Here is a 50,758-nt window from a genome sequence, read left to right on the forward strand (position 1 = left end):
CCAGCGACTTGGAATACATTTTTTGCCAAATCAATTGATAATGTGCTAATTTTCATGACGGACGTTCCCTTTTAACTGAGTGTGAGTTAACCAGTTTGGCGCATTGACGCCGTTTAGGGGAGCGTCCATCTCATCACCCACTTTAACCTACATAACTTGTGTAACTAATAACATGAAAGCACTGATAACCAGTGTTAAAAAGGTAAGTATCATACCAAAAGCACGTAATTTCATTACGTTATCAGCAAGCCCGTAGCTGTGACAGAATCGACCTAGTAGCAACATGCTTCCTAAAATATAACAATAATGACTTGATAGACCTTGGTACTCAACCAAGAACAATAAGATCAAAGTAAATGGCACATACTCTATAAAGTTTCCATGCGCACGAATTGCTGCTTGCAAAGATGCATCACCGCCATCGCCTAGTGAAATTTGCTTGGCTTTACGAATTTTAATAACACGAAAACTTAACTGAATGTATAAAATCGCCAATATGGCGGCAAAGGTTGAAACGATCACTGTATTTCCAATTCTTATTTAAAGTTAGACGCTTAGCACTATTTGTTGCTAGGCTATAAAATAGGTATTTAAGTTAGCACACTATTATGACTCGATAATGATTAATGTCTAACTGTTCTTAAAGGATATGCATGTTTACGCCAAGAAAAATTGCAGACAATTACCGCGAGATGATCAGCAGTATTGGGTTTTACCCATCGATGCTATCCGTTTTATTTCTTTTGTTTGCTTTAATCACAACTGCAATTGAATACGCAGCTATCACAATGGAAGTTAAGCAATTTTTTGCTGTGCTATTAGTTGACAGTGAAGAAAACGCACGAACCATATTGAGTACCCTTGCCGGCAGTATAATTTCGCTAACCGTGTTTAGCTTTTCAATGGTAATGGTGGTACTTAATAGTGCCAGTGCGAGCCTGTCACCGCGAGTTTTACCCGGTTTGATCACTCGTAAATCGCATCAGCTTGTTTTGGGTTTTTACTTAGGCAGTATCATTTACACCATCATTATGTTGATAAACATACGCGCGATGGAAAACGGTGAAATGGGGATCCCCTCTTTGGGTATTTTCTTTTCTTTGCTGTTTGGCTTAGTGTCGTTGGGGTTTTTTGTTTACTTTATTCATTCAATCTCAAAGGCTATCCAAGTTGATAATGTACTTAACGATTTATTTAAAAATACCAAAAATGAACTCACCTGCATTGTCGCAATGCAAAAAGATACCGATGTTAATGAGTTTCCTAACTTTGATGAATGGCACAACATTAAGAGTGAAACAGAAGGTTATTTTAAAGGGGCTCACAGTGATAAATTATGTGCGCTGTGTAAAGAGCACGATATAAAGATTTATATTGCGGTTAAACAAGGTTTTTTCACTGTTAAAGGCTACCCATTCTTAAAGTGTGATAAAGATTTATCAGACATGCCTGAACTTGTTGATGCCCTGCTCAACTGTTTTATTTTTTATATTGAAGAATACATAAGTGACCATTATCGCTATGGTATGACGCAAATTTCTGAAATTGCCGTAAAAGCAATGAGCCCAGGTATTAATGATCCGGGCACTGCGGTTAAGGCCATTGATATGTTAAGCATTTTACTGATAGAACGCCTTAAAATAAGCGATGTGAATTATTCGCTAAAGCATTCAACGAATAATCAACCTTATTTATACTTGCACGAGACATCGTTTGATGAATTACTGCATGATAACTTCACACCCATTAGGAATTATGCAAAAAGTGACGCTTATGTGATGGTCAATGTACTTGAAGCATTTAAAAATATTTTGTTTAGATCAGCTGATAGCAGTAAAGCGACAGAAAGCTTATTTGTTTATTTAGAGGCCATTGTTGAAGACATTAATAAGCATATAACGAATGAATACGACCGTCAGCAAGTAACCAATATGCTCAAGGCTATTGCGCGTATTTCAGAACACAAAGGAAAGGCGTTGGTGGCAAAGTTTACCACCAACTAACTGTTTAATTTTCGATATAATAGACCGCATAGCTACTTGCGGTGATGGTTATTTCACCCCCATTGTATGCATCGGGTACATAGTTACTCGGTGCTGCATCAGCCATAATCATTTTTTCAGCTCTCATGTAGGGTTGCACTCCCGTGTCGAGTGGGCTGTTTGAAGCCGTATAAAGGCCTTTTAACTCAACACCATAATCATTGGCAAACTCTTTTGCTGCGGCACGGGCATCCTTAATTGCCAGTTTTTGTGCCTGCTTTTGTAGCTCTTCATATCGGCTCGATACAAACTGTGTTTGATTTATTTCATTAATACCTGAGTTTACAAGTTGTTGAAGTAAAACAGGGTACTGTTTTGTATCAGTGAGCGTAAGTGATAAATTACGAGTTACACGGTATCCAACGAAGTTTTGTTTACCTGTTTCACGGTTATATTCCGTTTCGCGTTGAATAGAAATATTAGACGCATAAATGCCCTTTTCTTCTACCCCTTTTGACTTTGCAAGCTTTATAGCTTTTGCCATTGTATTGTCGGCTTTATTTTTAGCGGCGATTAAGTCTTTATCAATTTCTACAATTGCGACCGTTAGTTTTACGTTGTCGGGGATTGTGGTGATAGACGCATTACCTTGAATATAAATATGCGGAGCGTCTGGCGTTGCCAAGGCAAAAACATTAAAACTCATAAATGCGGCAATAGATGAAAAAACAAATTTATTCATAACCTTGTTCCTTTTGTATAAACGTGAACTATTAAATACCTTATAAGGTTAATTAGCAATGAACAAGCTTAAACTAGAAGCTTAACGCTCGAAACAACACGGCTTTGAACAACATTATTTTATGCGCTTTTTATTTTCACATAAGGATTAAAACATTGTATTAATGTTTTTAGATTCCTTTGGAACAGACTGCCCAACCCCCCAATGCTCAACAATTTTACCTTCTTCCATCCGAAATATTTGGATTGCTGCACCGCCAAGCGATTCAGGTGTATGTTTTACATGAAGGTGAAGCCAAACAAGATCACCGTCAGAAGCAGTGCGCTTAATGGACATTGACAGTTTCGGGTACTTTTTATAACGGCTCTCAAATAAACTCAACAGCGCATCACGGCCATCAGGTATGTTTGGTGAATGCTCAATAAAATGTTCGCTGTAACATTCATTACGCAAAATATCTATTCGATGCTTAGGCTCAAGATCTGGTCTATTTTCGAGGATTTCCATGCAATACAGCGCCTTCTTTAAGTTAGATTCCTCTAAAGCAGTTTCTGCGCTACCTTTTGCATTTAATTCACACCCTACAAGGAGTATGGAAATTGCAAACAACACAACTCTAATCGCTATTTTCCCTGTACTCATATATTTCTCCTATACACGCTGTTGTCAGAATGTTCATGTATTTCTTGCCCTTAATATGGGCAAAAAATGTGGCTAAAATGGAGCTGAAAGAAACAGAGCACCTTGTTAGGCGCAGCGCTTTAAATTCATGCAAGCTTTAGAGTTTATATTCACGTCGCACTTTGTTGGAAAAAATGCCAGACAAGGTCCCCACTTAAGATCTTTCTCTTTCGGCGAAGCCGAAATTGGTTTATCTACTGCACCTGCACTGAATGCTAATATCGCTATCAGTCTAATGACTGCAGTTTGGATCATTTCCTTCTTCATTTTACTCTCCTGAGTTAAAAAATCTGTTAGTTGCTTAATGCATGGCTCTGCGGCAAAAAAAGCGCCCAGTGTTTTGGGCTGGCAGCAGCCACTTAATAGGATTCTTGCTAGGTATCATTTAAAAATAAATTACAGTCTGGCTAATTTATAATTCAGTAAATTGACCATAAAATTAAAGACTTAAAAATACTCTATGTATTACTGTTATCCGTAAAATAACTATGTATGTCCCTAATCGTGATGTAGCAAACTAGAAACCATGCACACGTTGTTATTTGGCTAGGGATGCATGTTGTAGATAAGTAAGATGAAAGTTCGAATTAAACATGGGGTTACCCAAACGACGTTACTTTAATAAGAACGAGTAATAATTAACCACCTTACATCGATACCTGACGAAAAGACATTAATTCCAATCAATCTTTTTGTAATAAACAAAACAGGTCAGATCTTTACTCGATAAATTTAAAAAACTAATAATATAGTAAATAGAATATGGGTCATTCTAATAAAAATATTAGGTTTTGTGAGGCTGGTTGTTCAGTTGGTATGGCTTACTAACTTATACATTTCACAATGGAGGAATTGTTCTACAGGCACGCATTTTATCCCTTTGAATCCTTGATTACTCTCTTAACGAAGCTGTTTAGCAGAAAATAAAAGCCGATGAAATTGCGTTACTTAATAGCAATTCATCTAGTATCGACTCATCTTAGCTCGACAATTGTGTTACTGGTATTGGTGTTACTGGTGTTAGTGCTGAGTGCTTGTATTTTTAGGCAAAAAAAGGGGACCTACTATTTTAGGTCCCCTTTGTCATTTAGCCAAAGCGCGAAGGCTTTGGTTTCTATTAATATTTTAAGTTTAAATGCTTAAGTTTAAATACTACGTCGCTTGTAGTTGCGGTATTCAGGTAACCAATAATTCTTTTCGATAGCAGCCCACAACGCGTCGTCTGTTAGTTCCAGTGCCACACCTTCTTCCATCGCTTTTTTAGCAACGGCAAACGCAATACGTTTACTCAATGCTTGTATTTCAGTTAGTGCTGGCAATAAGCTACCTTGACCTGTGTTTGCACGTGGTGAAGACTCTGCTAACGTTTCACTTGATACAATAAGCATTGCATCTGTGATACGGGTTGCTTTTGCAGCTATTACACCTAAACCAATACCAGGGAAAATGTAACTGTTATTACATTGTGGGATTTGGAATAACTGGCCGTTGTATTCAACCGGTTCAAATGGGCTTCCTGAGGCGACAATGGCTTGTCCGTCGGTCCACTCTATAACATCTGCTGGCAGTGCTTCTACCTGCTTAGACGGGTTGCTAAGTGGGAAAATAATTGGCTGCGCACACGAGGCATGCATTGCACGAATAACTTGCTCAGTGAATAAGCCAGGTTGACCCGATACACCAATAAGGATATCTGGTTGAGCGCAGTGCATTACATCAAGAAGCGAGGCGAATTCGCCACTGTAAGTCCAGTCTTTTAAGTTTTCTTTTGATTGCGATAAAGCATCTTGGAAATCACGAAGACCTTCCATTCCTTCTGTTAGTAGACCAAAGCGATCGACCATGTATATTTGTGAACGCGCTTGCTCGTCAGAAATGCCTTCAGCAACCATCGTACTGATGATTTGCTCTGCAATGCCGCACCCTGCTGAACCTGCACCAACAAACACAACTTTTTGCTCTGATAACTTAGCACCTTTAACACGACACGCCGCAAGTAATGAACCAACTGTAACAGCTGCAGTACCTTGAATGTCGTCGTTAAAACTACAAATTTCGTCACGGTAACGTTTAAGCAGTGGCATTGCATTCGGTTGTGCGAAATCTTCAAATTGAAGTAGCACACTTGGCCAGCGACGTTTTACTGCTTTAATGAATAGCTCAAGGAACTCGTCGTATTCTTCTTGCGAAATACGTTTATGGCGAGCACCCATGTACATAGGATCGTTAAGTAGTTTTTCGTTGTTGGTACCCACATCAAGCATAACAGGTAATGTGTATGCTGGGCTTATACCACCACATGCGGTGTAAAGCGACAGCTTACCAATTGGAATACCCATGCCCCCAATACCTTGGTCACCAAGGCCTAGAATACGCTCACCATCAGTTACAACGATAACCTTTACTTTGCCTTTCGTCGCATTGCGCAAGATATCGTCGATTTGGAAACGATCTTCGTACGAAATGAATAAGCCACGTGCACTGCGATAAATATCAGAGAACTTTTCGCAAGCGTCTCCCACTGTCGGGGTATAAATAATCGGCATCATTTCTTCAAGATGGTCACGCACTAAACGGTAGTAAAGAGTTTCGTTGTTATCTTGAATAGCACGTAAGTAAATATGTTTGTTTAAGTTGTCGCTAAAACTTGAATATTGTTGGTAACAACGCTCAACTTGCTCTTCAATTGTTTCATAACGCGGTGGCAGTAAACCGGCTAGGTTGAAACTTTCCCTCTCTTTTTGTGAAAATGCACTGCCTTTATTTAATAGTGGCGTTTCGATCAGACCTGGGCCTGAATAAGGAATATAAAGATAATTCGGATCGGTATTTGTAGTCATATTTCCAAGCTTTGATGGCGTCATAATTATGATCTGACATTATTACTGTTGAAGGTTAAATTGCAATGACAATCCACCTTGTCAGACCATTGAAGAAAATGAATTTTATGCTCTAAAAAGCATAAGGCTAAGTATACATGAAAACTCAGCAGCTTTAAGGCTGCTGAGCCTATTTTTAGTGGCTTTTATCACTTAAAGCGATGCCTTCACGGCGTGGATCTGCAGCACCATAAAGTTTACCGTCTTTTAGTTCAACAGCATGTAAACCAGAGTTTAAATCTAAGATGCGAACTTGGTGGCCTCGGTTAACAAAATCGGCTTCGTGGTTGGCAAGTTCGGTGTCTTTTTCAAGACTGGTGTAATTATTACGATTTGTGATACGTGGCAAATTAATTGCTTCTTGTGCATCTAAATCCCAATCAAGAACAGCCACAACAACCTGCGCTACATAATCAATAATTCGGCTTCCACCCGGTGAACCCACGACTAATCGTAAGCTACCGTCTTTGTTAAATACCATTACTGGCGACATAGAACTACGCGGACGTTTACCTGCCTCAACACGGTTAGCGAGTGGTTTACCATCTTTCGTTGGCGATAAAGCAAAGTCAGTAAGCTGGTTGTTTAAAATATACCCGTTCACCATAACTGTTGAACCAAAAGCCATTTCAATTGAACTGGTCATTGACACGGCATTGCCTTCGCTGTCTACAATTGATACATGCGACGTTGACGGTAATTCATAAGCGTCATCCTGCGCGTAGGCCAATGAGTTAGGAGGCGTTCCAGCTTCTGCGTGGGCATCTTTTTCGGTAATCAATTTAGCACGGCTTGCTAGGTAATTTTTATCTAATAAACCGTCCGTTGGAATAGCCATAAAATCAGGATCGCCCATGTATACATTACGGTCTGCAAACGCTAAACGTGATGCCTGGGTAAAGTAATGCAATGCTTGTACTGAGTTAGGTGCAAGCTTGGCCATATTTTTGTGTTCTAGCAACGCTAAAATTTGTAATACCGCAACACCACCACTACTCGGAGGGGCCATTGAGCATACTTCGTATTGACGGTAATCAACACACACAGGGGCGCGCTCTTTACTCTGGTAGTTAGCAAGGTCTGCTTCTGTTAACGTGCCTGGTGCAACCAATGAGTTTTGTACTGCATGCACTAATTGTTTGGCATTCTCACCTTTATAAAAGGCATCAATGCCCTGTGATGCTATGTCTTTATAAAGAGCCGCTAATTCAGGGTTCTTTTTTACAGTCCCGACAGCCAGTGGCTTACCATCAGGGAAAAAGTAATCACGAATGACGGGTAACGTTGTAACGCCAGGGTTTAGCTCTTTTGCCAGCAACTTATGCAAACGAGGGGATACAACAAACCCCTGCTCTGCCAGCTCAATTGCCGGTTGAAACAGCGTATGCCATGGCAATTTACCATAACGTTTATGCGCGCTTGCAAAGGCATGTAAAATCCCAGGTACACCTACTGAGCGACCACCCACAACTGCTTCAATCCATTTTACTGCTTTACCATGTTTGTCTAAAAAAAGAGTTTCATCAGCATGGCTTGGCGCCGTTTCACGACCATCGAAAGTGGTTAGGCTTTTGTTTTTGTTGTCGAAATACATCAAAAACGACCCACCACCTATGCCCGATGATTGCGGCTCAACCAGTGTAAGTATCAGTTGAGTTGCAATGGCTGCGTCTACCGCTGAGCCGCCCATTTCTAACATTTTTTGACCGGCTTTTACTGCATACGGATTTGCAGCAGCAACCATGTATTTAGTGCCTTCAACGACCTGCTTATGTGCAAAGCCTGTCGCGGCTTCAGGCTCACGCGTTTCAACCTTAGTTGGGGCTGCAAAAATTGACGTTGTATAAATTAATGACGAAGAGAGCACAATAAGTGCTTTTGTTTTGAATAACATAAATAAACTTAATCCCGGTGTTTAATTGGCATCTTAAAATTAAACGTGCACAATATGCAAAATTTAAGATACAACAAAAATAACATGATCAACCTTCCTCTGAAACCACAATATGTACTGCCGCCACTGTGTTTAATGCTGATTAGTACCCTTTTTGCTGCGTTTAACTTAAATGATTATTTAGAATTTAACCGTAATTTAGTTGCAGATGGTGAATTTTGGCGTATTTTCACGAGTCAATTTGTACATGCAAACTGGCCGCATTTAGCCTTAAATTGCGCCGGAATTTTATTAATATGGGCATTGCATGCAGAACATACCTCCCCTGCTCGGTATGCTTTTAATACCGCTGTTTTGGCTTTATGGTGTGGTTTAGGCGTATGGTTATTTTGCCCTGATATAAAAATATACACTGGACTGAGTGCACTCTTGCACGGTGTTATTATTTGGGGCGCTGTCAAAGATGTGCAAGCAGGTATGCTAAGTGGCTGGTTGTTATTTATAGGCACCTGGGCAAAAGTAGTGTGGGAGCAAGTTGCAGGCCCTAGTGAATCAGTAAGCCAATTGATTGCGTCAAATGTTGCCATTGATGCTCACTTTATCGGTGCAGTTGGCGGCACTGTGCTGGCTTTGCCTGTACTGATTAAACATCGCGAGTAACTTCATAACTTTGCTCGCTTTTTTTAGCTGTGTTCTTTTTTAACACGAAAAATTGTTAATACGAAAAAGGAATTTTAAATGATAAAGAATAATGGCTATTTTTATCTTGGTCTCATCGCACTTTGCCTTTACGGCCCTTTACTGCTTAGCTTTCTAAGCTCATTTATTAATTTACAGTTTATATCGCCAAGGTATATGAGGGATGTCTCTCAGGTAAAAAATATTATTGTATTTGCCTCAGCTATTTTGGGCTTCACCTTATTACTCATGAAATACCAGGAAGTAAGTGCGCTTTTTAAAAATAGAATAATCGCAAACATCACACTTATATTGAGTTTTTTGTATGCTTGCTTGATGATTACTGGGGCAGGCTTAGTTATGTTTCTGGATGCGACCTTCGGCTCACATAAAGACTACATTTATCAAGAACACACACTTAATGACCGTACTTTCTATGTCTATACAGCGGACCCCGGTGCTTTTGGCAAAGCGCATCATTATGTGTATTTAAAGTGCCCTGCATCCTTTAATCGCTATGAATTAGAGTTTATAGCCAAGCTATCGTGGATAAAGAACTTTAAGATGAGCTTAGTGAGCGATGATTTAATTTTTAAAGGCGAATCAGAGCAGTATACAAAAGTGCTCAATGTAAGCACATTTCACTGCAAATAGACCCATTGAAATAATCATAATGTAAATAAAAACAGCCACTTAAAGTGGCTGTTTTTAAATTACTTAATAGTATTAAAGCGTTTCTTTAAATAGCTTATAAATACGACGGTATTCATCTAACCAGCTTGATGGCTGTACAAAACCATGGGGTTCAACTGGGAAGATGGCTGTTTCAAAGTTTTCTTTTTCAAGCTCAATTAAACGTTGTACTAAACGCACTGAATCTTGGAAGAATACGTTATCATCAACCATAGGCGCATTAATTAATAAATGACTTTTCAGGCCTTCAGCAAAGTAAATTGGTGAACTCTTTTCGTAGGCGATCGGGTCAACATCTGGATGATTTAAGATGTTAGACGTATAAGGTCCGTTGTAATGAGCCCAATCGGTCACTGGACGAAGTGCAGCACCCGCTTTAAATAAATCAGGTTGGGTAAATAGTGCCATAAACGTCATGAAGCCACCGTAAGAACCGCCATACGTGCCAACAGCTTGTGTATCAACATTCGCGTTTTCAGCCATCCAGCTTACGCCATCGGCTAAATCTTGAATCTCTGGTGTGCCCATTTGACGATAAATTGCAGTACGCCAATCACGGCCATACCCTTTCGACGCACGATAATCCATATCCATGACTACATAGCCTTCAGATGCTAATAGTGAATGGAACATAAACTCGCGGAAGTAACCAGACCATCCCATGTGCGAGTTTTGTAAGTAACCTGCACCGTGGTTGAAGATAACTGCTTTACGATTTTTACCTGTTTCACCTTCTTTATAGTCAGCGGGGTAATACACTTTTGCGTAAATAGGTTGATCAGTGTGGCTTGAAGGCACAGCAACAATTTTAGGCGCAATTAACTTCTTAGCTAAAAACTCGTCAGACACCGTATGCGTTAACTGAGTTACCTGTGTATTTGCTTTTGCATCTGCAACATATAGCTCTGGTGGCGACATAATTTTTGAGTGCGTTAGCAGTAATTTGCTTTCATCTGGACTTAACTGGTAATCAGTCATACCGTCTAGGTTAGTCACTTGCTCAGACTCACCGTTAGCAGGATTTACACGGTAAATTTCGTATAGACCTGGGTGCTCAACATTTGCTTTGTAGTAAATTGCTGAGTTATCCGCTGTTAATGTTAGGTTTGAAACAACAAACTGACCTTTAGTAAGTTGTGTTGCTTTACCATTTAGCGGCTTTTTATAGATATGGCTGTAACCAGACTCTTCTGATAAGTAGTAAAGCGTATCTGAGTTATTTAACCAACCAAAGTCATTGTATGCATAGTTAACCCACGCATCATCGTGTAAGCGGTGTTGAGAAACAAGTGTGTTGTTCTTTGTATCAACAGTTGCTAACCAACGGTCTTTGTTGTCCCATGCTTCAAGCATAAGCGCAACCTTTGAGCCATCGGTGTTCCATTGGATTGCACTTTGATCCCAACCCCAGTCCATCATTAGATTAATTGCACGTGGTGCTTTTTCAGACTTGTAAGTTTTGCCATCACGGGCGTAGTTTTCTTTTTTAACCGCGGCAAGCACATCTTCATCAAAGCCTGGTAATGTGTCGTACGCTAGTGTTGTTTGCTCACCTGATTTAAGGTCAATGTAAATAATATCTGAGCTGATTGGTTTTTCATCTGCAACACGGCGACGTACTTTTTCTGCTTTAACTCGCGCATCATCAGCGATGTAATTAGGCATAATATCGCCTTCATCGCGCCATGGACGGCTTTCGGTGGTTACTGCAACTAATGCTTGGCCGTTTGGTGAAAGCTGCACATCGGCTAAACGCTTACCTTTACCTAAATAAAACTGTGAATTTGCAATGCTGTCGTTTTGCTCTTTGATTTGTTCTTCACGCGCTTCACGATCTTTTTTATTTTTGTGCGTAAGTGCAATGTAATCAATTAATTTATGCTGTTCTTTTGCAATATACGTATCAGGCTCTTGAACACCTTTAGGTGCATCGTCTAAATGCAGATTTACAAGCTCTACTTGACGACCTGTCGCTAAATCAACTTTATAAAATGCATTACCTTGGCGGTAAGCAAGGTTGCCGTCGGTTAAAAACTGCGGTTTTGATTGCTGTGCACTGTCGTGTGTGATCTGCGTTATTTGACCTGAGCTCAAGTTTTTAACAAAAATATTGCCTTCAAATGCATAGGCCTGTTGCTTTTTATCTGTTGAATAAACAGCATTTTTTGCACCAACAGTGTGTAGTTTATTTAACGCAACTTGAGATGCAGACTGGCTATTAACCGCTTGAACATATAAGTCACGTAATTCGTTACCTTGTTGCTTTTGCGCATAAACGATGCTTTTAGAGTCACCATTCCAAAAAGCGCGCTCAGGCTGACGACCAAGCCAATCAGGGTGAGCCATAGCTTGCTCTAATGTAATTTCAGATGAACCAGTGTCTACGGGTGTAGCAACCATTGGAGCAACTTGAGTAGGACTTACTTCTGTTGCAGTTGAGGCGGTTGTTTGACAACCAGCTAGCATGAAGCTAGATGCGACTGCGAGAGCCACTAACGTTTTGTTAGCAGTGGTTTTGAATTTCATAGTGCTTCTTACAGGTAATTATAATTCGCCTTATTTAAGCAGAAGCACTGATGAAATAGCAATTTTAATAGGATAAACAGCCAAACTTTTCCGTTTAATAACAGCTTATTTTAACGAAATATCGAGCCACACCATGCGATGATCAGAAGACGCATTACGATCTTTAATTAAACGGTACAATTCGCTGTCTTTGGTTGGCCAAAATACCCCCCCATTTTTAATTTCAATACCGTAATTTGATGGCAGTACATAATCAGCACGTGCTTGCCAATACGCGGTGTAATTTTTAGCGTAACTGTCTTTATAAGACTCTTTTGCACCTTTACTCGATGGTGTAAACGACGCATTAACATGTGGATTTTTTAATATTTGATCCGTTGTCGTTGGGCGTGCTTTATCCCCTTCTGGTGCAGCATTTAAATCGCCAACAATTACAAACCGACTATTCGGTTTTAAGCCACCTTGTTGACCTTTATCATCATAGAGGTAGTTTTCGTTGTTAATGTAATCAGCAATCAGTCTAACTTCATCATGGTTGCGCTTGCCGTTACGGTCTTCATCACCATCAAATACAGGTGGCGTAGGATGCGAAGCTAATAAATGGAATGTCTTCCCTTTTACATTTATGGGTAAATCCCAAAACGATTTTGAGCTTAAATGAATAGCTTGCCACGCTTCTTTTGAATACCAGTCTTTACCTGTTTTAGGGTCTGTAGGCATTTGCGCGTTTGGCATATCTTTGTATTTGAATGTTTGCAGTGTACGGGCTTTTTCTAAATCAATAGGATAACGCGAGAGTACAGCCATCGCATAATGCCCCTCAAAGAAGCCAAAACCGTGCGCATCACCTTTGTAATGCCCCTTTACACCATCTTTATCTAGGTCAAAATTAGTGGGTAAACCTGTATTAACCGGCGCAATGAAAGCATACGGGTAATCTATAGCAACCTGCTTATTTTGTGATACTTGTAGATAATTTTTACGAAAAACATTAATGCCTTTATCTGCATCGATGTAATCAAATTCATTGAGTAAAATAACATCAGGTCTGACGCGTTGAATAATTTCTGCGATATTACGAATTTGCTGGTGGTTACTTGCAAGCGCTTTACTGAGCGCGTCTTTATCGATTGCTTCGCCTTTGCTTGCATAGTTTGTTGCGTCCATACTGACGTTAAAAGTCGCAACGCGTAAGTCGGCAGCAACAAGGTTAGTTGCAAATAAACCAGTTGCAAGTGCAATTGAAGACGTTAATAAGGCGTTTTTCATGAAATAAATCCATCTACTATTAAAAGTAAAATAATACTACTGACGATGATCCATAAGATCATTGCCATGATAAAAGGTTTAATACCAGCTTGCTTAAGCACTGTAACAGATAAGCCACTGCCAATTAAAAATAGCGTCATAACTAATATTTGTTTCGCGCCAATATTCAATGCATGCCAAAGAGGTTGATACTCTGGTAAGCTTGAATTTATCAGTGCAGCTGCCAAAAATCCAATTATAAACAAAGGGATACTTGCTTTTTCATCTGATTTCCAAAAAACTCCCGCAATACTTGTATAAGGAATAATCCACATTGCTCGGGTTAACTTTATGGTGGTTGCAATCGCTAATGCTGATGCGCCATAAGCAGCTGATGCACCAACAACGCTACTGGTATCGTGTATTGCAAGTGCGGCCCATACACCAAATTGCTGTTCTGTTAGGCCAAGATAGTGACCAATCATTGGAAATAGCACCAGACCTAGCGCGTTTAATAAAAAAACAACCGCGAGTGAAATGGCGACTTCATGATCTTTTGCTTTTATTACGGGGGCCATAGCTGCTATCGCACTCCCACCACAAATTGCCGTACCAAACGATATCAATACCCCAGTATTTTTATTCAGTTTAAATAACTGAGATAAAATTTCACCAAGGCCAATTATGGCTGTAATGCTAACAATGGTGAGTACGATAGAGCTGCGCCCTACTTCAATAACTTGATTAAAATCAACAGCAAATCCTAAACCTATGACAGCAATTTTGAGCATTATCTTACTCAATTTTTGAGAGAGAGCTGCAAAGGGGTTACCCAAAATAATAGCAAATAAAGCCCCTACAATGAGCGATGTAGCAGAACCTACAAAAGGAATAGCCGAGATTAAGAATAACGCAATAAAAAGAAGTTGTTTGGGACGTTCAGCAATCACAACGGGGCTCTTATCAGTCTGTTTGTTAATTTATGCACCAAAGGCGCGATTAAAATCACAGTAGGAAATGCAACACAAAAAGCAAAAGCCCATGCTTTTAACCAAAGAATCACAATATTATCGACAAAACCAACGTTAAAAATGCTGATCACCAATGACATAAAACCAGACATAAATAACGCCATAAAAAACGCAAATACGACTGTTTGTAATCGTGGATGGAACATAGCACGCTAATATTAGTATAAAAATAGGAGTCTATCGGAAGAATTTATAGACGCAAGCTCTTTGAGACAAGAGACGTAAATACATGTAATGGCATTAAAAAGCCGAGAAGACCTCGGCTTTTAGCAATTTAAACTGATTAGTTTAAAATCAACTGTGTACTGGTGTTTGCGACACCTGGGTAATCTTCTTCTGGTAGAATTTCGGCAAGGGCCGCTAAACGCTCACCCAGTTGATGAAGATTATCGGCAGAGACATTAATGTGCCCCATTTTGCGCCCCGGCTTTGCTGTTTTGCCATACCAATGACTCGTAACGTCTTGTGTAGCCAGCACTGATTGAGGAATAGACGGTTGGCCTAATACGTTAATCATCGCTGTTGGGCGAAGTAACTCCGTGCTACCAAGAGGTAAACCCGCCACTGCGCGCATATGGTTTTCAAACTGCGAACAGTGAGTGCCCTGCTGCGTCCAGTGACCCGAGTTATGCACACGTGGCGCAATTTCATTAACGAGCAATGTACCTTGCACATCAAAGAATTCAATCGCTAACACACCTACATAATCAAGCTCTTGCGCTAATTTATTAAACGCGCGCTCAGCTTGCTCTTGAATGGCCGCTTTTTCTTTGCCAGCAACAGATAGCGTTAATACACCGTTGGTATGCTGATTTTCGGTTAATGGGTAAATAACCGTGTTCCCTGCTTTGTCGCGTGCACCAATGATTGATACTTCACGGTCAAATGGGATCATCTTTTCGGCAATGATTGAATGTGGCGCAGAGTCAGTACCTGAAGCAATGAAGTCTGCCATTTCAGACCAGATTTGTTCAATTTCGTCATCTGATTTTAATCGCCACTGGCCTTTTCCGTCGTAACCAGCCTGGCAAGTTTTAATTACCAGCGGTTTACCTAAACGTTCAACTGCGGCAATTAAATGTGCTTTTTCGGTAATTAATTGATAAGGCGCACACTCTACGTGTGTTTTATCGAGTAACGTTTTTTCTAATGCACGGTCGCCGCCAGTTTTTATGGCAGCTTTGCCCGGGTAAAACTTATTGCTTTGACAACACAGTGTTAATACATCATCGGGAATGTGCTCAAACTCTGCGGTAATAGCATCTGCATTATCGATTGCTTGTTGTAATGTGCTGCTGTGAACTTCACCCGTTAAAGGGTGAATAATTTTTTCACTGCCTACATCGTAAGCAACCACGTTTAAATCAAGCGGTGCGCCCGCTAAACTCATCATACGAGCTAGCTGACCTGCACCTAAAATCAAAATATTCATATTACTCTGCAGGATTTGGGTTAGCTAAAATAGTCTCTGTTTGTTCTTTGCGGAATGCTTCTACTTTTGCGAAGATTTCAGGCTGTTGGCAACCTAAAATTTGTGCAGCGAGTAGACCCGCGTTTGCCGCACCGGCTTCACCAATAGCAAGCGTACCTACAGCAACACCTTTAGGCATTTGGCAGATAGATAATAATGAATCAACACCGTTTAGCGTTTTAGATTTAACAGGTACACCTAATACAGGTAGCGAGGTAAACGCTGCAGCCATACCAGGTAAGTGCGCAGCACCACCGGCACCCGCTATAATAATTTTTATACCACGCTCAGCAGCTGAGCTTGCATAATCGGCAAGTAATTGAGGAGTACGGTGTGCAGAAACAACTTTGGTTTCGTATTCAATGCCGAATTTTTCAAGCATTAACGCCGCATGTTCCATCGTTGGCCAATCTGATTTGGAACCCATAATAATGCCAACAGTCATATTTACACCTCAATCAATTTATTTTATAAAAAAGCGATTAATACCAACTGATAATTTAATCATGCAAATTGGTATAAAAGCGGACTTTTGTCCTTATTTTGTGGCGTGTATTATATACCTAAGTCACATAAAGATGCGACTCTAGAAGCACAAAAAAGCCATGACTTGCATGGCTTTTAAGCAGTAACTTAACGATTATGCTTCTTTACTTGCTAGGTACTCAGTATATGTTCCCTTAAAGTCGATAATTTTACCGTCTTTAATCTCCCAAATACGATTTGCAAGTGATGATACAAACTGTCTATCGTGTGAAACGAACAATAATGTACCTTCGTACGCTTCAAGGGCTAAGTTTAGCGCTTCGATAGATTCCATATCCATGTGGTTGGTTGGCTCATCCATTAACAAAATGTTTGGCTTATGCATCATAATTTTACCAAACAACATACGGCCTTGCTCACCACCTGAAATGACTTTTACCGATTTTTTGATGTCGTTTTGTGAAAACAGCATACGACCAAGGAAACTACGAACAACTTGCTCATCATCTCCTGCTTGTTGCCATTGTTCCATCCATTCAAACAAGTTCATGTCTTTTTCGAACTCATCTGCATGGTCTTGTGCATAATAACCAATGTTCGCGTTATCAGACCATTTATACTCACCTTGCTTTGGTGCTAAACGCCCAGCAAGAGTATTTAAAAGTGTTGTTTTACCAACACCGTTTTCACCGATAATCGCAATGCGCTCGCCCACTTCCACTAAGCCCTCAAGGCCGCTGAAAAGTATCTCGTCAAAGCCTTGTGCAAGGTTAGTTAACTCAAGTGCATTACGGAATAATTGCTTTTCTTGTTCAAAGCGAATAAACGGGCTCTGACGTGATGACGCTTTTACTTCTTCAAGCTGAATTTTATCAATTTGTTTAGCGCGTGATGTAGCTTGCTTTGCTTTAGAAGCATTTGCAGAGAAACGCGATACAAATTGTTGAAGTTCAGCAATTTGGCTTTTCTTCTTGGCGTTTTCGCTTAGTAAACGTTCGCGAGCCTGTGTTGCAGCAAACATATATTCATCGTAATTACCTGGATAAATACGTAATTCACCGTAATCGATATCAGCCATGTGTGTACACACTGAGTTTAAGAAATGACGGTCATGCGAAATGATAATCATGGTGCAGTCGCGCTGGTTTAACACGTCTTCTAACCATTTAATGGTGTAAATATCCAAGTTATTGGTAGGCTCATCCAGTAACATGATATCTGGGTCAGAGAACAGTACTTGAGCAAGTAACACACGCAGTTTAAAGCCAGGGGCAATTTCAGACATTGGACCGTAATGCTGTTCAGTGCCAATACCTACGCCAATAAGTAACTCACCTGCTTTAGCTTCAGCAGAGTAACCGTCCATTTCAGCAAATTCGGTCTCAAGATCGGCTACTTTCATACCGTCTTCTTCGCTCATTTCAGGTAAGCTATAAATACGATCACGCTCTTTTTTTACTTCCCACAGCTCTTTATGACCCATGATAACCGTGTCGATAACAGAAAACTCTTCGTAAGCAAACTGGTCTTGGTTTAGTTTTGCGATACGTTCGTTTGGATCTGTGCTGACATTTCCTGCTGATGGCTCAAGCTCACCACTGAGGATTTTCATGAACGTTGATTTACCACAGCCATTTGCACCGATTAGACCATAGCGGTTGCCATCGCCAAATTTAGCTGAGATATTTTCGAATAAAGGTTTAGCACCAAATTGCATGGTGATATTAGCTGTACTAATGATAGCGGTACCCTCCAGCGGGTAAAAGTAAAAATAAAACTGCGTGCAATTTTAAACTAAAGCCGCTTTGCACGCCATGAAAGTTTCTTTAAATACGCGCAGTGATTTTACAATTTCAAATGGGCAGTCTACCTTTAATGAGCATGCTCACTTTTACTTATGAGCGCGCTCATTTAAAAATTTAGCAATATAAATCAATGGGCTAAACATGACAAAGCACGATTAAACGCACTCACGGATACTGAACGAAGCGTGGAGTCTCTTTACTGAAAGTGGCTTTAACGACACGTCAACCAGGCAAATATCTACAGCAAGCGGTATTGCTGTAGGCACTTTGTTTAATCATTTTTCTGATAAGGTGGCAATTTTAGAGGCGTGTTTAGACATGCGTTTTAAAGATGTGTTAGAGCGTGCAAAAGAGACCGATATACATCGCCCTCCCCGACTTAAGCTTAATCACTATGCACAATATTTTTATCAATTTTATTGTTTGCACCATTGTTTTTATAAAGTGCTTTTTAGCCAACGATTGTTTTCGCAAACATTTCAACAGCAGCATATGGATCTAATGCATTCATTAGTTTTTGCTGACCAACCACAATTTAACAAAGTAAAAGCCGCAATCTTGCTTGATTGTTATTTTATGACTTTATTGTATGGATTAGGTGCAGACACACCCAATACTAAATTAATGCTAAGAACACTTAGTCAAAAAGTGTCTATTTTTTAGTCTGACTAACACGTTGATTATTCAATGAAGTGAACTGAAAATGAATAAATATTCCACAAAGGCTGTACCTTTCATGATATTTTTTCACTTTTTACCTTATTTTAGCTTTGATAGTCTTCATCTTTTAGTTAATTTATACCTCTTAGGGACAATAATAAAACAAGGTACTCTATGAAAAGAACACTCGCTGCCACACTGATTGCTGGTTTATTTACAAGTTACACTGTGGATGCAATCGAAATATACAAAGATGAAACGAACAGTGTCACAGTAGGCGGCTTTATCGATGCGCGTATTATAAACACGCAAGGTCAGACAGAAGTTGTTAATGGTGCGTCACGCATTAATTTTGATTTTAAGCGCCAATTACAAAATGGATGGCATGCATTTGCATTACTAGAATGGGGCGTAAACCCGGTAGGCAGTAGTGACATTATTTATAATAATCGCTTTGAATCAATTCAGGATGAGTTTTTATATAACCGATTAGGTTATGTCGGTATTAAGCACGATGACTATGGTCAAATTACGCTGGGTAAACAATGGGGTGCTTGGTATGACGTTGTTTATAACACTAATTTTAGTTTAGTGTGGGATGGTAACGCAGCCGGCGTGTATACGTATAATAAAGACGATGGTGCAGTAAACGGCACCGGTCGAGGTGATAAAGTACTGCAATACCGTAATACATGGGGTAAGTTTCATGTTGCACTGCAAGCCCAGTTAAAATCTGATGATTTTTATACATGTGATATTGCCGATATATCACGAAGTTCATGTGAAGTGCTTTGGAACCAAGGCAATAACGCTGCGCAAAAAGTAGAGTTTAATTCAACCTATGGTGCTGCCCTCACCTATTTTGCTACTGATAATTTAAAATTAACAGCGGGTGTAAACCGTGGACAATTTGATGTTTTATACGCGGGTGGGCGCAATCAATCGGTCACTGATCTAATTTATGGTGCGGGCATTACCTATGGTGACTTTTATAAACCGGGCTGGTATGCATCGGCCAACATAAACAAAAACGAAAACCACGACACCGATAACATTGGCCGCTTAATAAAAGACGCTGTCGGGTTAGAATCAATTTTAAGTTATCGATTCGACAATAATTTACGTACTTTTGTTGCCTATAACGTGTTTGATGCCGGTGACGATTACGTGATCCAGCCAAACTTTAATGCAGATCCTGAGGATGTGTTCAAGCGTCAGTTTGCAGTTTTAGGCGCACACTATTTCATGGGCAAAGACACGATTTTGTATATCGAAGCGCGTAAAGACTTTAGTGACTTTTCAAGCAATGATGCAGAGCAAGAAGCTCAAATGTCGCAAACCGAAGATGATGGTATTGCCATCGGCTTCAATTACACATTGTAATTAAGTTTTAATTTAGAGCCCACAATCGTGGGCTTTATTTTTTAGATAAATAACTCTATGCCAACGTACCCTGTACGACACTGCAATAACGATAATTACATTCAAATCATTAAAAGCTAATTGAATATAAATACATACACATAAAAGATGTTATCGATAACACCATTGTGAAAACTCTTATTTTTCCCTACTCCTCTATTTTGCGAGCTTTTACATACCTAGCGTATTTTCGATGTCATGGGGAGAAATTAAGTCACTATTCTGATATTACGTATGCGGCTTGCTGGTAACTGAGTGCAAAATGCAACTGGGGTTTATGCACGAAATTAAGACATGTTATTGGTAATAAAGAAGCGACAAAAATGCAAAAGATAAACAAAATGAACTCAGCGCTGCAAAGTTAATTCGACTAAATTAGATGTTACTTAGGGCTTGAACCATCGTTCTTGCGATTAACTATTATACTTCCCCACTCAATTGCTGAGAGTGTAATTAATAAACATAGAGTATGATGTGTTCTTATTGTTACTGCTATTCTACAGCGAGTATTCACGTTCTACTTTTGCGATACGTGTTGTAAATGCGTTATACCATTTATCGCGACCAAGTTGTTGAGCGTTGAGGTGCTCAACATGTTGTTTCCACGACTTAATAGCATCTAGGCTTTGCCAGTAAGAAACGGTAATCCCTACACCATCACGCACTGATTCCATGCCTAAAAAACCAGGTTGTTGCTCGGCAAGTTCAACCATACGGTTAGCCATTTCTTCATAGCCTGCGGTGTTCTCAGATAAGGTATTCGTAAATATAACTGCGTAATACGGGGGTTTGGGCGTCGTGGCTATCATAATGGTTACTTACGTCTGCTTGGTTCAAAACCATCATAGCATGGAATATCACTGTCGAAGGTATCCCAATTGGCTTTCGAACTGACAAAGTTATGACTAATCGGACGCTCTGTAATATCGCTGTCCAATAGACCTAAGCGTATACGCAAACGACTCATATCCTCTTTATTTTCACTGTAAATAGGCGAGCCACAACAGCGACAAAAATAACGTATTCTACCGGCTTTAAATTCAAACGCACTCAGATACTGCTTACCATGTGTAATTGCAAACCCATCACGGCGAATAAACCCATTCGTCGCATAAGCAGTACCCGAATTTTTACGGCATAGTGAGCAATGGCAATGAATAATTGAATCTATGCCACCAGCAATTGTTACCGTTACTTTGCTACACAAACAGCTTCCTTGGTACATATTCCCTCTTGTGGTTTTTAATAGCCGCGATGCTTCCAAAAATCGTTGGCTGAGCCTTCGCTTGGTTTCAGTAAGTTAAACGATTTATCAGCAATTATATGGCCATTTAGCTCAATAGTCATGCGCCAAATACCCACTTTATTATCAACAGGCACCCAGATAGTATCGCCTAAGTAAAACTGCCAGTCGTTTGTTTTTACATACTCTTCACCTTCAAATGGCGGCATTATTTCACCGTCATCATCGGGAATATTTGGATGATACACACAGAACTTAATTTTTTGGCCTTTTGCTTTTTTAATATTAACAATAAAGCCAAATTCGATATCTAATTCGGCTGGTACATCCGTGGTAAATTCAGTGATTTGTGGTAGGTCTTTTTCTTTTGCATCCCAATGACTGTAGATGCCATAACTTTCAATAGTCGAAACAGGTTTAGTTTTGGCCATACCGACTTAAGGTCCTCTCATTAAACAGGCGCTCATTTTATAGTAGCCATTTTGCCATAACAAGCTTGTACTATAATAACACCTTTAAGTGATGTGTTTTGTCCATAACTCATTGCTAAGTTCAAAACCACATTTTGCAAGCAGCTTTATGCAAGCTGTATTCTCGGGTTGAACAATTGCATGCACTTTATCGACAGGGGTTGTTATAAACACATTTAGTTTTTGAAAAAACTCTAACAGCACTTTTTGCATTATCCCCTTACCAAAGTAGTGAGATGCGAGTTCAAAGCCTAACACACCCTGTCCATCTATTATGTTAAATAGCCCAATACTGCCTATTACTAAGCCATTGCTTCGTAAAACAATCACTAAACGTATACCTTGCTGGTTATAAAAACCTTCGATATCACCTTGAATAAAATCGTATACGTCACCTTTTGTTAAATCACTTTTATAGTCATTAAATGACTGCACTTGAGGATCTTTTAAAATCTCCCATATTGCTTGGCAATCTTTATGGCGTATGGGCCTTAAATCGTAGGCATAGTTGTCATCACAAGACACGTCTATTTCTTCTTTTTACTTTATGAGCAGGCATTATTGTCTTACTATAAGCGCAATTACAAGCAATTAGGTTTAGTACGATGAGTGAAGAATTTAAAGTAATTCAACCAACCACCACTGTTTATTGCAAAGAACGAGGCGAAGGCTGGACCTTAACAGGCATCACGAGTATTGATGAGCACACATCGGTCATGTTTGACGGTGTGAGATACACACTGCCAGCCAGAGAAATCGTTGAAGTATTACTACCACAGCAACTCGAAAGAGAAAAAAGTCAAAGTGAATAAAAACAAAAAGCCAGCAATAAGCTGGCTTTTTAATGTGTTAATTAGCAACTCACGTTATCAGTTTATTTAACGTAAGGCGTTAATACGCTCATCAAGTGGCGGGTGAGATGAGAATAACTCAGCGACACCTTTACCGCTTGCAATACCAAATGCCATCATTGAACCTTCTAGTTGCGATGGGTGGTTTTGCTTTAAACGCTCAAGTGCGCTGCGCATTTTATCTGCGCCAACAAGTTTTGCAGCGCCTGCATCCGCCGAAAACTCACGTTTACGGCTATAGTAGGCCACAATCACACTCGCTAATACACCAAATAACATTTGGAAAATCATATCAAACAAGAAGTAAGTCCAGCTACTGCCACCTTCTTCTTCATCGCTATTGATAAAGTTATCAACAATACCAGCCAATACTTTTGCCATAAAGATAACAAAGGTATTCACCACGCCTTGAATAAGCGTAAGCGTGACCATGTCACCATTAGCAATATGCGATACTTCATGCGCCAAAACAGCTTCCGCTTGGTCTTGATTCATGTTGTGTAATAAACCTGTACTCACAGCAACTAACGAGTTGTTTTTACTAGGCCCGGTTGCAAATGCGTTCATTTCAGGGCTGTCGTAAATGGCCACTTCAGGCATTGCAATGCCTGCTTTTTTAGCCTGTGCAGCCACAGTTGAAACAAGCCATTGTTCAGTTTCTGAACGAGGCTGTTCAATAACATGAGCGCCCGTTGACTTTTTAGCCATCCATTTCGACATAAATAACGAAATAAATGAGCCACCAAAACCAAATACGGTCGAAATGACTAGAATGCCGCCTAAACTGCGATGACTAATACCCAGTACACTCATCACAATAGACAACACAATGCCTAACACTAGCATGACCGCTAAGTTAGTCAGTAGAAACAAGAATACACGCTTCATAAAAACCTCAGAATAAACATACCAATTGTATTAACTAACGGCATGATTAAAAACCGTTAGTTAATAAAATTAACTGAGCTTGTTACTACCTTTAGTTTAGTTTTAAAGCAATTGGTTACAAGGAACTAATTGCAACCAATTGTGACAGAGTATGTCAAAAGTAACAACTCAATTATTATGGGTGAATGGATAAAATTTCAAGTAAGGTTTTATAAATATTTAATTTAGGGGTTTTTTCTGTGTAGGGGGTAATACCTAATAGCGGAAACGGTAAAGTATTTTTAAGGGTCTGTAAATTAGCCTCTTGTTCTTGCATGGTGGGGTCAACATGATTTGCTATCCACCCTACACAGTTTACGCCCGATGCTTTAAAATGAGCGGCAGTCAATAAAGCATGATTTAAACAACCCAGTTTCATGCCTACAACCAAAATAACATTAAGGTTTTGCTGTTTAACCCAATCAGATAACAAGTCAGTTTCGTTAATGGGTAAGCACCAACCACCGGCCCCTTCTGTCAGAATATAATCAGTATTGAGTGCTTTCACATTCTCATACGCGCTATCTAGTTTCTCAAAGGTGAGTCTATCGCCAACTTTCGCTGCGGCAATGTGCGGAGCAATTGGTGGCTCATAAGTAAACGGATTCACAATTGTGTACTTAGCACCAACAGACGAGCTTTCCATTAAGGTTAGCGCATCTTCATTGACCAATTCACCAAAAGCCATCTCAGCCCCTGCTGCAATGGGTTTGTAACCAACCGCTCGTTGTTTATGTTGTGCTAGCAGCTTTAATAATAAACTGGTGACATGGGTTTTACCGGCATCGGTGTCCGTGCCAGTGATAAAAAATTCTTTCATTGTTTTTCTAATTCTAAAAGTACGACGTGATAACTCACTCTAGCATGCCCATCAACCAGAGGATATGCCTTGCACACGTTATTCAATGCTTGCTTTGTTAAAAGACCCTGACGCTTTTTATTACTGTGTAATGACGTAGCGCCAATGGCCTTAATTGAACGTATTGCCTCAAGTGGGCTTTTATAAGCATCGGTATAACAGGTATCTACTGCAAAATTCACCTTAAATCCAGCAGCCTTCGCATACTGTGTGACATTGTCGGATGAGTGAAATTGATTAATACGAGACTGGTCATCTAAACAGGAAAAAGCCTGTTTAATTTCGTGTAATGAGCCTGCAATAACACAACTTAAATACACCCGACCATTATCTTTAAGCACTGCAAACAGCTGTTTAAAAAGCAAGGGTAAATCTGCCGACCATTGCACGGCAAAATTACTGAATACGCAATCAACACTGTTTTTTTGCAGTGGCAAATTATCCATATCGGCACACAGCTTTAAATATTCACGACTTTTATCGGTGTTTAACATGGCGTGGCTTAAGTCCATCGCCACTACCGTTGCAAAATATTGTTGCAATAGGGCTGTATTAACCAGCGGTCCTGCACCTAAATCGAGGCAAACGCCCTGTTGATTTTTATTCGCAAGCAGTTTGATTAAATGCGCTGCTGCTTGCTTTTGAACGTTAGCATGGCTGTTGTAATGCGCTGCCGCTTTCGAAAACTGACTCGCTGTGGACAGCTTGTGATCTTTTGCGACGTGAGCAGTATTGTGTGCTAATTGGCTCATAAGCACTCCACTAACGTATCTACCAACGTGTTTATATCATCGAGCTGATGGGCACTGCTAAGTGTGACTCTTAATCGCGATGTATTAAAAGGTACGGTTGGTGGACGAATGGCTGTTAACCAAATTCCACACTGTTTTAGCTTATTCGCCACATCAACCGTTTGTGCGGCATCACCGAGTACCAATGGTTGTATTGCTGTATCTGAATCCATAAGCGCTAAGTTTTTCGCTTTTGCTAATGTTTTAAAATACGCAATATTTTTAAAAAGCTGCATACGTTTATTATCAGCGGCCAGTATTTTTTCTAGTTGTACACGCGTACTACTTGCCATCACAGGCGACATGGCTGTTGAATAGATATAATCACGGTTAAATTGCAGCATGTAATCAATAACCGATTTACTCGCCAGCAAGCATGCACCACTGCTAGCGAGGGCTTTACCAAATGTAATGATCAATAAATCGGGTTTGTGCACTTCACAGCTACCAAGCCCGTGCTTACCTAACACACCAAACCCGTGGGCGTCATCAATCATTAGCCAGGCATTATAGTTATGCGCAAGTTCGCACAACTGTGCAACAGGAGCTTTATCACCATCCATCGAAAACACGCCTTCACTCACAATGAGTTTATGTTTAGCTTTCGATTTTTGTAAGCGCGACTCTAAGTGCTTTAAATCATTATGATTAAACCGCACCATCGCCGCTTGAGAATGGAGACCGCCATCAATCAAACTAGCATGATTGAGTTTATCTTGAAAAATTGCGGCAGATTGCGCCACAGCTTTATCGTGAAACAAGGCTTTTAACACACTGCTATTTGCACTAAAGCCACTGTTGAAAAGCATGGCTCTTTCATAACCGAGTAACTCACATAGGCGCTGCTCAAGAGCCTGTTGCGGTTTATTATAGCCATTTACTAATGCTGAACTGTGACTGCCTAGTGGCAGCTCACTCACTGTAACGAGTTCATCAGCGAAGCCTAAATAATCATTGCTGGCAAAATTTAAGTACTGTTTTCCTGCAATACGAATAAAGCGTCCGTTTGACTCTTCGACCAGTTGGCGCTGCCTAAGTAAAGCATCTTCTTTACGCGCTTGAAGATGCTGTGCAATAAATTCAAAAGGCATAACGTGTTTAAGCTTCGTAAAATAGTTCTGATGTTGCTTTGTCGGCCACTTTTGAAGAAAGTGACGCCGCGACGGCTTCATCTGAATAATCTTCACGTTTTTCAGGGTTCATACCCAGCTTTTTAATCAGCATCATATCGGCATCCGCTTCTGGGTTTTCTGTTGTGAGTAGCTTATCACCATAAAAAATAGAATTAGCGCCCGCAAAGAAACACATCGATTGCATTTGCTCGTTCATCGCAGTACGCCCTGCCGATAAACGTACATAACTTTTTGGCATCATAATACGTGCCACAGCGATGGTGCGAATAAATTCAAAATGATCAAGGTCATCGACATCTTCCAGTGGCGTGCCTTTTACTTTTACCAGCATATTGATAGGCACACTCTCTGGTTGCTGATCTAAGTTTGCAAGTTGCATCAATAAACCATAACGGTCTGCGGCTTGTTCACCCATGCCAACAATACCGCCAGAACATACTTTCATCCCTGCATCGCGCACGTTGTCTATTGTATTTAAGCGGTCTTGATAAGTACGGGTGGTAATAATCTGTTGGTAATATTCTGGTGAGGTGTCTAGGTTATGATTGTAATAATCAAGTCCTGCTTCTTTTAAGGCGTGCGCTTTTTGATTATCGAGCATGCCTAAAGTCATACATGTTTCAAGGCCTAATTCTTTTACTTCTTGCACCATTTTTTCGATGTAAGGCATGTCACGATCTTTAGGATCTGACCACGCAGCTCCCATACAAAAACGCGTAGCCCCTTTTTCTTTTGCAGCACGCGCTTGCTCAACAACTTTTTCTACTTCCATAAGGCGCTCACGCTCAAGATCTGTTTTATAATGTCCTGATTGTGGGCAGTATTTACAGTCTTCTGGGCATGCACCCGTTTTAATAGAAAGTAGCGTTGAAATTTGAACTTCATTAGGATTGAAATTTTCGCGGTGAACACTGGCCGCTTTAAACAGTAAATCGTTAAATGGCATATCAAATAATGCTTTTACTTGTTGGTGGGTCCAATCGTGACGGACAATTGCGTGCTCCATAATCTTCTCTTTTTAAATTTATTAAGACGGTCTGATTGGCTTAGTCTACGTCTTGACGTAACATTGTCAACGAATCCAAGTAGAGCAAAGTTTACATATGCACAATAAACAAACAATTGATTTAGATTTTGATCGTGAACATATTTGGCACCCTTATACGTCCATGACCACCCCGCTTCCCGTTTACCCTGTAAGCCATGCAAAAGCGAACCGCATTTTTTTAGAAACAGGCGAAGCACTCATTGACGGTATGGCATCGTGGTGGAGTGCGATTCACGGTTATTGCCATCCTGTACTAAACGAAGCCATTACCAAACAGTTAGGTAAAATGAGCCATGTTATGTTTGGTGGTTTAACCCATAAACCTGCTGTTGAACTTGCCAAAAAGCTCGTTGAGATCACACCATCAACATTAGCTAAAGTGTTTTTAGCAGACAGCGGCTCTGTAAGTGTCGAAGTGGCTATCAAAATGGCATTGCAGTATTGGTTAAGCCAAGGTATTAAAACCAAACAAAAATTAATGACCCCGCTTAAGGGGTATCATGGTGATACCTTCGCGGCAATGAGCGTATGCGATCCGGTTAACTCTATGCACAGTATGTACTCTGGGTTTCTCCCTGAGCATGTGTTTGTACCTGCCCCCGTCTCCCGCTTTAATGAAACCTTTGATGTACATGAAGCAGAAACACTCGAGGTTTACTTTAAAGAGCATCATCAAGACGTCGCCGCTTTTATAATTGAACCTATAGTACAAAACGCAGGGGGGATGAACTTTTACCACCCTGAGTATCTTCGCCATATAAGAGCACTTTGCGATAAGTACAATGTACTGCTTATATGTGATGAAATTGCCACTGGGTTTGGCCGTACTGGCAAACTTTTTGCCGTTGAACATGCCGACATTGAGCCCGATATCATGTGTATTGGTAAAGCACTCACCGGAGGGATGATGACGTTATCAGCCACATTAACGACATCAAAGGTGGCCGTTGGCATAAGTGAAGGCGAAGCCGGTGTACTTATGCATGGCCCCACATTCATGGGGAATCCGCTGGCCTGTGAGACAGCCTGTGCAAGTATTGATTTATTACTAGAGCAGCCTTGGCAAGAGCAAATTGTGCATATTAATGAGGTGCTTACTGAGCAGCTAAGCAAGTGTAAGCAACATGCCAATGTGGTGGATGTACGGACACTTGGTGCAATTGGTGTGGTAGAGCTAAACCGCCGTGTTGATGTGGCTAAAATACAACAGTTTTTTGTAGAAAAAGGGGTTTGGATCCGCCCATTTGGAAAACTTATTTACTTAATGCCACCGTACATTAGCAGCGAAACTTGCTTAGAAAAATTGTGTGGCGCGATTGATGACGCCATTAGCGAAAACATGTTCTAGACACAAAAAAGGAAGCGTATGCTTCCTTTTACCATTCAAACATATAAGCCATTTTGCTTATCATTCTTAGCGGCACTTTGTGCTCACAGCGTTTAGCATATAAATGCTGAAGTGACTTGTCTTTGATTTCACCTACAATCACTTCTTTAACCTGATAACCTAACGCCGTAGCAGCTTGTGCATAGGCAATAAACTCCCATTTTTTTATATTGGTGTTATCTACAATCACCAAGGGGATTTCTTCAGCTAAGGCATTAATAAATCGCGCTAAGTTTAAATTATGATATTCAGGGAGCTTAAATTTATCGAATTGATAGACACCTTCGCTGTTATAAAAATAATCATCGGTTGCGCACACAACATAATCACTTTCATTACCAGCCACCAATTCATCGGCAAGGCTTTGCGCATAATATGATTTACCTGAGCCGGGTAAGCCGCGAAGAATAAAAACTTGTTTCATAGCACCTGTAATACAAATAAGTTAAAAACAATAAGAAACGATTTCTTGTTTAGGATTGATAATAATGCCACAAAATAACCAATTAGCGCAGCGAGAATTTAAATAATCGTCATTTTAACGCAAAATATTGATGCTATTTTATCCAATTGAAGAAAAACTGCTAAAGAGTGTGCCGGAATAGTTTTTTTATTTGATTTACGAAGGTAAGATAGTCGATTCAAGTGCAATGCACAGCATTATAATATTAGGCAACTTATATCATTGGAGTGAAGATGAGCCATTTAGCGATTTCAGAGCTATTAAAAGGCAAGGTTGCGGTAGACAGCCAAGTAACAGTAAAAGGCTGGATCCGTACACGCCGCGATTCAAAAGCAGGAATTTCATTTTTAGCCGTTCATGACGGTTCGTGTTTTGATCCTATTCAAGCGGTAGTACCTAATTCACTTAATAATTATGATGAAGTTACACGTTTAACGGCGGGTTGTTCTGTTTCTGTAACAGGGGTGCTTGTGCAATCTGCTGGCCAAGGTCAGTCGTTTGAAATTCAAGCAAACACGGTTGAAGTATTAGGCTGGGTAGAAAACCCAGACACCTACCCTATGTCAGCTAAACGTCATAGTATTGAATACCTTCGCGAGCATGCGCACCTACGCCCACGCACTAACATTATGGGTGCAGTAACACGTGTTCGTAACTGTTTAGCACAAGCTATTCACCGTTTTTATCATGAGCAAGGTTTTTACTGGATCAGTACGCCTATCATTACAGCAAGTGACTGTGAAGGTGCCGGTGAAATGTTCCGTGTATCAACACTTGATATGCAAAATCTACCACGCACAGATAAAGGCGATATCGATTACAGTGAAGACTTCTTTGGTAAAGAAGCATTCTTAACTGTATCTGGTCAGTTGAACGGTGAGACGTATGCGTCTGCTATGTCTAAAATCTATACCTTTGGCCCGACTTTCCGTGCTGAGAACTCAAACACATCGCGTCACTTAGCCGAATTTTGGATGGTAGAACCTGAAGTTGCATTTGCTGATTTAGAAGACATCGCAAAACTTGCTGAAAATATGCTTAAGTATGTCTTTAATGCCGTATTAACTGAGCGCCGTGACGACATGGAGTTTTTCGCACAACGTGTTGAGAAAACGGCCATTTCACGTTTAGAAGAGTTTGTAACCAAAGACTTTGCACAAGTTGATTACACTGACGCTATCGAAATTTTAAAAGCCTGTGGTAAACAGTTTGAATTCCCTGTTGAGTGGGGTGTAGATTTACAATCTGAGCACGAGCGTTACTTAGCAGAAGAACATTTTAATGCGCCTGTTGTTATTAAAAACTACCCACGCGATATTAAAGCCTTCTACATGCGTCAAAACGAAGATGGCAAAACAGTAGCAGCAATGGATGTTGTTGCGCCTGGTATCGGCGAAATCATTGGTGGTTCACAGCGTGAAGAACGTTTAGACGTACTTGACCAACGCTTAGAAGAAATGGGCTTAGATAAAGAAGACTACAGCTGGTATCGTGACCTACGTAAATACGGCACAGTACCACATTCTGGTTTTGGCCTAGGCTTTGAGCGTTTAGTCGCTTATGTAACGGGTATGGGTAACGTACGTGACGTTATTGCATTCCCACGTACTAAAGGCAGCGCGACTTACTAAGCAAGCTTAAATGTTAGTGTTAAAAACCAGCCAATTGGCTGGTTTTTTTATACCTGTAAATACGCAGCCTTCTCAATTAAATCACCAGCATAATAATTACAAAAGCCAATCTATACTCTATAGTCAACGTTAGTGATTTATAAAGGAGCTATTATCAGACATGCTCATACACTCTCTTAAGATATTAACCCTCACCGCTATTTTTACCTTATCGCCCCGCTTGGTTGCCCTTGAAGAACCCATTAATGCGAAACCGATTTTAATCGCAGGATCAACGACCGTTACAGAGCTGCTTGTAGAAATTAAGGACGAGTTACACAATGGCTTTGGCAACTCAATACAAATTAGACCCATGGGCAGTGATAAAGGCATAAAAGCCATTGCCGACAATGTGATTGATATTGGCAGCAGTTCACGATACCTGACAAAGATTGAACAAGAGAAGTGGCCTTATTTAAAGCAAATTGTGATTGCACAAGATGCGCTTGCTTTTTTCATCAATAGTTCATTGAATATCGACAACCTGACCAGTAATGAGCTTAGAAGCATCTACCAAGGTAAAATAAACACGTGGTCTAGCCTGTCATCAAAAACACCAAAATTAAGTAACAAAAATGATGAGATCCTACTTTTTAGTAAAGGGACTCATCACGGCAGTTTTGATGTGTTTTTAGAGTTTCTCGAACTTGATTACATTAAAGACCCCGATACAAACTACATAAGACTAAAAAATGCAGGCAACAGAGGCTTGTTTTCTAACCAGCGAGTGAGCCTATATGACCATTTCAACCAAGCGCTGGGCATTGTTCAACGGATTCCAAACGCGATTGCCTACGACTCTTACGGTGCGATAAGTAAACTCGAAGACGATAGACGCATTAATAAAGTAACACTGTTATCAATTAATAACGTTAAACCTTCCAAAGAAACGATAGAAAATGGTGATTATGAATTTGTAAGACCGTTAATTCTGATAGTTAATACCCAATCGCCCCGCTCTAAGCTGATTGGCGAAAAGCTAGTAATGCTCTTAAAGTCTCCACAAGTCCAAGCCAAAATGAGCAACCAAGGGTATTTAGCAGTGAATTAATAGAGGTGTAACCAATAGAAGACCTCTTATGTCTAAAAAACAACTTGAAGGCGCATAAACTTGTAGGCGAATAAAACAGTCTATTGAGCTCAGTAAAAGTTCGTCTAAACCGTACTAAGGAACAGTTAAAGCCGGTAAAGCTAATCAGAGCAAATAAAGTCCCAAAGCAAGTTTATGTAACATGCCGATTTTCGATAAAGAAAAGTCGCGCGTTAGTTACATTTATAACGCCCTTACTCGTATTCAGACAGAAACGAGTATAAAAAAAGCTGCGCACCTAGAAGGTGAACAGCTTTTAACAACCAGAATCGTTATGTATTACAGTGCGTTTTCAAGCTCGGGTAATACATCAAATAAGTCAGCAACTAAACCATAATCAGCCACTTGGAAAATAGGTGCGTCAGGGTCTTTATTTATTGCAACAATGACTTTTGAGTCTTTCATACCCGCCAAATGCTGAATGGCCCCACTGATACCTACTGCAATGTATAAATCAGGGGCAACAATTTTACCCGTTTGACCTACTTGCATATCATTTGGCACAAAGCCCGCGTCAACTGCAGCACGAGACGCGCCAATTGCCGCACCTAGTTTGTCAGCGATACCGTTTAATAACGCGAAATTTTCACCATTTTGCATACCTCGGCCACCCGAAATAACCACCGGTGCTGCCGTGAGCTCAGGACGCTCTGATTCAGTTTGTTCTTGTGATACAAACTCGCTTAAGCCTACAGACCCTTTACTATCAATCGCTGAGACAGAAACAGGGGCTTGTTCAGCGGCCACATCAAAGCTGCTTGCACGTACAGTGATTACTTTTTTAGTATCGAGTGATTTAACGGTTGCAATTGCATTACCCGCATAAATTGGACGCTTGAACGTGTCAGCATCAATCACATCAATAATTTCTGAGATTTGCGCAACATCTAGTAAGGCCGCAACACGTGGCATAAAGTTTTTGCCCGTTGTCGTAGCACTTGCAACAATGTGTGAATAATTGTCACTAAGAGATAAAACAAGATCAGCCACATTCTCAGCTAATTGGTGAGCGTATGCTGTATCGTCAGCGACTAGTACATTGCTAACACCGGCGATCGACGCTGCCTTTTCGCTCATAGCCGCTAGATTTTCACCAGCTAATAATAAATCAACGTCAAAACCTAATTTAACAGCAGCGGTCATTGTTTTATGTGTTTCAGGCTTTAGAACACCGTTGTCGTGTTCAGCTATCACTAATGTTTTCATTTAGATCACCTTCGCTTCTGTTTTTAACTTTTCAACCAACGTCGCCACATCTTCAACGATAATACCGGCTGAACGTTTTTCAGGTTCATTAACTTCAACAAGCTGAATGCGCGGAGCAAGGTCAACACCTAAGCTATCTGCAGCAATGACCTCTAACGGCTTACGCTTTGCTTTCATAATATTTGGCAACGATGCATAACGCGGCTCGTTTAGGCGTAAATCTGTCGTTACAATGGCAGGTAATTTAAGCGCGACAGTTTGTAAACCACCATCTACTTCACGCGTAACATTCACAGTACCTGATTGCACATCAACTTTAGAGGCAAAAGTACCTTGGCCACGTCCTGTTAAAGCAGCGAGCATTTGACCTGTTTGATTATTGTCTGAATCAATCGATTGTTTGCCTAAAATAACCAGCTCGGGTGACTCTTGCTCAACAATCTTACTTAATAGCTTCGCTACGTGTAGCGACTCTAGTTTTTCTTCAGTTTCGATATGAATCGCTTTATCTGCACCCAGTGCTAATGCTGTACGTAATTGCTCTTGAGATGATTTATTACCAATAGTTACAGCCACAACTTCTGTTGCCGTGCCTGCTTCTTTCAAACGAATAGCTTCTTCAATTGCAATTTCACAAAACGGGTTCATCGCCATTTTTACATTAGCTAAATCAACATCCGATTTATCTGCTTTAACGCGTGCTTTGACGTTATAGTCAATTACTCTTTTAATTGGAACGAGGATTTTCATCGTGACTCCATCAATTGTGTGTTCTTAAAGCTGACGTCTACGTCAACTTATTTATTTTATGATTTCAGACTACTTCCTGTTGACGTAAACGTCAACCTAAAATAACCTTAAAGTATTCACAGCCTGTAACGTTTCATTTGCAAGTATGAAATACGGTTCTTTTAATGCAGGTCCGTCACTGATAAGAGGTTTATATGGTCGAACGCGAAACCATGGAATTTGATGTTGTTATCGTAGGCGCAGGCCCAGCGGGTTTATCAACAGCTATTCGATTGGCACAACAAGCACAAGAAAAACAACAAGAATTAATGATCTGTGTGGTAGAGAAAGGCTCTGAGGTGGGCGCGCATATTTTATCGGGTGCGGTATTCGAGACACGCGCACTTGATGAGCTACTCCCAGATTGGCAATCATTAGGAGCGCCTGTTTCAACAAAAGTGACTCAGGATGACATTTACTGGTTTAATAACAGTGAAAAAGCCACCAGCATCCCCCACTTTGCGAGCCCGAAAACGTTCCACAATGATGGCAACTATATTGTTTCGATGGGCAATGTATGTCGATTTTTAGCTGAACAAGCAGAAAATCTAGGGGTAGAAATTTTCCCCGGATTTAGTGCGCACTCGTTAATTATCGAAGATGACACCGTGAAAGGGATTATTACCGGCGATATGGGTCTTGATAAAGACGGTAATGAAAAAGACGGCTATATGCCGGGCATGGAATTAAGAGCAAAATACACAGTATTTGCTGAAGGTTGCCGTGGTCATTTAGGCAAAGAGCTTATTAATCATTTTGCCCTTGATAAAGATGCATCACCCCAGCACTACGGCTTAGGCTTTAAAGAAATTTGGCACGTTGACGAAAGCAAACATAAACAAGGTACTGTGGTTCATGGTACTGGTTGGCCACTAACGGGTGATACAAGCGGTGGTGCGTTTATGTATCACAGCGAGAACAACCAAGTTGTGGTTGGTTTAATTGTCGACCTTAATTACTCAAACCCGCACCTGAGTCCGTTTGATGAATTTCAACGCATGAAACATCACCCAATCTTTAAAGACGTATTAGAGGGCGGTGAACGTATTGCGTATGGCGCTCGTGCGATAGCAAAAGGCGGCCTGCACTCTTTACCAAAAATGCATTTTCCTGGTGGCTTAATTGTCGGGTGTGATGCCGGCACACTGAATTTTGCTAAAATTAAAGGTAATCACACGGCTATGAAATCAGGCATGGTCGCTGCCGATGTGATTGTTGAGGCGCTTGCTCAAGGCAAAGAAAATAGCGATTTGGCTGAATATGCAACCGCATTTGAGCAAAGTTGGGCCTATAAAGAGCTGTATCAATCACGCAACTTTGGCCCTGTTATGCACAAGTTAGGTAAATTTTTGGGTGGCGCATACAACACACTTGACCAAAATATCTTTGCAGGGAAACTTCCCTTCAAGTTTGAAGACAATACACCTGACTATGCAACACTTGTTGATGCAAGCAGAGCCGAAAAGATTAGTTATCCCAAACCCGATGGCAAACTGAGCTTCGATAAATTATCGTCGGTGTTTTTATCAAATACGAACCATGAAGAATCTCAGCCTTGTCACTTAAAGCTCAAAGACAACAGCATTCCAATTAACGTAAATTTAGTGAAGTTTGACGAACCAGCACAACGTTATTGTCCTGCAGGGGTTTATGAAGTTCAAGAAATCGAAGGCCAAAAAGAGTTTGTGATCAATTCACAAAACTGCGTGCATTGTAAAACCTGCGATATTAAAGATCCAAGTCAAAACATTTGCTGGGTCACGCCTGAAGGTGCGGGTGGACCAAACTACCCTAATATGTAACGCACGTTACTCATTTAATTACTATTTATCCTAAATTGCAGGGGCTTCGGCCCCTTTTTTAGTCTATGCTTAAGATCTGTTTACCTTTGCAGATTAAGATTTGTTCAAACTTGGGACGCTTAAATCACGGCGCGTGGTTTGTAACCTAGTGAGCTAAGTAAAAACCGAGCAACAAAGAGTAAAGCGCCCCTAAGCATAACTCAAAGGGGAGCGCCTGTTTGGTTTTGATGCTGCGTTATCGGCTATTCATGGGGATAACCACACGCTATAGCCGCTGCCTTGACTGAATCGCACACAGACTGCTGCAAATTTAACCTTGAAAGGTAAGCAAACCCTTAGTCGTGTTTAAATTTATAGTGAGTGATATATGCCGTCATCAAGTGTAACTTTTCGTTTTTTAGCTGAGCCTACTGATGTGAACTTTGGAGGTAAAGTACACGGAGGTGTTGTAATGAAATGGATAGACCAAGCAGGCTATGCCTGTGCAGCGGGTTGGAGCGGTCACTACTGTGTCACCGTGTCTGTTGCTGGTGTTAAATTCCAGCGCCCTATTCTTGTCGGACAAATTGTTGAAGTTAAAGCGAGTATTGCGCATACCGGTAAAACAAGTATGCAAATTTTTATTCAAGTGCGTTGCGGCGACCCTAAAACACAAAACTTAGTCGAAACAAATCACTGTGTTATTAGTTTCATAGCAATGGATGAAGCGGGTTACCCTATCGCGGTACCGACCTACACAGCTGAAACTGATGAAGAAAAGAAAATCGAAAACTACGCAATTAAAATGAAAGAGATTGCCATTGAAACAGAAACATTACTGCAAAAAGCGTAGTTAAGTAACTTCTACATAGCTGATTGAAATTGTTGCGCATATGAAACTGAACAGCTGATCACTGATTAATCATAATGCGCAAAAAAAGCCTAAAACAGTGTTAAAACCAATACTTTAAGCGTATAAAATATATTGGCATATTCAGTGCAATAGTTCCTACGAGCGATATGAATACATCGTTTATTTATTTTTTAAAGGAGCTATTAAATGATTAAAGTAATTTCAATTTCTGCACTTTCTTTAGCACTACTTGGTTTTAATAATGCTGCCCATGCAGATACTTCCGAAATGGATTCTCCTCGTATTTATACTGGTATTGGTTATGGTCAATACTCTTTCCAATTTGAAGACAGTGAAAACGACACCGATTTCGATGATGATTCACAAATGCTTAAAGGCTACATAGGGACACAGTTCAATAAGTACTTAAGCTTAGAGCTTGCCTATCAAAACTTTGATGAAGCAAGTGACATTGATTCAAAAGTAGAGCTTGATGGTATTTCCCTCGCAGCGAGGCTTGCTGCCCCCATTACTGAGAGCTTTTCAGTGTATGCGAAAGGCGGGTGGCTTGAATGGGATGCCGAAGTGGAACAAGATTTAGGTGATCTTGGCAGCATTAGTGCAGATACAGATGGCGGCGATGTATTTTATGGCGCAGGTATTGAGTATGCTTTTACTACCAATATGCAAGTACGTTTTGAGTATGAGCGTTATGAGCTTGAAGATGATATTGACCCTGATATGGATGTCGCATCGGTCTCTTTTCAGTACATGTTTTAATTTAGACCGCTTAGTTTAAATGTTTAAAGGCAGCCCAGACTGCCTTTTTTTGTGTTTGCATGTAAAATGATGGCAGTTTTTCCTAATTACAACGCATTATGAGCGAATATCAATTAACGGCTGTCGGGCATATCCATTCTCCTTATAAACAAAAGTTTGCCATACCACGGCAACCACGTTTAGTACCCGAAGCAAAAGCAAAACTCGTTTTTACAGCTGATTTCAATCGTGAAGAATTTGTGCGTGGCCTCGATGAGTTTAGTCATATTTGGCTGCTATTTAGATTTCATGAAACAGCAGACAAAGGCTATTCAGCTATGGTACGCCCTCCTCGCTTAGGGGGTAACGAGCGTAAAGGTGTATTTGCAACGCGTGCCACGTTTAGACCCAACGCAATCGGTATGAGTGCCGTAAAACTTGAAGGCATTGAATACAAAAATGGCCAGTTGAGCTTATTGTTATCGGGTATTGATTTACTTGATGGCACGCCTATTTTAGACATTAAACCCTATTTACCTTATTCAGATGCAATGCATGAGGCCAGTGCTGGCTTTGCCGACACCCGCCCAGAAACAGATATGAGTGTAGAATTTAGCGAAGAATCGCTTGCTTTTATCGCTAAACAAACCGATTATCCCGAATTAAAAGCCTTTATCAGCAATGTGTTAAAGCAAGACCCACGCCCTGCTTACAAAAAGCAACGTGAATCAACACAAAGCTACGGCATGACATTATATGATTTTAATATTCGTTGGTTTGTTACTGGCGACCATAATACTGTAACCAGTATCGAAAAATGCTAGTTTTTAACACTTAGCGCTTTAGTGTCACCGCTTCCGCTGGTAAACTGAGCGCCTTGTTACTACTCAAATGATTTGAGTAAACGATAATAATTTTAACACTACTTGGAATAGAGATGCGTACCAGTCAATATATACTCGCAACACTTAAAGAAACTCCGTCTGATGCTGAGATTGTTTCTCATCAATTAATGCTACGAGCTGGCATGATCCGCCGCGTTGCGTCGGGTTTATACACGTGGTTGCCCTCTGGTTTACGCGTACTGAAAAAAGTAGAAAACATTGTACGTGAAGAAATGGATAAAGCCGGCGCAATCGAAATGCTAATGCCGATTATCCAGCCAGCTGACTTATGGGAAGAATCGGGCCGTTGGGAGCAATTTGGTCCTGAATTACTGCGTATAAATGACCGCCACAATCGTCCATTCGCACTTGGTCCGACGCACGAAGAAGTTATCACTGATTTCGTTCGTAAAGAAGTAAGCTCATATAAACAACTTCCACTGACACTTTATCAAGTACAAACAAAAGTACGTGATGAAGTGCGTCCTCGTTTTGGTGTGATGCGTGCACGCGAATTCACCATGAAAGATGCGTATTCTTTCCATTTAAGTGACGAGTGTTTAGAAAAAACATACCAAGTAATGCACACAGCATACTGCAATATCTTTGAGCGTCTGGGTCTTGATTACCGTCCAGTTATTGCTGATACCGGCTCTATTGGTGGCAGCGTATCGCATGAGTTTCATGTACTGGCTGAATCTGGTGAAGATGCCATTGCATTCAGTGATGCAAGTGATTACGCAGCAAATATCGAAAAAGCTGAAGCGCTTGCACCAACAGATGCACGTCCAGCAGCGACAAAAGAGCTTAAGGCATTCCCTACGCCAGATGCAAAAACAATTGCTGAGCTAAAAGAGCATTACGGGGTTAAACCTCATCGTGGCGTTAAAACAATGATTGTGTATGGCGCACCTGATGAAAACGAACAACGTGGTTTAGTGGCTCTTATTGTGCGTGGTGATCATGAATTAAATGAACTAAAAGCAGAGAAACACCCGCTTGTTGATTCACCTCTTGAAATGGCTAAAGAAGAAGACATCGTTGCGGCGATTGGCGCGAAACCAGGCTCACTAGGCCCTGTTGGTCTAAACATGCCTATTATTGTAGACCGCACTGCCAATGTAATGGCTGACTTTGTTGCCGGTGCAAACAAAGATGGCGAGCACTTTAGCGGCATTAATTGGGACCGCGATGTTGAAAACTATGAAGTTGCCGATATTCGTAATATTGTTGAAGGCGATCCTAGCCCATGTGGCCAAGGTACGTTACAAATTAAACGCGGTATTGAGGTTGGTCATATCTTCCAACTGGGTACTAAATACTCTGAAGCAATGAAAGCAGGTGTATTAAGCGAGTCAGGTAAAAACCAGATCATGACAATGGGTTGTTATGGTATTGGTGTATCGCGTATCGTTGCCGCAGCCATTGAACAAAATAATGATGAATACGGTATTAAATGGCCACAACCTATTGCACCGTTTGATTTAGCCATCGTTCCTATGAACATGCATAAATCTCATCGTATTCCTGATATTGCAAACAACTTATATGACGGTCTAAAAGCGCAAGGTATCGATGTGTTATTTGATGACCGTAAAGAGCGTCCAGGTGTTATGTTCAACGACATGGAATTACTCGGTGTGCCTTACACACTGGTCATTGGTGAACGAAACCTAGATGAGAATAAAGTTGAGCTTAAAAACCGTCGTACGGGTGAAAAGCTCATGCTTGATTTAGACACTGCAATCGCTGAAATTGCGGCATTAGTAAAAGGCTAAACCTTTTACGCTATCTCAGTTAAAAAAACCGCTTCGGCGGTTTTTTTGATCATGAGCACTTTGTCATAGATGTTTCGCTAAACCGTCTTTTTAATGTCACCTTCTATCCCTAGCATTTAGCTTATTACACCATGAGTAAATGCCATGAATAACACAACTAGCAGTAATAAAACTCACTATCCTGCCGTTTGGATTTCCGACGTTCACTTAGGTTACAAAGACTGCCAAGCTCAGTATCTATTAAACTTTTTAAATTCTATCGAATGTGATGTACTTTACCTTGTTGGCGATATAGTTGATTTATGGTCAATGAAACGGCAGTTTTTCTGGCACCCAAGTCACTATGATGTACTTGCGCTTATTCAAAAAAAAGCCAAAGACGGCACGCGTGTTATTTACATACCAGGAAACCATGATGAAACTTTTCGTCATTACGCCAACGAGTCATTATTTGGTATAGAAGTTCATAAAAAATATATACACACCACGAAGGCGAGTAAACGTTTTTTACTTTTGCACGGTGATGACTTTGATTCAGCAACCCGTTACAACAAGCTAATTAGCATAGCGGGTGATGCTGGATACGATTTTTTACTCTTTTTAAACCGCTGGACAAACCGAATTAGACGTTTGTTTGGAGGGAATTACTGGTCGCTTGCTTCGTGGATCAAAGCACGCGTACACAAAGCGCGTGCAGCAATTGAAGCCTTTGAAAATGCAGCAATTCATGAAGCAAAAAAACAAGGCGTTGATGGCATAATATGTGGCCATATTCATCACCCTGCGGTGAAAATTGTCGATGATATTGTGTATTGCAATGATGGAGATTGGATAGAAAACTGCACAGCGCTTGTTGAAAACAGTTGCGGAAAAATTGAGTTGCTACATTGGAGCGAAACACAAAAAGTCATTCACTCTGCAGATATCAGCAAATTAAAGCCAACCCCCGCCTTCGACAAAAGCCAAGATGCGGCATGAGCTGTTTAACCTTTGAGCCACATCGACAGTTTATTGCGTAATGTGGCTTGCTTAATAGGTTTTGTAATGTAATCGTTCATGCCAACACTTAAACACTTTTCTCTGTCGCCAGCCATGGCACTGGCTGTCATCGCAATGATGATTACATCTTGATAAGCATCGCCTGCTTTACCTTGTCTGATTTCCTTTGTGCAGTCATAACCATTCAAGTTGGGCATTTGACAGTCCATTAAAATTAAATCGAATATTGTCTTACTATTTTTCAAAAGTTCTAATGCTTCAAAGCCATCATTGGCTGATTCAATAGTCACATTGCTGTCGCGAAGGATGGCTTTACTCACTTCAATATTAATTAAATTATCATCAACAATAAGAATATGTTTATCGCTCAAATCAATTCTAACTTGCTCTTTATCTGTGCTTTTAACATGCTCAACAAACTGCTGACTATTATTCAATAATAGCGCTAATCGATAGCTTAATTCATCAGGCGTAATGGGCTTTGCAATCACCATTACATTAGCAGGTAAGTCATATTTTTTGGCAAGTGACGACATAACCCCTAAGATGAGTGCATGTTTTTGCAGATGATTTCTCGCCCAATTCAACACTAGCTCGAATAAGGGATGTTTGTGCTCAACAATCACTAAATCAAGTAACTTAAGTTCAGCCTCTGTCACGTTATTTAACCTAAGTAGCTGTTTGGGTGCAGGCTCTGAAAGCACAGTAAGTTGTTTTTCAAGGTTGGTTGCCAATTTATCGTACTGCACCGCGATACCCATCCGTTTTTCAGGTAATGCTGCAATAACACTGTGTTGTATGGATATGTCTGAAGGTGCGACACAAACACTTGCGATAAAACAGCTGCCCTTACCTTTTTCGCTTTCTACTATGATATCACCGCCCATAAGTTGCGATAACTTGCGACTGATTGACAAACCAAGGCCGCTTCCACCGTAATGACGCGTTGTACTCGAGTCTTCTTGGGTAAACACCTCAAAAAGCTTATCTTGATTCTCTTTTGAAATTCCAATCCCAGTATCACACACCGAAAAATTCAACATTAGCTTATTTTTCTCAACAGACAGCTGTGTAACTGTCAGGCTAACATGTCCTTGGTGAGTAAATTTAAAAGCGTTACTTAACAGGTTATTTAAGATTTGTTTTAGTCGATGACTGTCACCCATAACTGTTCTTCGTGTAATGCCACTGCAATCAAAAAGTACTTCAATGCCTTTTTTCTGTCCTTGCACTGCCATCGATGTCACTAAATCACTGCACACAGATACCACATCAAATTCGTGACAGTCTAAATCGAGTTTGCCTGCCTCGATTTTCGAAAAATCAAGAATATCGTTTATCAGCGTCATTAAAGAATTAGCGCTACTATTCGCGTAATGTAAATATTTTTTTTGCTGTGGGGTAAGCAGTTCTTCTTCAAGCATTTCTAGCATACCGAGTACACCATTCATCGGGGTCCGAATTTCATGGGAAATATTGGCAACAAACTGACTTTTAGCTTTACTTGCCGCTAATGCTTTTTCGGTCGCTTCTTCAAGCTCGGCTGTGCGCATCTTTACTTTTTCTTCCAGTGAACCATTGAGCTTTTCAAGCTGATGTTGAGCACATTTCAGCGAATCAATATTGCGTAATATTGCCGCTATTTGAAATTCTTGATTAGCCGCATCAAAAATAGGAGCCATGGTAATCGAAAAGTAGTGGGTATTTTCATCGGCAATATGTACCGCTTCGAATGAGCACCGTTTTCCTTCTTTAAGTGCCTGAGCAATGCCCTGAAAATCTTCGTCATTGTAGTTAAATAATTCATCAAATTGGGTGTGTTGCTCTTCAATTCCAAAAAACTCTTTCGCTGTTTTATTCGCATTATCGATAACACCGTTTGCTTTTATCATAATAATGGCATCGGATGAGCTTTCGATTATTTTGCTATTCTTCTCCTTAAGAAAGCTTAGCTCGAGTTTACGATTAATATCTCGCTGGTAAATAATGAACAAGATAACGACTACTACAATGATCAAACAGAGCATGGCTATAAATCTATAGCGCTTTTGCTTTATTTCATACAGTAAGTTTTCAGTATCAATTGCCACTGCTATCGTTAACGGCTCCATTTGAATACCATTTTGAAACGCTATCTCCTCTTTCAAAAAAAGCCTGTCAGGTAAGTTCACCACGTCAAAGAGATCAACGTGAGCCATATCATGATTACTATTAAATTCTTCGTACCAAAAATGCGCATCGCCTTTTTCAAAACTAAAACGGTATGCTTCATTTGGATGATAGATAAATTGTTGTTTTGCATTTAAAAGAAAAACATTAAATTTTCGCGGGGTTCCTTCTATTAAGCCTTGAATTAAATCGTCTGCATAATAGTTAATGATTAACACCGCGAAAGGGTCACCATTGGCATCGTTAATCAGCTTAGAGACTCGGTACGTGCTTACATAAGGCACTTGAAGTGCGCCGTTTTCACGATTGTAATTAATAGGTGACACATAAATATGGCCATTAGTTAATTGACGGGTGATTTGCATGTAATCACGCTGACCTTTGTGCTGTAAATTTTGCTCAGCAATACGGCTGACTTTGCCGTTTATGTTGTCTACACGTACAACCTCTTTGCCGTTATCAGCGACATATATGTAGCGTGCTTGCGCTAAATCTTTGTCGGTTGCCATAAACCCGCTAAATATTTTAGCTAAGCGGTCTTTCCAGGCTGAAATGGGCGTGCCTAACACAGGGTCGATATTATTTTCATTTGTGGCCCGCATAATCGCCATGATCGGCGGGGTTGCATCAAGGAAGTTTAAAGCTGAAATATTCTCTCTTAACGTCGTAGTAAAGGTCGACTTTTTTGCTGAAAGCTCTCGCTGCATTTGCTCATAAGTTCGTTTGTAGACATCTTCACGCGTATCAATTTCATATTTTACGGTTGCTAAGCACGCCATTATGACAAGGACAATAAATGCAAATATAGGTAACTTGTGTAGCACTATTAAACGCGATAATTTTTCAGAATCCATTGAACAAAAAGCCTTATTTACCACCTTGTAAATAGTATAGGAGAATTTCATGATAAAGATGGGGGAAAGATAAAAAATTATAATTAATTATGACTACCTACAGCAGCGTTCGCTAGAAACGAAAAAAGCACCAAAACGGTGCTTTTAATCGTATAAATAACTGACTTATTGACTATCTAAATAGCACGTCTTCTTTATTAAACCACTTAACGCAGAAAGCCAATAACGCCCCCGCTACAATAACGGTGGCTAAGAAAATGAGCCCAACGAGGGTGTAATCAACAGTGCCTTTAATAATCTCTTTAATCGCTAAAGCAACATTCGTTACCGGAATAAACGCCGTTTTGCTGGTGAGCTCTACGTTAGGCATTAGCGCAATCATAATCGGGAAAATAACCCCAATACTCAGCGGTGCCATGTAGTTTTGTGCTTCTTTAAAGGTACGTGCGTAAATAGAAATCGCGAGCGCAAGCGATGAAAAAATGGCCGCAATTGGAACGAGTAATATAAAAATCAATCCCAAATCAAACACAGTTAATGAGCTAAATGCTGTTTTAACAACGGCTAAATCAACAAATGCGATAGCAACAGACACCCAAATTCCCATACTGAGTACCGTAATCGTCGTTGTTGCGATAGATGAAGCGAGTAATGTAATAAATTTACCAAGAACCAGCTGCGTACGCGTGATTGGCGTAAGTAAAAGAGTTTCCAGCGTACCGCGCTCTTTTTCTCCCGCACCTAAATCAATCGCTGGGTAGGTTGCGCCCATTAAAACCAGTGGGATCAATAAATAAGGAATAAACCCGCCAATTTTTTCACCCAGATTTTCACGTTTATCAGCCGTATCCACTTTCACGACTTTTATAGGCTCGATAATCGCAGCCTGTTGCTGCTCTGATACACCAAAACTTAACAGCTTGGTAGTACGCAGTTTATCGCCATACTCTTTGGCAAGTTCTTTTACACGGTCAAACAAAAAGTTAATCGCTTTTGCATCGTTATACACGACTTGCCATTCACTCTGTTTGGCATTATCTAACGTTTGTTTGGCATCTGAGGGTAAGTATATCCCCATGTCAATCGTGCCAGCTTTAACTGCATTTGTTAAATCTTCAACTGAATTGAACGTTTCTTCGCCTTTATACTGTGAAAAGCTTTTATGATAAAAAACTTTGTCTGTAAACTCTTGTGCGTATTGACCATTAATAATGGCGTAGGTATGCACTTCTTGCTCAGCCTCTAACGCAGCCTGCGAGCTAATAAAGGCCATAATTGCAAATAACAATGGAAAAATAGCAACAGGTAGCGCAACCACAAATATGAGTGTTTTACGGTCGCGTAATAGCTCTTTTAATTCCTTTTTAAATACTTCAAACATCACGACTCTCCGTTAAAATATTCATAAACGCTTGGTTCAGCACGTCACTTTGTCCTGTTTGTTTAAATTCATCTAACGTGCCATCAAAGCAGCTAAGCCCTTGATTAATTACTGCGACACGGTCACATAACAAGGCGACTTCATCTAAATGATGCGTTGAAAAAATAACCGGCGTGCCCTGCTCTTTCAGGCCTTTAATAAAGTTAATAACGGTTTGTGTGGTCATAATATCAAGGCCAGTGGTTGGCTCGTCAAGTATGACGACGTCTGGCTGGTGGATCACTGCACGCGCTATATTGGCTTTTTGTTTCATACCTGTAGAAAGGTTTTCGGCGCGTTTATCAATAAAACTGTGCATATCGAGTAAAGTAAACAATTCGTCACAACGTGATGCAATCAGTTTTTTATTCATACCATGCAGGCGTGCAAAGTATTCTACATTTTCTTTGACGGTTAATCGCCCATACAACCCAGTGCTGCCTGATAAAAAGCCAATTGATTTTCGTCCAATCAATGGCTTTTTAACAATATCGTGACCAGAGATAGTAATGCTGCCCTCATCTGGTTTCAATGCGGTAGAAATCATTCTAAGTGTCGTTGTTTTACCCGCACCATTTGGACCAAGCAAACCCAATACTTCACCTTTATCGCAGTGAAAACTGACATCTCTTACAGAGTGAAAAAATTGCTTATCTTCACGGGGATCGATTTTATCCGTGTTGTTTTTTTTATGATCTTTCGTCAGCTTAAATTTCTTTTTAAGCCCTGCTACTTCAATCATGTTCGTTTCCTTCGTTTCGGTCTAAAGTAATCTGTATTACTGTAAAATTCTGGATTTTCATTGTCGGTCCACCACCCTGGCACACCTAACAAAGGGAGTGGCGATAAGTTTTTATTATCGCGCAAACAATCATCAAACTTAATCATCTCATAAAGGCGTTGATCTAGATATGCATATTGACTGCTTAAATCTTTACAAAATATGTCATCAGGAACAACGATAAACAGCGCCTTGCCTGTCAAACCTATATAAGGTTGAGTAAGCATTTCATAATTTGCATGACCAAACATATAAGGACGAATAGTGCGCCCCCATTCTTCGCGCTTATCAACAAATGCATGTTCCCATTGATGATCACGCAATTGTTGCTGCCATTGCGTGTGTGTAATTGCAAGCACAACACCACATTCATCAAACAATGTTAAGGCGTTTCGGTGTTTACTTCGCTCTTTTAGACCATGTAGTTTAATTTCTTCAATATGTTGATGGTTTATCAGTGACTTTGTTTTTGGAAACAAACACCAAATAAACCCACCAAAGAGATCGTGCCAATTCTGTTGCCGCGTCGGCACGTGGCCCGTTTCGAATATAATTTGTTCATAGTAACGGCTTTCATCAGCAAACTGCTCGTCTTCAACAAAGCGAATAGCTTGGCCTTGTGACGTTGTAGCATTTAAAAATTGTGAAAACCATTGGCAACTCGGCCAATCAGTCAATTCATGAATTTTGAATAAATCGGCTAAGTCGGCAAATGCGCCGGTGGTTAAATACTGTGTTGACCACTGCTCTGGCGGTGTAAATCGTTTCATGGGCTATTACATTTAACTTCTTGAAGCTTTACGCTAGTTTACCGTAAAAACTGGTTCTCATTAATAGAACCTCATATACTATTGCCATCTTAAAACAAAAAAAGAGCTATTATGAAACGCTATTTTCCAATGACAGTACTCGCAAGCGCTATTCTTGCAGGCTGTGCTTCAACAAGTATTACTTCTGATGATGTAGAAAAAGCCTATCAAAGCATTAATTCAGCACAATTAGCTGAGCATATTAAAGTGCTTGCTTCAGATGAGTTTGGTGGTCGTGCACCTTCATCAAAAGGTGAAGAATTAACCCTTGCTTACCTAACAGAACAATTCAAAGCGCTTGGTTACCAACCAGGTAATGGTGATAGCTTCTTACAAGAAGTGCCTCTGGTATCCCTTGAAGCCGACCCTAACATGGTCCTTACTATCGGTGGTATAGATTATGAGTATAAAAAAGACATGGTCATGGGCAGTAGCCGTATCAGCGCACAACAAAGCATCAAAGATTCTGAACTCGTGTTTGTTGGTTACGGTGTTAACGCCCCTGAATATAACTGGAACGACTACGAAGGCTTAGACGTTGAAGGTAAAACAGTGGTTATGCTGGTCAACGACCCTGGTTTTGCTACAAAAGATCCGGCGCTATTTACCGGCGATGCGATGACCTATTATGGTCGTTGGACGTATAAATATGAAGAAGCGAGCCGCCAAGGTGCCGCAGGTGCAATTATTATTCACGAAACCGCACCGGCCTCTTATCCTTGGTCTGTGGTTGAAAACTCATGGAGTGGCGAACAGTTTGGTTTTCAAAAAGAAAACAACAATATGGACCGTGTTGCGGTTGAAGGTTGGGTAACGACAGATGTCGCTAAAGAGCTTTTCACAAAAGCAGGCTTAGACTTCGATACCATGAAAGCCAACGCAGCAAAAGGTGCATACCATGTTGATATGGGCGATTTAACCGCGAGCGTAACTGTAAATAATACGATTAAAAAGTCAATTTCATATAACTTCATTGCGACTTTGCCTGGTAGCGAAAAACCAGACGAGCATGTTATATACTCAGCTCACTGGGATCACTTAGGCACTGATAAAACCCGTAAAGGTGATCAGATTTATAACGGTGCACACGATAATGCGACAGGCACTGCGGGTTTAATTGAGGTTGCTGAAGCATTTACAAGTTTACCGAAGCACCCTAGCCGCTCAATGACCTTTTTAGCTGTTACCGCTGAAGAGCAAGGCTTACTTGGCTCTAAGTATTACGCTGCTAACCCCGTTATTCCTGCTAAAAATACTGTTGCCAACATTAATATGGATAGCTTGAACTTGCTCGGTAAAGTAAAAGATATCAGTGTTGTTGGTATTGGTAAGTCAGAAATGGACACGTTATTAGAAACGGCAGCTAAGGCACAAGATAGAACTGTTTCGGGCGATCCTAAACCTTCATCAGGTGGCTACTACCGCTCAGATCATTTTGCATTTGCAAACATGGGCGTGCCTGCAATGTATGCAGGCGGTGGAAGTGTTGCTTTTGATGAAGAAACGGCCTCTTACCGCAAGCGCATGAGTTTAGTGCTTCGTGGTTGTTATCATCAACCTTGCGATCGTTACCGTGATGAATGGGATCTTTCGGGCGCAGTTCAAGACCTTCAGTTATTCTATCAAGTTGGTTTTGATATCTCTGAGCGTGAAGAATGGCCTAAATGGAATGAGAGCTCAGAATTCCAACGCAAATAGATGCAAATGATATTGATTTTCATTTAAAGTAATAATACAGTGTAATCTGATTAATTTTTAGGTTGCACTGTATGATTTTATTAACACAATCGAGATTCTTTTCTCAAAAAGCGAGGTGTTATATTACGGACAATAAGCGCTTATTCTTGCCCCTTTTAATTCTTATTGCCCTTGTTGTACCAGCAACTCGCGGGTTTACCTTACAAGCATTAAGCGATGCTTTTTTTCAGGTTTCTGTTTTCGTAGCCGCAACCCTATTAATCTATTACTATTTAATTGATCGCCTTCCCCAACTGCAATTAAGCTATTTACGCGCAAGATCTGGTTTTTTAGAGGTGAGCTTTGCCTCTATATTGGGCGCATTACCCGGTTGTGGCGGAGCAATCATTGTTGTCACTCAATTTACTAAACGACAAGCAAGCTTTGGTTCTGTGGTTGCGGTATTAACAGCAACAATGGGTGATGCTGCATTTTTACTACTCGCAACCCGCCCACTTGATGGCCTTATTATGATGCTATTAGGCGTGTGTGTGGGCATCATCAGCGGACAAATCGTTAACCTTTTTCATAGTAGGCACCGCTTTCAGCCTTCACAGCCAAGCGACTATATTGAAGAGCCACAATGTCAGCCAAAAGCAATCCAATTTAGCCGACCTATTTGGAAGTTTTCACTGCTCCCAAGTGTGATCATCGCTTTTTTAATTGCTATGAATGTTGAGCAAACACTTTTTAGCCAACCTATTATCGATATCATCAGTGTGTTTGGATCGATAATGGCCTTGTTTGTGGTTTTTATCTGGGCGTTGTCGTCAAAAGGTCAAAATTACAAACAAATTACCAGCGAAGAAGCGCCCTGCACCCCACCTTCAAAGTTAACGAAAGTCTTGATGGATACACACTTCGTGACTGCCTGGGTTGTCGCTTCGTTTATGGTATTTGAGATTTTTGTTAATGTGGTGGGTGTTGACCTGACTGGTTGGTTTTCTGACTATGCCTATTTAGCCCCCTTGATAGCTGTTGCCATAGGACTGCTTCCGGGTTGCGGACCACAAATTGTCGTTATGACTCTTTATATTCAAGGCATTATTCCGTTTAGCGCGATGGCTGCAAATGCAATCTCTAATGATGGTGATGCCCTGTTCCCTGCAATAGCGCTGGCTCCACGAGCCGCAGTGGTCGCCACTGTTTATTCGTCTATCCCAGCCTTGATTGTTGGTTACGGTTTATATTTTTACGGTCTTTAGTGTAGAGATTAAACGCACAATGCCCTATGAAAACAGGGCATTGTGTGACGAGTGCTATTTAGGACATGGGCCGTACTGATTGTGTTCTTTTTCTGAGTCTAAAACACAGAACACAATAACGATAAGCACACCAACAACAGGTAATAAATACAAAAGCTGCCACCAACCTGACCGGCCAGTATCATGAAGACGTCTGGTGGTTGCACTTAATGATGGTATAAAAAGCGCTAATGCATAAATACTGCTAATAATCTCTTCGCCTAGTAAGCTATCAATTAAGCCGCAAAGCATCGCAAATAGCAGGTAAAAGAGGATAAACATCCAATATGACTGACGACGTATGCGCCCGGTAAAGTCGGCATATCTATTCAACGCTTCTTTAAAGTGCTCCATTTAATTCCTTGTAAAATATCGTTATTTATACACATTCACTTAAACATCATACATAAAAAAACCAGCCGTAGCTTAATGCAGATCAGTTAAGGAAAAACCAATAAAATAAAGGGTTACAGCGATGATTTATAAAAATCTTACTGAAGCCCTTTTGCTATATGGTCTTTAGCTAATTTTGTCCCCACCTGCTTTAAGCAGCTTTAACTGAATA

46 protein-coding genes and 1 pseudogene are annotated in these 50,758 nt (G+C 40.5%); 18 read left to right on the plus strand and 29 right to left on the minus strand.

What is annotated here, in order from left to right:
- Window positions 1-147: 147 nt before the first annotated feature.
- Window positions 148-522: an MAPEG family protein gene (locus JIG41_RS01140; protein WP_036968374.1), complete on the minus strand. Its 375-nt coding sequence runs from the start codon at window positions 520-522 to the stop codon at window positions 148-150.
- 131 nt (window positions 523-653) lie between these two features.
- Here JIG41_RS01140 and JIG41_RS01145 point away from each other — a divergent pair, with 131 nt between their 5' ends.
- Complete coding sequence (locus JIG41_RS01145) at window positions 654-2,003, plus strand: DUF2254 domain-containing protein (protein WP_199524138.1); 1,350 nt, start codon at window positions 654-656, stop codon at window positions 2,001-2,003.
- Window positions 2,004-2,007: 4 nt separating this feature from the next.
- Here the strand turns inward: JIG41_RS01145 and JIG41_RS01150 are convergent, their stop codons facing one another.
- The 4 genes from JIG41_RS01150 to ggt form a co-directional block, all read right to left on the minus strand.
- Window positions 2,008-2,724, minus strand: a complete 717-nt coding sequence (locus JIG41_RS01150) for an SIMPL domain-containing protein (protein WP_199524139.1) — start codon at window positions 2,722-2,724, stop codon at window positions 2,008-2,010.
- Between the two features lie 147 nt (window positions 2,725-2,871).
- A complete protein-coding gene (locus tag JIG41_RS01155; protein ID WP_199524140.1) occupies window positions 2,872-3,366 on the minus strand; it encodes a nuclear transport factor 2 family protein in 495 nt (164 codons plus the stop codon).
- A gap of 1,184 nt (window positions 3,367-4,550) precedes the next feature.
- On the minus strand, window positions 4,551-6,245 hold the full coding sequence (locus JIG41_RS01160) for an NAD-dependent malic enzyme (RefSeq protein ID WP_074988207.1): 1,695 nt from the start codon (window positions 6,243-6,245) through the stop codon (window positions 4,551-4,553).
- A 175-nt stretch (window positions 6,246-6,420) separates the two neighbouring features.
- Window positions 6,421-8,178, minus strand: a complete 1,758-nt coding sequence (gene ggt / locus JIG41_RS01165; RefSeq protein WP_199524141.1) for a gamma-glutamyltransferase — start codon at window positions 8,176-8,178, stop codon at window positions 6,421-6,423.
- Window positions 8,179-8,232: 54 nt separating this feature from the next.
- Here ggt and rrtA point away from each other — a divergent pair, with 54 nt between their 5' ends.
- Together rrtA and JIG41_RS01175 are read left to right on the plus strand one after the other, a co-directional pair.
- Window positions 8,233-8,838 carry a rhombosortase gene (gene rrtA, locus JIG41_RS01170; RefSeq protein WP_409372703.1) on the plus strand — a complete coding sequence of 202 codons (606 nt, stop codon included), beginning with the start codon at window positions 8,233-8,235 and terminating at the stop codon, window positions 8,836-8,838.
- 78 nt (window positions 8,839-8,916) lie between these two features.
- The gene (locus tag JIG41_RS01175; RefSeq protein ID WP_118844321.1) at window positions 8,917-9,510 is read left to right on the plus strand and encodes a hypothetical protein; all 594 of its coding nucleotides are present in this window, start codon (window positions 8,917-8,919) and stop codon (window positions 9,508-9,510) included.
- A 72-nt stretch (window positions 9,511-9,582) separates the two neighbouring features.
- Here JIG41_RS01175 and JIG41_RS01180 read toward each other — a convergent pair whose 3' ends face one another.
- From JIG41_RS01180 to JIG41_RS01210, 7 genes are all read right to left on the minus strand, one after another.
- Complete coding sequence (locus JIG41_RS01180; protein WP_199524142.1) at window positions 9,583-12,075, minus strand: prolyl oligopeptidase family serine peptidase; 2,493 nt, start codon at window positions 12,073-12,075, stop codon at window positions 9,583-9,585.
- A 105-nt stretch (window positions 12,076-12,180) separates the two neighbouring features.
- Window positions 12,181-13,344 (minus strand): endonuclease/exonuclease/phosphatase family protein, encoded by a 1,164-nt coding sequence (locus JIG41_RS01185; RefSeq protein WP_199524143.1) that lies wholly within the window; start codon window positions 13,342-13,344, stop codon window positions 12,181-12,183.
- Window positions 13,341-14,273, minus strand: coding sequence for a YeiH family protein (locus tag JIG41_RS01190; RefSeq protein ID WP_036968358.1), 933 nt, complete (start codon window positions 14,271-14,273; stop codon window positions 13,341-13,343). The genes JIG41_RS01185 and JIG41_RS01190 overlap by 4 nt, the downstream gene beginning before the upstream one ends.
- Window positions 14,270-14,500, minus strand: coding sequence for a DUF2798 domain-containing protein (locus JIG41_RS01195; protein ID WP_036968356.1), 231 nt, complete (start codon window positions 14,498-14,500; stop codon window positions 14,270-14,272). The genes JIG41_RS01190 and JIG41_RS01195 overlap by 4 nt, the downstream gene beginning before the upstream one ends.
- A gap of 137 nt (window positions 14,501-14,637) precedes the next feature.
- Window positions 14,638-15,786, minus strand: coding sequence for a 5-(carboxyamino)imidazole ribonucleotide synthase (locus JIG41_RS01200; protein WP_199524144.1), 1,149 nt, complete (start codon window positions 15,784-15,786; stop codon window positions 14,638-14,640).
- A gap of 1 nt (window position 15,787) precedes the next feature.
- Complete coding sequence (purE, locus tag JIG41_RS01205; protein WP_065979940.1) at window positions 15,788-16,270, minus strand: 5-(carboxyamino)imidazole ribonucleotide mutase; 483 nt, start codon at window positions 16,268-16,270, stop codon at window positions 15,788-15,790.
- A 195-nt stretch (window positions 16,271-16,465) separates the two neighbouring features.
- On the minus strand, window positions 16,466-18,052 hold the full coding sequence (locus JIG41_RS01210) for an ABC-F family ATPase (RefSeq protein WP_075593556.1): 1,587 nt from the start codon (window positions 18,050-18,052) through the stop codon (window positions 16,466-16,468).
- Between the two features lie 238 nt (window positions 18,053-18,290).
- Here JIG41_RS01210 and JIG41_RS23235 point away from each other — a divergent pair.
- From JIG41_RS23235 to JIG41_RS01220, 3 genes and pseudogenes are all read left to right on the plus strand, one after another.
- Window positions 18,291-18,416, plus strand: a pseudogene (locus tag JIG41_RS23235) (TetR/AcrR family transcriptional regulator); the annotation flags it as partial.
- An 18-nt stretch (window positions 18,417-18,434) separates the two neighbouring features.
- Window positions 18,435-18,779, plus strand: coding sequence for a hypothetical protein (locus tag JIG41_RS01215; RefSeq protein WP_249406590.1), 345 nt, complete (start codon window positions 18,435-18,437; stop codon window positions 18,777-18,779).
- Between the two features lie 171 nt (window positions 18,780-18,950).
- The gene (locus tag JIG41_RS01220) at window positions 18,951-20,159 is read left to right on the plus strand and encodes a porin (RefSeq protein WP_075593554.1); all 1,209 of its coding nucleotides are present in this window, start codon (window positions 18,951-18,953) and stop codon (window positions 20,157-20,159) included.
- Window positions 20,160-20,695: 536 nt separating this feature from the next.
- On the opposite strand, the gene JIG41_RS01225 is transcribed toward JIG41_RS01220, so the two are convergent.
- From JIG41_RS01225 to JIG41_RS01240, 4 genes are all read right to left on the minus strand, one after another.
- A complete protein-coding gene (locus tag JIG41_RS01225; RefSeq protein ID WP_065979943.1) occupies window positions 20,696-21,007 on the minus strand; it encodes an antibiotic biosynthesis monooxygenase in 312 nt (103 codons plus the stop codon).
- Window positions 21,008-21,012: 5 nt separating this feature from the next.
- Window positions 21,013-21,423 carry a GFA family protein gene (locus JIG41_RS01230; protein ID WP_199524145.1) on the minus strand — a complete coding sequence of 137 codons (411 nt, stop codon included), beginning with the start codon at window positions 21,421-21,423 and terminating at the stop codon, window positions 21,013-21,015.
- A gap of 17 nt (window positions 21,424-21,440) precedes the next feature.
- The gene (locus JIG41_RS01235; protein ID WP_199524146.1) at window positions 21,441-21,872 is read right to left on the minus strand and encodes a DUF3859 domain-containing protein; all 432 of its coding nucleotides are present in this window, start codon (window positions 21,870-21,872) and stop codon (window positions 21,441-21,443) included.
- Between the two features lie 84 nt (window positions 21,873-21,956).
- Window positions 21,957-22,436 (minus strand): GNAT family N-acetyltransferase, encoded by a 480-nt coding sequence (locus JIG41_RS01240; RefSeq protein WP_065979945.1) that lies wholly within the window; start codon window positions 22,434-22,436, stop codon window positions 21,957-21,959.
- An 80-nt stretch (window positions 22,437-22,516) separates the two neighbouring features.
- Between JIG41_RS01240 and JIG41_RS01245 the strand changes: the two genes are divergently transcribed.
- On the plus strand, window positions 22,517-22,723 hold the full coding sequence (locus JIG41_RS01245) for a hypothetical protein (protein WP_036968335.1): 207 nt from the start codon (window positions 22,517-22,519) through the stop codon (window positions 22,721-22,723).
- Between the two features lie 66 nt (window positions 22,724-22,789).
- Here JIG41_RS01245 and htpX read toward each other — a convergent pair whose 3' ends face one another.
- The 5 genes from htpX to bioB form a co-directional block, all read right to left on the minus strand.
- Window positions 22,790-23,650: a protease HtpX gene (htpX, locus tag JIG41_RS01250; protein ID WP_036968332.1), complete on the minus strand. Its 861-nt coding sequence runs from the start codon at window positions 23,648-23,650 to the stop codon at window positions 22,790-22,792.
- Between the two features lie 175 nt (window positions 23,651-23,825).
- Window positions 23,826-24,509 carry a dethiobiotin synthase gene (gene bioD / locus JIG41_RS01255; RefSeq protein WP_065979947.1) on the minus strand — a complete coding sequence of 228 codons (684 nt, stop codon included), beginning with the start codon at window positions 24,507-24,509 and terminating at the stop codon, window positions 23,826-23,828.
- Entirely contained in the window at window positions 24,506-25,300 is a 795-nt protein-coding gene (locus JIG41_RS01260) for a methyltransferase domain-containing protein (protein ID WP_199524147.1), read from the minus strand. Before JIG41_RS01260 ends, bioD begins: the two co-directional genes overlap by 4 nt.
- Window positions 25,297-26,430: an 8-amino-7-oxononanoate synthase gene (locus JIG41_RS01265; RefSeq protein ID WP_199524148.1), complete on the minus strand. Its 1,134-nt coding sequence runs from the start codon at window positions 26,428-26,430 to the stop codon at window positions 25,297-25,299. The genes JIG41_RS01260 and JIG41_RS01265 overlap by 4 nt, the downstream gene beginning before the upstream one ends.
- A gap of 7 nt (window positions 26,431-26,437) precedes the next feature.
- Window positions 26,438-27,478, minus strand: coding sequence for a biotin synthase BioB (gene bioB / locus JIG41_RS01270; RefSeq protein ID WP_036968319.1), 1,041 nt, complete (start codon window positions 27,476-27,478; stop codon window positions 26,438-26,440).
- 97 nt (window positions 27,479-27,575) lie between these two features.
- On the opposite strand from bioB, the gene bioA reads away from it, so the two are divergent.
- Entirely contained in the window at window positions 27,576-28,868 is a 1,293-nt protein-coding gene (gene bioA / locus JIG41_RS01275) for an adenosylmethionine--8-amino-7-oxononanoate transaminase (RefSeq protein ID WP_199524149.1), read from the plus strand.
- A gap of 28 nt (window positions 28,869-28,896) precedes the next feature.
- Here the strand turns inward: bioA and JIG41_RS01280 are convergent, their stop codons facing one another.
- Window positions 28,897-29,331 (minus strand): ATP-binding protein, encoded by a 435-nt coding sequence (locus JIG41_RS01280; protein ID WP_036968312.1) that lies wholly within the window; start codon window positions 29,329-29,331, stop codon window positions 28,897-28,899.
- Window positions 29,332-29,603: 272 nt separating this feature from the next.
- On the opposite strand from JIG41_RS01280, the gene asnS reads away from it, so the two are divergent.
- Both asnS and JIG41_RS01290 read left to right on the plus strand, forming a co-directional pair.
- The gene (gene asnS, locus JIG41_RS01285; protein WP_036968310.1) at window positions 29,604-31,001 is read left to right on the plus strand and encodes an asparagine--tRNA ligase; all 1,398 of its coding nucleotides are present in this window, start codon (window positions 29,604-29,606) and stop codon (window positions 30,999-31,001) included.
- Between the two features lie 160 nt (window positions 31,002-31,161).
- Window positions 31,162-32,091: a PstS family phosphate ABC transporter substrate-binding protein gene (locus JIG41_RS01290; RefSeq protein WP_065979950.1), complete on the plus strand. Its 930-nt coding sequence runs from the start codon at window positions 31,162-31,164 to the stop codon at window positions 32,089-32,091.
- Between the two features lie 318 nt (window positions 32,092-32,409).
- On the opposite strand, the gene JIG41_RS01295 is transcribed toward JIG41_RS01290, so the two are convergent.
- Window positions 32,410-33,336, minus strand: a complete 927-nt coding sequence (locus tag JIG41_RS01295) for an FAD-binding protein (protein WP_182396384.1) — start codon at window positions 33,334-33,336, stop codon at window positions 32,410-32,412.
- A complete protein-coding gene (locus JIG41_RS01300) occupies window positions 33,337-34,086 on the minus strand; it encodes an electron transfer flavoprotein subunit beta/FixA family protein (RefSeq protein ID WP_036968304.1) in 750 nt (249 codons plus the stop codon).
- Window positions 34,087-34,280: 194 nt separating this feature from the next.
- Here JIG41_RS01300 and JIG41_RS01305 point away from each other — a divergent pair, with 194 nt between their 5' ends.
- The 6 genes from JIG41_RS01305 (at window position 34,281) to JIG41_RS01330 (ending at window position 41,158) form a co-directional block, all read left to right on the plus strand.
- On the plus strand, window positions 34,281-35,927 hold the full coding sequence (locus JIG41_RS01305) for an electron transfer flavoprotein-ubiquinone oxidoreductase (RefSeq protein ID WP_036968302.1): 1,647 nt from the start codon (window positions 34,281-34,283) through the stop codon (window positions 35,925-35,927).
- A gap of 367 nt (window positions 35,928-36,294) precedes the next feature.
- Entirely contained in the window at window positions 36,295-36,759 is a 465-nt protein-coding gene (locus JIG41_RS01310) for an acyl-CoA thioesterase (RefSeq protein WP_036968300.1), read from the plus strand.
- A gap of 207 nt (window positions 36,760-36,966) precedes the next feature.
- Window positions 36,967-37,539, plus strand: a complete 573-nt coding sequence (locus JIG41_RS01315) for an outer membrane beta-barrel protein (RefSeq protein WP_036968298.1) — start codon at window positions 36,967-36,969, stop codon at window positions 37,537-37,539.
- Window positions 37,540-37,637: 98 nt separating this feature from the next.
- Window positions 37,638-38,342 (plus strand): tRNA (N6-threonylcarbamoyladenosine(37)-N6)-methyltransferase TrmO, encoded by a 705-nt coding sequence (tsaA, locus tag JIG41_RS01320; RefSeq protein WP_036968295.1) that lies wholly within the window; start codon window positions 37,638-37,640, stop codon window positions 38,340-38,342.
- Window positions 38,343-38,455: 113 nt separating this feature from the next.
- Complete coding sequence (locus tag JIG41_RS01325) at window positions 38,456-40,180, plus strand: proline--tRNA ligase (protein WP_199524150.1); 1,725 nt, start codon at window positions 38,456-38,458, stop codon at window positions 40,178-40,180.
- Window positions 40,181-40,324: 144 nt separating this feature from the next.
- On the plus strand, window positions 40,325-41,158 hold the full coding sequence (locus JIG41_RS01330; RefSeq protein ID WP_199524151.1) for a UDP-2,3-diacylglucosamine diphosphatase: 834 nt from the start codon (window positions 40,325-40,327) through the stop codon (window positions 41,156-41,158).
- Window positions 41,159-41,163: 5 nt separating this feature from the next.
- On the opposite strand, the gene JIG41_RS01335 is transcribed toward JIG41_RS01330, so the two are convergent.
- The 4 genes from JIG41_RS01335 to JIG41_RS01350 form a co-directional block, all read right to left on the minus strand.
- Window positions 41,164-44,202, minus strand: coding sequence for an ATP-binding protein (locus tag JIG41_RS01335; protein WP_199524152.1), 3,039 nt, complete (start codon window positions 44,200-44,202; stop codon window positions 41,164-41,166).
- A 172-nt stretch (window positions 44,203-44,374) separates the two neighbouring features.
- Entirely contained in the window at window positions 44,375-45,583 is a 1,209-nt protein-coding gene (locus JIG41_RS01340) for an ABC transporter permease (RefSeq protein WP_065979954.1), read from the minus strand.
- Window positions 45,576-46,364 carry an ABC transporter ATP-binding protein gene (locus JIG41_RS01345; RefSeq protein WP_036968282.1) on the minus strand — a complete coding sequence of 263 codons (789 nt, stop codon included), beginning with the start codon at window positions 46,362-46,364 and terminating at the stop codon, window positions 45,576-45,578. The genes JIG41_RS01340 and JIG41_RS01345 overlap by 8 nt, the downstream gene beginning before the upstream one ends.
- Window positions 46,361-47,173 carry a DUF3025 domain-containing protein gene (locus JIG41_RS01350; protein WP_036968279.1) on the minus strand — a complete coding sequence of 271 codons (813 nt, stop codon included), beginning with the start codon at window positions 47,171-47,173 and terminating at the stop codon, window positions 46,361-46,363. The genes JIG41_RS01345 and JIG41_RS01350 overlap by 4 nt, the downstream gene beginning before the upstream one ends.
- 111 nt (window positions 47,174-47,284) lie before the next feature.
- Between JIG41_RS01350 and JIG41_RS01355 the strand changes: the two genes are divergently transcribed.
- Window positions 47,285-48,910: a M28 family metallopeptidase gene (locus JIG41_RS01355; protein ID WP_182394878.1), complete on the plus strand. Its 1,626-nt coding sequence runs from the start codon at window positions 47,285-47,287 to the stop codon at window positions 48,908-48,910.
- Window positions 48,911-48,981: 71 nt separating this feature from the next.
- Window positions 48,982-50,154 carry a putative manganese transporter gene (locus JIG41_RS01360; protein WP_199524153.1) on the plus strand — a complete coding sequence of 391 codons (1,173 nt, stop codon included), beginning with the start codon at window positions 48,982-48,984 and terminating at the stop codon, window positions 50,152-50,154.
- Between the two features lie 54 nt (window positions 50,155-50,208).
- Here the strand turns inward: JIG41_RS01360 and JIG41_RS01365 are convergent, their stop codons facing one another.
- Window positions 50,209-50,547 carry a DUF805 domain-containing protein gene (locus tag JIG41_RS01365; RefSeq protein ID WP_065979958.1) on the minus strand — a complete coding sequence of 113 codons (339 nt, stop codon included), beginning with the start codon at window positions 50,545-50,547 and terminating at the stop codon, window positions 50,209-50,211.
- Window positions 50,548-50,758 lie beyond the last annotated feature (211 nt).

The organism is Pseudoalteromonas sp. bablab_jr011, assembly GCF_016464045.1.
GTDB classification, from domain to species: Bacteria; Pseudomonadota; Gammaproteobacteria; order Enterobacterales; family Alteromonadaceae; genus Pseudoalteromonas; species Pseudoalteromonas lipolytica.

Bases quoted from the DNA above. Each gene is read 5' to 3' on its own strand.
- JIG41_RS01145 (WP_199524138.1), top strand. From the start codon at position 654: ATGTTTACGCCAAGAAAAATTGCAGACAATTACCGCGAGATGATCAGC.
- JIG41_RS01150 (WP_199524139.1), bottom strand. From the start codon at position 2,724: ATGAATAAATTTGTTTTTTCATCTATTGCCGCATTTATGAGTTTTAAT.
- JIG41_RS01155 (WP_199524140.1), bottom strand. From the start codon at position 3,366: ATGAGTACAGGGAAAATAGCGATTAGAGTTGTGTTGTTTGCAATTTCC.
- JIG41_RS01160 (WP_074988207.1), bottom strand. From the start codon at position 6,245: ATGACTACAAATACCGATCCGAATTATCTTTATATTCCTTATTCAGGC.
- ggt (WP_199524141.1), bottom strand. From the start codon at position 8,178: ATGTTATTCAAAACAAAAGCACTTATTGTGCTCTCTTCGTCATTAATT.
- rrtA (WP_409372703.1), top strand. From the start codon at position 8,233: ATGCAAAATTTAAGATACAACAAAAATAACATGATCAACCTTCCTCTG.
- JIG41_RS01175 (WP_118844321.1), top strand. From the start codon at position 8,917: ATGATAAAGAATAATGGCTATTTTTATCTTGGTCTCATCGCACTTTGC.
- JIG41_RS01180 (WP_199524142.1), bottom strand. From the start codon at position 12,075: ATGAAATTCAAAACCACTGCTAACAAAACGTTAGTGGCTCTCGCAGTC.
- JIG41_RS01185 (WP_199524143.1), bottom strand. From the start codon at position 13,344: ATGAAAAACGCCTTATTAACGTCTTCAATTGCACTTGCAACTGGTTTA.
- JIG41_RS01195 (WP_036968356.1), bottom strand. From the start codon at position 14,500: ATGTTCCATCCACGATTACAAACAGTCGTATTTGCGTTTTTTATGGCG.
- JIG41_RS01200 (WP_199524144.1), bottom strand. From the start codon at position 15,786: ATGAATATTTTGATTTTAGGTGCAGGTCAGCTAGCTCGTATGATGAGT.
- purE (WP_065979940.1), bottom strand. From the start codon at position 16,270: ATGACTGTTGGCATTATTATGGGTTCCAAATCAGATTGGCCAACGATG.
- JIG41_RS01215 (WP_249406590.1), top strand. From the start codon at position 18,435: ATGCGTTTTAAAGATGTGTTAGAGCGTGCAAAAGAGACCGATATACAT.
- JIG41_RS01220 (WP_075593554.1), top strand. From the start codon at position 18,951: ATGAAAAGAACACTCGCTGCCACACTGATTGCTGGTTTATTTACAAGT.
- JIG41_RS01225 (WP_065979943.1), bottom strand. From the start codon at position 21,007: ATGATAGCCACGACGCCCAAACCCCCGTATTACGCAGTTATATTTACG.
- JIG41_RS01230 (WP_199524145.1), bottom strand. From the start codon at position 21,423: ATGTACCAAGGAAGCTGTTTGTGTAGCAAAGTAACGGTAACAATTGCT.
- JIG41_RS01235 (WP_199524146.1), bottom strand. From the start codon at position 21,872: ATGGCCAAAACTAAACCTGTTTCGACTATTGAAAGTTATGGCATCTAC.
- JIG41_RS01245 (WP_036968335.1), top strand. From the start codon at position 22,517: ATGAGTGAAGAATTTAAAGTAATTCAACCAACCACCACTGTTTATTGC.
- htpX (WP_036968332.1), bottom strand. From the start codon at position 23,650: ATGAAGCGTGTATTCTTGTTTCTACTGACTAACTTAGCGGTCATGCTA.
- bioD (WP_065979947.1), bottom strand. From the start codon at position 24,509: ATGAAAGAATTTTTTATCACTGGCACGGACACCGATGCCGGTAAAACC.
- JIG41_RS01260 (WP_199524147.1), bottom strand. From the start codon at position 25,300: ATGAGCCAATTAGCACACAATACTGCTCACGTCGCAAAAGATCACAAG.
- JIG41_RS01265 (WP_199524148.1), bottom strand. From the start codon at position 26,430: ATGCCTTTTGAATTTATTGCACAGCATCTTCAAGCGCGTAAAGAAGAT.
- bioB (WP_036968319.1), bottom strand. From the start codon at position 27,478: ATGGAGCACGCAATTGTCCGTCACGATTGGACCCACCAACAAGTAAAA.
- bioA (WP_199524149.1), top strand. From the start codon at position 27,576: ATGCACAATAAACAAACAATTGATTTAGATTTTGATCGTGAACATATT.
- JIG41_RS01280 (WP_036968312.1), bottom strand. From the start codon at position 29,331: ATGAAACAAGTTTTTATTCTTCGCGGCTTACCCGGCTCAGGTAAATCA.
- asnS (WP_036968310.1), top strand. From the start codon at position 29,604: ATGAGCCATTTAGCGATTTCAGAGCTATTAAAAGGCAAGGTTGCGGTA.
- JIG41_RS01290 (WP_065979950.1), top strand. From the start codon at position 31,162: ATGCTCATACACTCTCTTAAGATATTAACCCTCACCGCTATTTTTACC.
- JIG41_RS01295 (WP_182396384.1), bottom strand. From the start codon at position 33,336: ATGAAAACATTAGTGATAGCTGAACACGACAACGGTGTTCTAAAGCCT.
- JIG41_RS01300 (WP_036968304.1), bottom strand. From the start codon at position 34,086: ATGAAAATCCTCGTTCCAATTAAAAGAGTAATTGACTATAACGTCAAA.
- JIG41_RS01305 (WP_036968302.1), top strand. From the start codon at position 34,281: ATGGTCGAACGCGAAACCATGGAATTTGATGTTGTTATCGTAGGCGCA.
- JIG41_RS01310 (WP_036968300.1), top strand. From the start codon at position 36,295: ATGCCGTCATCAAGTGTAACTTTTCGTTTTTTAGCTGAGCCTACTGAT.
- JIG41_RS01315 (WP_036968298.1), top strand. From the start codon at position 36,967: ATGATTAAAGTAATTTCAATTTCTGCACTTTCTTTAGCACTACTTGGT.
- tsaA (WP_036968295.1), top strand. From the start codon at position 37,638: ATGAGCGAATATCAATTAACGGCTGTCGGGCATATCCATTCTCCTTAT.
- JIG41_RS01325 (WP_199524150.1), top strand. From the start codon at position 38,456: ATGCGTACCAGTCAATATATACTCGCAACACTTAAAGAAACTCCGTCT.
- JIG41_RS01330 (WP_199524151.1), top strand. From the start codon at position 40,325: ATGAATAACACAACTAGCAGTAATAAAACTCACTATCCTGCCGTTTGG.
- JIG41_RS01335 (WP_199524152.1), bottom strand. From the start codon at position 44,202: ATGGATTCTGAAAAATTATCGCGTTTAATAGTGCTACACAAGTTACCT.
- JIG41_RS01340 (WP_065979954.1), bottom strand. From the start codon at position 45,583: ATGTTTGAAGTATTTAAAAAGGAATTAAAAGAGCTATTACGCGACCGT.
- JIG41_RS01345 (WP_036968282.1), bottom strand. From the start codon at position 46,364: ATGATTGAAGTAGCAGGGCTTAAAAAGAAATTTAAGCTGACGAAAGAT.
- JIG41_RS01350 (WP_036968279.1), bottom strand. From the start codon at position 47,173: ATGAAACGATTTACACCGCCAGAGCAGTGGTCAACACAGTATTTAACC.
- JIG41_RS01355 (WP_182394878.1), top strand. From the start codon at position 47,285: ATGAAACGCTATTTTCCAATGACAGTACTCGCAAGCGCTATTCTTGCA.
- JIG41_RS01360 (WP_199524153.1), top strand. From the start codon at position 48,982: ATGATTTTATTAACACAATCGAGATTCTTTTCTCAAAAAGCGAGGTGT.
- JIG41_RS01365 (WP_065979958.1), bottom strand. From the start codon at position 50,547: ATGGAGCACTTTAAAGAAGCGTTGAATAGATATGCCGACTTTACCGGG.